Source organism: Cupriavidus sp. DL-D2 (genome assembly GCF_039710735.1).
Lineage (GTDB): Bacteria > Pseudomonadota > Gammaproteobacteria > Burkholderiales > Burkholderiaceae > Cupriavidus.
Window position 1 is genome coordinate 1 of the sequence record NZ_JBDKXK010000039.1, and the last position, 55,935, is coordinate 55,935.

Below are 55,935 nucleotides of genomic sequence, written 5' to 3' on the forward strand. Positions count from 1 at the left end.
GTCCGGAGACAATGATGCGACATACAAGGGGTTGGGGGAGAGGGCTAGAAGTTCTGCTTGCCGAAGTTATCGCAAATTGAACGGCTGGCCCTCTCCCCCGCCCCTCTCCCGCCTTGCGGGAGAGGGGAGAAAACCGAGAGGGCGTTGAAAGCTCGCTCGCCTTACCAACGCCCGTAATACCCCCGGTGTCCGTAATACCCCCGTCCGTAATATCCACGTCCGTAGTACCCCCCACCGTAGTACCCCACCGATGGGCTGACCACGACGGCCGGCGCTGCATAGACCGGCGCGGGTGCCACGGCTGGGCCATACGGCGTGGGGTACACCGCGCAGCCGCCCAACATGGCCGCACCGGCCACTGCCAAACCCATCACCACGATTCTCGTTTTCATTTCGACGTCCTTATGTCGCAGCCATTGCGCGGCGGCAATGCGCTGCTCTCTAGAACGTTATACGGGCGGGTCTGGTAATACAGCGTCAAGCTGCTGTAACCCTTGTTACGATTCGCAACGCCTGCGCGAATGTAAGAGAAGACCGTAGGTCGGCTCAGACGTCGAAGCGGATGCCCTGTGCCAGCGGCAGCGCATCGCCGTAGTTGACCGTATTGGTCGCGCGCCGCATATAGCTCTTCCACGCGTCCGAACCGGATTCCCGTCCACCGCCGGTCGCCTTCTCCCCGCCAAACGCCCCGCCGATTTCCGCGCCGCTCGTGCCGATATTCACATTGGCGATGCCGCAGTCGCTGCCCGCCGCCGACATGAATCGCTCGGCCTCGCGCAGGGATTCCGTGAAGATGCACGACGACAGGCCATGCGACGCCGCATTGTTTAGCGCGATGGCTTCATCGAGCGAGGTATAGGGCATCAGGTAGAGAATCGGCGCGAAGGTCTCGGTGAGCATGGTGTCGTGCTGCGTCTCGGTCAACACCAGCGCGGGACGCACGTAGCTCGCGCGCGGAAAGCGATCGGCCAATAGTCGTTCGCCGCCGTGGACGATATTGCCCTGCGCACGGCAACTGGCCAGCGCATTCGCCATGGTGTCGCCCGCAGCCGCATCGATCAGCGGACCGATGAGCGTGCCGGCCTGCAGCGGATCGCCCACCGGCAGCCGCGCGTAGACCTGGCGCAGCCGCTGTGTCACGGTCTCGATCAGGTCGGCATGCACGAACGCGCGGCGCAACGTGGTACAGCGCTGCCCGGCCGTGCCCGCCGCGGAAAAAGTCATCGCGCGGATCGTCAGTTCCAGATCGGCCGAAGGCGCCACGATGGCCGCGTTGTTGCCGCCGAGTTCGAGAATCGCGCGCTTGAAGTGCGAGGCGCAGGCCATGCCCACCTCGCGTCCCATCCGCGTCGAGCCGGTGGCGCTGACCAGCCGCACCGACGGATGCTGCACGAGCAACTGACCGAGCTGGCGCCCGCCGTTCAGCACGCAGCTCAGTCCCGCGAATTGCGGTGCGTGTTCGTCGATCACGCGATCCAGCAGCCCCTGCGCAGCCAGCGCGCAAAGCGGCGTTTTCTCCGACGGCTTCCACACCACGCCATTGCCGCACACCAGCGCCAGCGCCGCGTTCCACGCCCACACCGCCACCGGGAAATTGAACGCCGAGATCACGCCGCACAGCCCATACGGATGCCATGTCTCGCGCATCGCATGCGCGGGGCGCTCCGATGCAATCGTCAATCCATGCAACTGTCGCGACAGGCCCACCGCGAAGTCGCAGATGTCGATCATCTCCTGCACTTCGCCGAGACCTTCCTGCAGGATCTTGCCCGCCTCCAACGAGACGAGCCGCCCGAGTGCATCCTTGTGGATGCGTAGCATTTCGCCGAACCTGCGCACCACTTCGCCGCGTGCCGGTGCGGGCGTCAGTGCCCAAAGGCTTTGCGCCGCATGGGCGCGAGCGATGCGGGTATCGGCCTCGGCAGGCAGGCAAACCGGCACCTGGCCGAAGACCTCGCCATCGATGGGCGAGCGTACGCCGAGGGTGCCCGGCAATGCCTCGCCGCCAGTGAAGGGCTGCGCCAGTCCCATCGACTGGAAGCAACCGGCAATGTCGTGTGCTTTCATGCAAGCGTCTCCTGTAGTGGGTGCCGCGCGTAATGCTGGCCGAAGCGATTGGTCAGGAAGCGATCCAGCGGCATGGCCTCCTGCCGCACGAACCCCGCCTGCGGCAGCACGCCCGATGCCACCAGATCCAGCGCCGTGCAGATGCCTGCGGCAGTGGTCAACTGAATCGCGTTCACATGGCCGATACCGGCAAAATTCTCCATCCCGCCGATGCGCGCCGAGAACGACGCCTGCGTCAGCGGTCCGCGCTTGCCCTCGCCCTTCACACCGGGCGGATGGCCGGTGGCGCTGGCAAACACGACGACGACATCCTGCTCGGTCATCGGGATGGCGTTCTCAAGGATATCGCGCAGCCAGCCGCGCCGCTCGCGCATTCGCAGGTCGTTGAGCAGCAGCTTCATCTGCGCGCAATGGCCTGGGTAGCGCACCGACTTGTAGTCGACTTGCCGCGCGCGGCCCGCCAGTGTCTCAGGCAGTGTGCCCAGTCCACCGGAGGTATTGAACGCCTCGTATTCCACGCCGTCCAGCGCGAAGGTCTCCAGCCCTTCCAGCGAGGGCACTTCCACGCGCCGCCCATCGACGATGGCTTCGCACGGATTGCAGTATTCGTTGATCAGCCCCTCGGTACTCCACGTGAGGTTGTACTTGAGCGCGTTGCTGGGATATCGCGGCAGCGCACCCACGCGCATGCGCAGGTCGAGCAGTTCGCCGCCACCGCGCAAGAAGCGCTGCGCAAGATCGTGCCCCACCACGCCGATAAAGCCAGGCGCCAGACCGCACTGCGGCATCAGCACCGACCGCGCGCTCGCCGCCAGCTTCTGGATGGCCTGCGTGGCCGCGACATCCTCGGTCAGGTCGAAGTAGTGCACACCCAGCCGCGCCGCCACCGTCGCCACCTGAATGGCTGCATGGAACGGCAGCGCATTGAGCACGGCATCGGCGCCCGCTAGCAGCGCCGCGCAGGTGCCCGGCTCGGTGGGGTCGCCAGCACGCACCGCAATGCTGCGCGGCAGGCCGTCGAGACGGTGCGCATCATGATCGACAAGACATACGCGGTAGTCGCCCGAATCGGCCAGCATGGCGGCAATGACGCGCCCGATCTTGCCGGCACCGAGCACGACCACCGATAGCGGCCGGGGAGCTTGAGGCAGGTCGCGCACGGCGGCGGGACCCAGCGTGGAAGGTTGCATGGCGGACTCCGTCGAAAAACTGCGTTGGTCGATGCCTCAAGTATGGTCAGGCGCACGCACGTTTTACAGGCCCGAGATTGACGAAATCTCGTCATAATCCGACGTATCGACCATCCCTTCTGACGATTCGTCAGCTCACGTCATGGCAGACCTCGACCAGACCGACCGGCACCTGCTGGCGCTGCTGCAAGCCAACGCACGGGAAAGCGCGGCCAACCTGTCGCGCGCACTGGGCATCGCGCGGACCACGGTGGTGGCTCGCATCGCGCGACTCGAACGTATCGGGGTGGTGGCGGGCTACGGGGTAAGGCTCGGCAGCCAGATGGAGGACAACGCGATCCTGGCGTTCTGCGGACTGTCAGTGCAGCCCAAGGCGGCGCCCGGCGTGGTGCGGGCGCTGCAGCGGCTACCCGAGGTGGAGGAACTGAATTCGGTCAGCGGCCCGGTGGATTACATGGCCGTGATCCGCTGCGACACCCATGCGCGGCTCGACAAACTGCTCGACGAGATCGGCATGCTCGATGGGGTGAATCACACGACGACATCGATCGTGCTGGCGAGAAAGATTGATCGGCGGCGGGCGGCAGGGTAACGCTTGGTTTGCTCCCCTCTCCCGCATTGCGGGAGAGGGGCGGGGGAGAGGGCCAGCCGTTCAAATTGCGACCAATCGGCAAGCAGATCCTCCAGCCCTCTCCCCCAACCCCTCTCCCATTTCATGGGAGAGGGGAGCAACCCGGTAGCAGAGAAATCCTCACCAACTCCCCGGATTCACCGGTTTCGCAGGCGCTGCCTTCTCTTTCTTCTCTTCCTTCTTCTTCGCGGCAGGCGCCGAAGCCGGTGGCGGTGCCAGGGACTTGGCCACCTCCGCATCGCGATTCGCCATCAGTGCGCGGGCCTGCGGCAACAGCAATTCGATGGTGCCTTCGTTCGTCGCGTCGGGGATGGTGTAAAGCTCGACGGTCAGCGGCTTGCGCATCCAGCCCGCGTGGATCGTCTTCACGGACTTGCCGGCCTTGTCCTTCATCTCCTCGGCTTCCTGGCGGAACGGCTTGCCATAACGCGCATTGAGCGCCTGGGCGGCCGCATCCTGCGAACGGATGCCGTCGGTCGGCACGATCATGCCGACCAGCGCGTTGCCGTCGACAATCGCCACCAGCCGCGGACCATCCATGAACACGGGCCGCTTGTCGCGCGGCACGCCCACCTGGCGCATCACGCCGTCGCCACGCAACTCCACACAATAGGCGGTGACGTCCTTGCCATCAGGCGTGCGGTGATCGGCGCAATCGGGCAACTGCGGCAAGGGACTGCCGATCTCGAGCGTGTCGAGCATCGTCGAGAACTGGTCCTTGCCATCGGGAATCGCTACGGGGGCAGCCTTGGGCGCCGGCTGGGCGGCGGGGGCGGCATGGGCGACGGCGGTCGCCAGCAGGGCGGCGGTGGCCAGCCCGGCAAAAGGAAATCTCAAAACACACTCCTGAAAACGGCTCCGCATTGGAGCCGGCTCCGTGCCGAGGGTTCCTGCCGGACCGCGCTCACACCGGTGGTGTGATGCTGGGTCGACTATCGGCTAGCGGAGCAGATGCTTCACGGCCTGGAAGCATACCAGCGCCACGGCGATGACCGCTGCCCACAGCACCAGCCGCGGCAACGGACTGGGCGGCAACTGGCGCGGCGGGGTGCGGCGGGCGGCGGGCGCGCGCATGCGCGAATTGGCCTGGAGCCCGCGTGTGTGCCACATCAGGCTGTCTGCGAAGACCTCGGCGACGGGCATCTTCTGCGGCTGGGGCGCACGTGGTGCGGGATTCGAAGGCGTACTGCCTGTACCGCCGGAACGCTGCGTGCCCATTTCCTGCTCCCCGAAAATGCATCGCGATGGTTGCCCGGCGGAAGGATGTGCCGACGGTACACAGCAAGGCCGGCCGATCTGCTGCCACCGGTCCGTGCGCGGCACATGTTAAGACAACGCCTCTACCGCCGCCATCGGCAAACGCGCCCCACCCCACACAGCAGCGGCGCGCACGCAACGGTCTGTAACCACGTGTTACGGCCGTGACTAGGAAGACGAGGTCTTGCGCCCGATGGCCATCGCTTCGCGGCGGAACGCGTGGCCCATGTGGTGATAGAACGGATGCGGATTGAACTGGCGCGACAGGAACGACGCCAGTAGCGAGGCCGCCAGCAGGTAGATCGTCAGGTCCTGCGTGCGCGTCATCTCCATGACGATCACGCTGGCGGTAATCGGCGCCTGGGTAGCGGCGGCCAGGAATGCAGCCATCGACACCAGTGCCAGCACGCGCGGTTCCGCCATGCCGCTCATGAAGTGCGTCACGAAATCGGCAACGTTCGCCCCGATGCCCGCACCAATCGCCAGCGCCGGTGTGAAGATGCCACCCGGGATGCCCGCGAAGTACGACACCACCGTGGCGCCGAACTTTGCCAGCCCGAACCACAACGTGCTGTGCGGCTCCCCGTTGATCAGCCCCGATGCCTGCTCGTAGCCCGTGCCGAACGTCGCACCCTTCGTGGCCCAGCCCAGCGCCGCCACGATGATTCCGCAGACGAACGCTACCTGCACGGGCCGATTCGTCGCCCAGCCACGCCATGCCGATGGCACCAGTCCCGGCACGCCGGCGATCAGCAGCTTGGCGAACAGTCCGCCCATCACGCCATTGACCACGGCGCAGAGCAGCACTGGTCCCCACGCATCATGCAGCACCAGCAGCGGCACCTTGACGCTGAAATACGGGTTGTTGCCGAGCACCGCCAGCGACAGGAAGCCCGCGGTCAGCACACCGGACAGCACCAGCCTGTCCCAACGCACCGCCGTGCCGCGTCCCAGTTCCTCGATGGCAAACACCACGCCGGCCAGCGGCGTATTGAACGCGGCGGCCAGTCCGCCCGCCGCACCGGCGGCGATCAACGCGTTCGGATGAAAGCCGATCCGGAACTTCAGTTTCTCCTGAAACCATTGCCCCCAGGCGAGCATGGCCGCCGCGCCCACCTGCACCGAAGGCCCCTCGCGGCCCACCGAGGCACCGGCCAGCAGCGCGCCCGTGGTCAGCAACACCTTCCACATGGCCTGCCGGAACGAGACCAGCACGGTCTGCGCCGGTCCCGCCGGTGGCAGCGTGACGGCCGCAATCACCTGCGGAATGCCGCTGCCGCGCGCCTGCGGCGCCAGCCGGATCGTCAGCCAGCGCAGCGCCGCCAGACCGAAAGGCAACAGCACGAAAGCCAACCAAGGCGTAGCCGTAGTCACCCGCGCATTCCAGGCCAGCGACACCTCGGCGATATAGGCGAACACCATCGAGAACAGCGCCACCGCGCCCGCGCCGCACATGAACACGCCATACCGCATCGACATCCGCGAAATCCGCCCCACCTGCCGCGACTTGCGCCGCGCGGCACGGTGCGCGCGTTGACGCAGTTCACGGAGACGGCTGGGAGAAGGCTCGGACTCGGACGACTCCGGAGGCGGCGAAGGCGGCGGCCCCGACGATTCGGACGGAGTTGGTGAATCGGCGCGGTCGGTGGGCTCGGTCATGAGGAAAGTTCGGGGGCGGGACAGAGCACTCGATGATACGCCTCGTCCCCAACCCATCGGGTCACAGCCTCGATTTCGCACGCCCGATCAGACGTCATGAATCGTAAATCTCTGAAATACGTGGCGTGTGCAGGAATCACGTCGCAAATGCCTTGGCTCTCGCTATAAGATCGTTGCCCAGCAAGCCAGTCATCACCGCGCCAGCCATTTCAACACCCGATTTTTTCGAGCGCGACTAGCGAATCGACGCAGTCGCAAATGGCCACCCCCTCCGGACGCATGATGCATTGCCTTGCAAAAAACCCCTGCCTGCTTGTATTCGTATTGCTGTGCGCGCCTTGTGCTTCCGTAGCGCTGGCCGACGAGAAGCGCGACTCGGACTCACCCTTCAAGATTGACGATTTCGCGCCTAAGAAAGGGCGCGCGACGTTCAGCGCAGGTGTTGGCTACACGGCATCTGATTCGAACAGGTTGAATGTCAGCGCCATCGCCGTGCCCATCTCGCACGCGTACTCCATCTTCATTCCTGACGTTTCGCTCGCCAACACCCGCAGCGACTCCTTGTTCACGCGACTTGGCCTGCGGTTGTCGGCCACCGACAGGCTGAACATCAGCGCCGGCCTGAAATTGGATGCGGAAAGGCGACAGTCATTGGATCGTCAGACATCAGGCTCTGAATACAGTGCGGGATGGCGGAACCTCACGATAGGTGCGGACTACCGAATCACCTCGGTGTTCTCGCAGCCCTTCGTGCTCGGCTTTGCGGAAATTGCCGTTGCCGACAACTCGTCGAACGACATCACTTACGGGTCCGCTGCAACTATCGGTATAGGCAGTCATTGGGCGTTCGATCCAGTCATTGCATCGATCACCGCCACGTACAGCTACCTGGGCACGCGAAGCGATAGCGGCACCCGCTACAACCCCGGCGACGTACTGGCTGCCGCAGCTTCATTTGGCGTCGCCATGAATCCTGAAATCACGCTGCGTGCCGGGATGATCCAGAGCTTTCGCGTTGGCGAGACGAACCGGATCGGAAGACAGTCTGGCACCACTTCAACCGCATTCACGCTCGGATACACCCAACGGCTGTCGGCCTCATTGGTGATGAATATCGACGCACAGGCGGGCGTTGCCGATAGCGACAGGGCACAACTCTGGACCAACTTCACCTGGCGCCTATAACGCAAAATCCAAAGGAGTCTAGTCAAATGCAAAACGGTTCAATCAGGATCAAACACTGCGCTGCGGTCGGGCTTTGCACTATAGCGATGACCCTCCAAACGACTGCACAGGCAAGCACCACAACAAGACCTACTCCAATAACAACTGAAGACATTGAGTACCTGACCACGATGCTGCCGGACCGGCCTCCTCATTTAGAGTCCATCGACACCAGTGAAATGGACGAAGTCCGGGGCCGCTTTGGGCCGGTGGGCGCAGCCATCGGCGCGATTACAGGCGCGGCGGGATACTTCGGGGAAGCCATCGTATCCGGCCAAGGCTCCACGCAAGGCTTGCTCATCGCAACTGGCGTTGGCGCGGCAACCGGATTCATCATGGGGCCAGCCGGCAATCTGGGCGCAAATGCAATCCTCGGCGGAACCATGGGCTTTTATGGGGGAATGGCAACAGGTCTGCTAGGCCGCGGGTGCTCGGGCTGCCACGCCGATTATTCGAAAAAATCGAAGAACACTTTCCCCTCATTGATTAAGGCGTCGACTCCCAATGCGGTAACCAATGTCGCGATTCCATGATCCTGTCGTGCAGCCTGTACGTTCAGGTCTTCGGTGCGGTCGGCCTGCTTCTTTGTATTGCGTACTTCCGGAAGGTTGCATTTGGCCGTCCGGATATACGCATGACGGTGGTGAGCTTTTCGATAGCACTCGTCGTCGCGCTGTGGGCATGCCGCATTGCGGCGGAACGCCTATGCCCCGTTTGAACCGCATTAGCCGCTTACTGCTTCTGTTGCCATTGGGATGGTGCTATCAGGTTGGCGCCGCGTCGATCAATTATCCGCAGTGGGATATCTGGGAGCCAGTCCCCGTACGTTCGTGGACCGAAATACGCGACACAGGCATCGTCAAGCAACGCTTCGACTATTCTTGCGGCGCGGCGTCGCTGGTCACAGTCCTCAACAAGTATTTTGGTATCGAAGCAAATGAGGCGGACGTTATCGGCCGCATTGGCATAAAGGCCGCTTTTTCCATGACGGATCTGGCCGGTGCCGCGACCTCAATGGGGTTTAGGGCGCACGGCATCGGGCTGGATTACGACGCACTCACGCGCCTGCGCCGCCCTGTCATCGTCTATCTCGACTATTGGGACGACGGACACTTCTCCGTGCTTCGTAAGGCCGACCCGACTGGCGTATGGTTGGCCGATCCCGCATGGGGCAATATCCGCATGCCACGCGCACGGTTCGAGAAGTTCTGGCTCACCCGCTCCAAGGTCTCCGCACCGGGCAGAATCCTGGCCTTTGTACCCGCAACCGAAACTGCTGTCCGCATCGACGACAGCTTCCTCCTACCGCCCCCAGCATCGGCACCTTTGATCACATTTCCGCCTCCCCACCCTCTTACGGGCTACCGCTGACAGCCTGCCCCCCAAACTTCCCCGGCAAACTTTCAATTCGCAAGCTACACTCCCCTTCATGCAATGACTTGCATTTCAAAAGTAAAAGAGAGGGGAGACGATGGCACAAACCGACTTTGCCAACATGCCCTGCCCGGTTGCCCGTTCGATGGCGATGCTGGGAGAGCGGTGGGCGATCCTGCTGATGCGCGAGGTCTATTACGGCAGTTCGCGGTTCGACGAATTCGAGAAGCATCTGGGCATTGCGCCGAACATCCTGAGCGCGCGGCTCAAGACGCTGGTGGAGCATGGGTTGCTTGAAAAGGCCCCGGCGCCCGGTGGCGGCGCGCGGCAGGTGTATCGGCTCACGGAGATGGGCCGCGATTTCTTTCCGGTCTATGTGTCGCTGAAAGCCTGGGCGGATCGCTGGATGGCTGACGAGAAAGGTCCGTTGACCGTGCTTGAAGACAAGCGCGATGGCGGCGAGATCGTTGCCGGGCAGTTGACGCGACCCGATGGCAGCACGATCACGGTTGACGATCTGCGCGTGCGTCCTGGCCCCGGTGCCGGCCGGTATCTGCGTGCGCGATTTGGCGATACCGCCGCGCAAGACACCTCCGCGGAGGCCGTCGATGAGCAAGCCTGACGCCATGGCGCTTGGTGGCGTGGTGGCGCCAACCGAAGCGGCTTCCTCTTCCGCGATTGCGCGACGCATTGCCGCGCTGGCCGCGCCCACCAGTCTGGTTGCCTTCCTGCAGGCCGGCGCGCAGCTGATCGAAACCTGGCTGGCAGCGCGGCAAGGTACGTCCGCACTGGCCGGGTGGGCCGTGGTGCTGCCGTTTGCGCTGCTGCTGCAACAGATGTCGACGGGAGCGATGGGCGGCGGCGTGGTGTCCGCCATCGCGCGGGCACTCGGGGCGGGCAAGCGCGAGGATGCCTCGTCGCTGGTCATGCACGCCATGTTCATTGCCGTGACGGCCGGGCTCTTGTTTGCCATCGCGCTCGCTGGCTTTCCGCATCAGATCTTCGGTGCCGTGGCCGGCGCGACGGCTGCGGAGGCTGCTGCCGATTACGCGATCTGGCTGTTCGGGGCCGGTGCGGTGCCCGCGTGGCTCGCCAATACGCTCGCTTCGGTGCTGCGCGGCGGCGGTCGCCATGCATTGGCAGCACGCGTGCTGGCGGCCATGTGGATCGTGTTTCCGATCCTGTCGTGGTGGTTCACCGAGCACCTCGGCATGGGCCTGGCAGGGATCGGCGCGGGGCTGGCAACGGCATCATGGGCGGCAGCGCTGATGATGGCCTGGGTGGTGCTGCGCGGCGGGGCGGGCTTCATGCCGACGCTGCGCGTGAAGCTCTCGGGTGCGCTGTTCTATCGCATCCTGTCGGTCGGGCTGATCGCCTGCGCGCTGGCATCGGTGGCCAATCTGACCACGATCCTCGTCACGGCGCAGTTGCGCCACTACGGCACCGCGACAGTGGCCGCCTACGGCATCTCGGCGCGACTCGAATTCCTGATGATTCCGCTCGCCTTCGGTGTGGGCTCGGCGCTGACGGCGTTGGTCGGTCGCGCCGTCGGCGCTGGCGATTGGCTCACGGCGCGGCGCACTGCGTGGGTGGGCGCGTGGCTCGCCCTGCTGATCGCTGGCAGTGTCGGCGCCGCAGTAGGTCTCGCTCCGGCACAGTTCGCAGGACTGTTCACGCAGGATGCGGAAGTCGCGAGCATCGCCGCGCGTGCACTGTCATGGGTCGGGCCAGCGTTCGGCGGCTTTGGCCTCGGCATGGCGCTGTATTTTGCGTCGATGGGAGCGGGACGGATGCGTTGGCCGATCCTCGCCGGTCTCAGCCGCATCGGGCTGGCGGCAGGCGGCGGCTGGTTGCTCGCCAACGTAGGCGGCATGGGAATCGACGGACACTTCCTCGGCGTCGCGCTCGGCATCACGGCCTATGGGCTTGTGACCGCCATCGGCGTGCGCAAGAGCGAGTGGTCGGCGCGATAGCAAAGAACAAAGGGGAGCGGCGCGATGCCACTCCCCTTCCATCGATTCAACGCTTGATCGTTGAATCGTTCAATCGAACAGCGCGGTCAACCCTGCTACTGCTGCCGGAACATCGTTGGCTTCGGTCACAGCGCGCACCACCGCTGCGCTGCCCACGCCAACGGCGAGCACTTCGCGCATATTGGTCGCGTTCACGCCGCCGATCCCCACCAGCGACGGAATCACCGGTTTCATCAACGCCACGTACGACTGGAAGCGGCCCATGCCCTGCGGCTGGGTGGGCATGATCTTGGTCGTGGTCGGGAAGATGGCGCCCAGCGCCAGATAGCTCGGTGCGATGGCGGCCACGCGCAGCATCTCGGCATAACCGTGCGTGGACACGCCAAGCCGCAAACCCGAGGCGCGAATCGCATCGAGATCGGCCTCGTCCAGGTCTTCCTGGCCGAGGTGGATGCCGTAGATGCCGCTATCGCCGCCACAAGCCGCGTGATGATCGATCGCCACGCGCCAGTGGTCGTTGATGAACAGGCGCGACTTGCCACCCTTGGCCGCATTGGCCGCGCGCACGATCTCGGCCTTGACCGCTGCCGCATCGTCCGACTTGAAGCGCAACTGCACGGTCGGCACGTTCAGCGGCACCAGACGCTCGATCCATTCCGCATTTGGCAGCACCACGTACAGGCCCAGTTCAGGACACGGAGCGAAGGGCTGCGGCGGTGCCTCGGGCGATGCCAGCGCGGCGTGGCGCACGCGTGGAAAACGCGCAAACGTCTTCGGCCACTCCGTGGAACCCGTCTGCCAGGCACGCGCGATACACAGCGCGTCATGCGCCGGGAAGTGTAGCGACAGCGCCGCGCACAGCTTCGCCACGAAGGCCGGCGCGTGCGCGTTGTCATCGTCGGCCTGCGCGTCCAGCACCCATGTGCCCATCGGGGAACGTACCGTGTCGATCCAGCGGCCGCCTTCGCGCTCGCTTTCGATCAACACCGCACCAGCCGCCGTGACGCGATCGATGGCGTCGGCATCCGCCTCGCCATCGCTCAGCAACACGTCATGCCGGCGCAGCGTCGCCGGCGCATTCGCCAGCGGCCATACCTGCCACGGCGTTGCGTCATGGCCGAACATCGCGGCATAGCGCCGCATCAGATCGTCGAACAACGCAGCATCCATCGCTGCCGCCACACCCTGGCGTGTCATGTACGATCCTCCGCGCCTTCGGCGTGCCAGAACGGCATGCCCACCACCGGCGTGCTGGCCTGTGCCACCTCACGCTCGGGCATCGGGCCGGCCAGATAGGCGGTGCGGCCCGCATCCACGGCCAGCGCGAACGCGCGCGCCATGTTCACCGGATATGCGGCCTGTGCCACGGCGGTATTCAGCAACACGCCGTCGTAGCCCCACTCCAGCACCTGCGCTGCGTGCGACGGCAGGCCGAGGCCCGCATCGACGATCAGTGGCGTGTCTGGCAGGCGGTCGCGCAGCGTGCGCATTGCGTGCGGATTCACCGCGCCTCGCCCCGTGCCGATCGGCGCAGCCCACGGCATCAACGCCTGGCAACCCACGTCGAGCAGGCGGCGGCACAACACCAGATCCTCGGTGCAGTACGGCAGTACCTTGAAGCCTTCCTTGATCAGCGTCTCGGCCACGGCGGGCATGTTGAGCGTGTCCGGCTGCAGCGTGTAATCGTCGCCAATCAGTTCGAGCTTGATCCAGTCGGTCTCGAACACCTCGCGCGCCATCATCGCCGTGGTGATCACCTCTTGCGCGGTGAAGCAACCGGCGGTGTTCGGCAGCACCGGCACGCCCAGCGTGCGCAGCATCTGCCAGAACGTATCGCCACCCAGCGTCTGGCCGTCGCCGCTGCCCACGGCAGTCTGGCGGCGCAGCGCCACGGTGATCATCGCGGGGCGCGATACTTCCACAGCCGCCTGCAGCGTGGCCGGCGACGGGTAGCGCGCCGTGCCCAGCAGCAGGCGCGAGGCGAACGATTCCCCGTACAGCACGAACGGATCGCGCAGGGTTTCAGTGGGTTCGAATGTCATGGGAACTAGCCTCCCGTCACGGGTTGCACGAGGTCGATCTTGTCGCCCGCGCTCAGCGTCCGGGCCGCATGCGCGGCGCGCGGGACAAATTCGCCGTTCACCGCAGCGGCGAACGGCGGCGCGATGGCTGCCGCACTGACCGCGTCCGCCAGCGTGGCGATATCGGGCAGGTCCAGTGGCTGGCCATTGAGCAGGATATTCATGGTCGGTTTCAGATTAATGCAGCATGCCGGTGCCGATGTCTGCGAGCGCGCCCGATGCCAGCGACGCCACCTCTCGCACGGGCTGGATCATACCCGGCCAGCGCAGGGCGTCCGGCACCGCATGCGCGGCAGGATCATCTTCCAGCATCGCACGCACCACGTGGCAGGCGGCCTCGGTCACCGCCGGCGCAATCAGCCAGCCATGGCGATACAGCCCGTTCACACGCACCACGCGCGTGGCCTGGTCCACGCGGATGGCGGGCAGGTGATCGGGCCGTGTCGGGCGACGTTGCACATTGAGTTCGAGCACGCGCGCCTCGCCAAACGCAGGATGCAGCGAGTGCGCCGCAGAGAGCAGCTCCAGCGCGGAGCGCACGCTCATCGGCGATTCGTCCTCGCTTTCGATTTCGGTGGCGCCAATCACGTACAGGTCGTTCGGCTTCGGCGCGATATAGATGGGATAACGCGGATGCAGCAGGCGCACGGGGCGATGCAGCTTCACATCGGGAGCATGCACCCGCACCACTTCGCCACGCAGGCCGCGCAGGCCCGGCAGCGCGCGTCCGTTCTCGTCTTCGGGTTCGGCCCATGCCGTGCGCGCGCCGAGTCCCCGGCAATCGAGCACCACATTGGCCCGGATGCCGAGCGCCGGCAGCGAACTGGCTTCCACTTCGCCCGCCTCCCAGATGCAATGCAGACCTTCCGAGATGGCACACGCCAGCAGCGCGCGCATCGCGCCGCGGTTGTCGAGCTGGCCTTCGCCCTGCAGCAGCAGACCCTGCCCGAAGCGTCCGGCGAGTTCCGGTTCCACATCGGCCACGCCTTTGCCATCGAGTGCGCGCAGTCGCTGCTGCACCAGCTCGGGCGGCGCCACGGCGCGCATGCGATTGGTGAAGAGGGACACTTCGCTGCGGTCCCGCGCATGCCATACCACCAGCGTGCCGTCCTCCTGGAAGAACACGGGTTCGGGCAATTCCTTGAGCCAGGTGCGCCAGAGATCGACGCTGGCGATGCCGAGATCGACGATGCGCCGTTCCGCGATGGCGGATTCCGCCAGCGGTGCGAGCATGGCCGCGGCCACGTGTGCGGCAGAGCCGCTGCCGTCGGGGCCGCCACGCTCGATCAGCGCCACGCGGACGCCCGCGCGCACCAGATGCCAGGCGGACAACCGCCCGGCCAGGCCGGCGCCGAGTACGGCAACATCGAAGGACTGTACTGCTGTCATGGGCTTGTATGCCGGCGGCGTTGGCAAGAAGGTTGCGCCGGCCGGCCTCCGGTTGGGTGAATGCCGCCGCGCCGCGTGGGGGCGCCGCGCGCGGGACTCAGGTACTGCGGGCGCGCACCTTGCGATGCACGCCCTTGCTACGAAACAACCACGCTGGCTTACGAGTAGATCTTCGAACCCGTCTTCACGAACTCGATCGACTTCTCTTCCATGCCGCGCTGCGCTTCCGGCAACGACGCCGCGTAGTCGCGCACTTCCTGCGTGATCTTCATCGAGCAGAACTTCGGTCCGCACATCGAGCAGAAGTGAGCGATCTTGGCGCCTTCGGCCGGCAGCGTGGCGTCGTGGAACGAACGCGCGCGCTCGGGATCGAGGCCCAGGTTGAACTGGTCTTCCCAACGGAACTCGAAGCGAGCCTTCGACAGCGCATTATCCCGCAACTGCGCACCGGGCCAGCCCTTGGCCAGGTCGGCGGCGTGTGCCGCGATCTTGTACGTGATGATGCCTTCGCGCACGTCTTCCTTGTCCGGCAGGCCCAGGTGTTCCTTCGGCGTGACGTAGCACAGCATGGCCGTACCCATCCAGCCGATGTTGGCGGCGCCGATGCCGCTGGTGATGTGGTCGTAGCCCGGCGCGATGTCCGTGACCAGCGGTCCCAGCGTGTAGAACGGTGCCTCGTAGCAGTGCTTCAGTTCTTCATCCATGTTGGCCTGGATGCGCTGCAGCGGTACGTGGCCCGGACCTTCGATCATGACCTGCACGTCGTGCTCCCACGCCTTGGCGGTCAGTTCGCCCAGCGTGCGCAGTTCGCCGAACTGGGCGTCGTCGTTCGAATCCGCGATGCAACCCGGACGCAGGCCGTCACCGAGGCTGAACGACACGTCGTACGCCTTCATGATTTCGCAGATCTCGTCGAAGTGCGTGTACAGGAAGTTTTCCTTGTGATGCGCCAGGCACCACTTGGCCATGATCGAACCGCCGCGCGACACGATGCCCGTCACGCGATCCGCCGTCATCGGCACGTAGCGCAGCAGCACGCCTGCGTGGATCGTGAAGTAATCCACACCCTGCTCGGCCTGCTCGATCAGCGTGTCGCGGAACATTTCCCAGGTCAGGTCCTCGGCGATGCCGCCGGTCTTGTCCAGCGCCTGGTAGATCGGCACCGTGCCGATGGGCACCGGCGAGTTACGCAGGATCCATTCGCGCGTCTCATGAATGTGCTTGCCCGTGGACAGGTCCATGATGGTGTCGGCGCCCCAGCGGATCGACCACACCATCTTTTCCACTTCCTCGGCCAGCGACGACGTCACCGCCGAATTGCCCAGGTTGCCGTTGATCTTCACGCGGAAGTTGCGGCCGATGGCCATCGGCTCCAGTTCCGTGTGGTTGATGTTGGCGGGAATGATGGCGCGGCCAGCGGCCACTTCACGGCGCACGAATTCCGGCGTCATGTCTTCCGGACGCATCGGCAACGACGCGCCCAGCGGGTTGCCCGGATGCTGGCGCAGCAGCGCCTTGTACTCGGGCTTGTCGTACAGCGCCTGCATGTTCAGCGATTCGCGCAGCGCCACGTATTCCATCTCGGGCGTGATGATGCCGCGGCGTGCGTAATGCATCTGCGACACGTTCGCGCCGGCCTTGGCACGGCGCGGATTCGTCAGCTGCGCAAAACGCAGGTGGGCGGTGGCCGGGTCGTTGGCGCGCGCCAGGCCGTATTCCGACGACAGGCCCGACAGGACCTCGGTGTCGCCGCGCTCGGCAATCCACTGCTCGCGCACGGCGGGCAGGCCGGCCTTCAGGTCGATATGCACGTCCGGGTCGCTGTACGGGCCCGAGGTGTCGTAGACGGGAATCGGCGGATTCCCCATCTCGCCCTTGTCGGTGCGCGTGGCGGTCTGCAGGATCGTGCGCATCGGCACGCGGATATCGGGGCGGCTGCCGGGGATATAGGTCTTGCTGGAAGCCGGGTAGGCGAACTTCTGGTCGAGATCGCTTTCGAGCGATTCAAACGAAGCGGCAGGGGCGGTACGGGCCATGAGTGTCGTCCTCTCTTTGCGGGGATGGACGAAACCAGGAGCCCTGTGAGCCCGCAACGCGCGGCATGGCCGGCGGCGGCGTCCCGTTGCGGAATGTCCGCGGGACAGGAGACTTTCGGTTCTTCGTGAAACTTCCCACGCCGGTACTAGCCGGATCGGGTTCGAAGGGACTCTCTCAGCCGCCCGGCCCATCCGGACGGCACCCCTGTTTCATCCAACGGGGTGAATTTAAGCACAACGCCCTGCCCCGCGCCACCCAAAATTCGGTCGCAGCTGTCGTGCGTGCAAGTATCGAACGCCCATGCTGCGCTGCACGATGCATGGCGAGTGCCCGATGATGCGCGAACGGGGGCCGTGCATCGGGGCACCCTCGATATGGCGAACGCGCGAGTTGCCGTACCATGGCCCGCAGCAGGTTACCCATACACCCATCGCAGCAATCAGACTGTGCCAGGAGATGCCATGACCGCCACATCCGCCGCAGGGATCGCAGATTTCACCGACGCGCAGACCCACCGCGTGACCAACCAGGTTCCCGATCTCGCCCACTACAACCTGTTCGAGTCCGATCCCGGCCTGCGCGCCGCGCTCGACAGGCTGGGCGGCAACTGGCACGCCGATGCGCTGTCCACCTATGGAACACGGCTTGGCGATCCGGAGGTGCAAGCCTGGGCAGCCGATGCCAATCGTTTCACCCCTGAACTGCACACGCACAGCCGCACCGGCGAGCGCATCGATCAGGTCACGTTCCATCCCGCCTGGCACCAGTTGCTGACGCTGCTGCGCAGCCAGCAGTTGCAGGCGCTGCCGTTTGCACAACCGCGCGCCGGTGTATGGGCAGCGCGCACCGCTGGCTACTTCCTCCAGGCGCAGGTCGAATCCGGTTCGCTGTGCCCCACCACGATGACGCTGGCGAGCATTCCGGTACTCGCCAAGGAACCCGCGCTGTTTGCCGATCTCGAATCGCGTCTCTATACGAAGGAGCACGACGCGCGCGACCTGCCGTGGCGCGACAAGTCCGCCGTGATGATCGGCATGGGCATGACCGAGAAACAGGGCGGCTCCGATGTGCGCGCCAACGCTACCGTGGCCGTGCCGGTGCGTGGCGAGGGGCGCGCCGCCGAATATGCGCTGACCGGTCACAAGTGGTTTTTCTCGGCGCCGATGTGCGATGCGCACCTCGTGGTGGCGCGCATGGGCGCAGCAGACGGGCCGTTGTCGTGCTTCTTCGTGCCACGCTGGCGCGACGACGGCAGCAAGAATCCCATCCTGATCCAGCGCCTCAAGGACAAGCTTGGCAATCGTTCGAACTCCAGCAGCGAAGTGGAATTCCGGGGCGCCACCGGCATCCTGATTGGCGAGGAAGGACGCGGCATCCCCACCATCATCGAGATGGCCACCAACACGCGGCTCGACTGCGTGATCGGCAGCGCGGCGCTGTTGCGCGCGGGGCTGGTGCAGGCGCTTCATCATGCGCGTCATCGCATGGCCTTTGGCAGGTTGCTGGCGGATCAGCCGCTGATGCGCAACGTGCTGGCCGATCTCGCGCTCGAATCCGATGCCGCCACCCAAATGATGATGGCGCTGGCCAACGCCTTCGAACACGCCGACGACGACCCCCTGGCTGCTGCATGGAAGCGCGTGATGACACCCGCCGCCAAGTTCTGGATCTGCAAGCGCGCGCTCGAAGCCACTGGCGAAGCGATGGAGGTCTGGGGCGGCAACGGCTATGTGGAAGAAGGCCCGATGGCAAGGCTGTATCGCGAGGCGCCGGTCAACTCGATCTGGGAAGGCTCGGGCAACATCATGTGCCTCGACGTGCTGCGCGCCCTGCAACGTACACCCAACGATGGTGCGCTGATCCTGCAGGATCTTGCGCGGCTCTCGAACGGTCACGCTGCCGTGCGCGCCGAACTCGCTTCGCTGCAGGCCATGCTGCGCGCACCCGCCGATACGCTCGAAGCCAGCGCGCGACGTTTTGCGCAAGGACTCGTGCTCACCGCACAGGCGGCATTGATGATCGCGCATGGCGATGCCGAGAGTGCCGAGGTCTTTATCGCCAGCCGACTGGGACGTCAGCATGGTCGCGTGTTTGGCACGTTGGATGCCGATATCGGCACATTGCAACGTCTTGTCGATCGCACCTGGCCGGCATAGGCGGAGAAACTGAAGAGAGAGGATGGCGAACATCGCACAGGGCTTTGCTGCATTGCGGGATTGATACCTCAAATGAGTGAACCCTGTGCCGTAAACGTTGTGGCGACGGGCTGTCTGCCCGCTGCGAAAACCAAGTCGTCACAACGGGACGGTCCGCGCCAAGTAACGTGTGCCGCCAAAGCCTCTCATGAATATCAGCAAACGCCTGCTTCTCACGTTCTCCCTGTCATTATTTGCGCTTCTCTTTGTCGGCCTTGGCGGTATCTGGCAGATGAAGAAATCCGAAGAGCGCTTCGAATACTTCAACGACAACACGCTCACCAGCGTGCGCGACCTCAACAATGTCAGTGGTGCGCTCAATACCGTGCGTGTGGCGCTGTATCGCCACGCCATGAGCGACGACGCCGGCGCCAAGACCGAAGCCGAAGCCCTGTTCGAACGCGGCAACAAGCGCTTTGACGACCTGGTCGCCAAATACGAGCGCAACAATATCTCCGACCCCACGGACCGCAAGCTGCTCGAAGCAGACCGCGATGCGATGAAGCGCTATCGCGAATCCACCGTGGCGTACCTTGAACGCTCGCGCGCCAACGACTTTGCCGCCACGCAGAAGATGATCACGTCCGGCGACCTCAACGTGGCATCCAACGCCGTACGCAAGGCGCTCGACGAACATCTGGAATACAACACGAAGCTCGGTGAGCAAGCCGTGGCGCACAACAAGGCCCAGTACGATGCCTCCGTGCGCCTGTTCTGGATTGTGATCGTGCTGGCTACCGCCGTGACCGCGTTCCTCGCGTATTCGCTTTTCCAGCGCATCCGCACCAGCCTCGCGGAAATTCAGGGCACGCTGGAACACGTCAGCCAGTCGCTCGACCTCGATCACCGCGCGCCCGTGGATCGCCTCGATGAAATCGGCCTGACGGCACGCTCGTTCAACACGCTGATCGAGCGCGTGGGCGGCACGCTGCGCGAAGTGCGCCGCTCCACCGACTCGGTGAGTGTGGCCGCCGCGCAGATTGCAGCAGGCAACGTCGATCTCTCGTCGCGCACTGAAGAGCAGGCCGCATCGCTGGAGGAAACCGCATCGAGCATGGAGCAGCTCACGGCCACGGTGCGCCAGAACGCCGAGAACGCCCGTCAGGCTTCTTCGCTGGCCTCGAACGCCGCGCTGGTGGCCGACGAAGGCAACCAGGTGGTGCAGCAGATGGTGGATACGATGGGCGCGATCAGCGGCAGCTCGAACCGCATCGCCGACATCACCAACCTGATCGAAGGCATCGCATTCCAGACCAACATCCTGGCGCTGAACGCTGCCGTGGAAGCTGCGCGCGCAGGCGAGCAGGGTCGCGGATTTGCGGTGGTGGCAGGCGAAGTGCGCAGCCTCGCGCAACGCTCGTCTAGCGCGGCCAAGGAGATCAAGGAGTTGATCGAAGCATCGGTAGACACCGTGCGCACCGGCTCCGCGCAGGCGCATGGCGTAGGCAACACGATGAACGAGATCCGCCAGGCCGTGAAACGCGTCTCGGACATCATCGCCGAGATCTCCGCCGCATCGCAGGAACAAAGCGCCGGCATCGAACAAGTCGGTCACGCCGTGGGGCAGATGGATCAGGTCACGCAGCAGAACGCCGCACTCGTGGAAGAAGCCGCAGCGGCCGCGCAGTCGCTGGACGAACAGGCCGGGAAGTTGAGAGAGATGGTGGGGCAGTTTCAGATGCGGGGGTGATACGCGCATCGATTGCTAATGGTTTGCTCCCCTCTCCCGCTTCATTTCTTTCTCCCCTCTCCCGCGCGCGGGAGAGGGGAGAACACACCATCGGGAGACGAACCGTGCTACCCCGCCACTGCCGCCTCTCTAATCCGCAACGTCACATGTGGCGCGAACCGGATCAGATCATGCGCACGTTCCCCGATCATGATGGCAGGCGCATTTGTATTGCCGCCGATCAGCGTCGGCATGATCGACGCGTCCACCACGCGCAAACCCTCCACGCCGCGCACGCGCAACTGCGGGTCCACCACGGCCATCGCATCCATGCCCATGCGGCAAGTGCCCACCGGGTGGTAGATCGTATCCGCGTGCCGCCGGATCAGATCGCTCGCCGCCGCCCTTCCCTCTTCATGCAACGCCCGTCCGCCGAACACGGCCAGCGGCGGTTGCGCCAGAATCTCCTGCACGATGCGCAGCCCAGCCAGCAGATCCTCCATGTCTTGCGGATCGGACAGGTAGCGCGGATCGATCAACGGCGCGTCGCGCATGTCCGGCGACGCCAGCCGCACCTCGCCACGGCTGCGTGGCCGCAGCAGGCAGACGTGGCACGAATAGCCATGGCCCGCGCGCAGCCGCCGCATGTGGTCGTCGGCCATGCCCACCACGAAGTGCAACTGAAGGTCCGGCTCGGGCAAGCCCTGCCGGCTACGCACAAATGCGCCCGCTTCGGCAAAGTTCGAGGACATCATGCCACTGCGGTCGCGCCGATAGCGCAACGTCTCGCCAATCAGCCGCCGCACGCCACCGAACGACAAGCCGAATAGCTCCGCCACCGCCACGCGCCGATGCACGGCGATATCGACATGGTCCTGCAGGTTCGCGCCCACGCCGGCCAGGTCGTTCACGACGGCAATGCCGTGTTCGCGCAGATGCGCAGCGGGTCCCACGCCCGATGCCATCAGCAACTGGGGCGAGCCAAAGGCACCCGCCGAGACGATGACCTCGCGGCGCGCGTGCAGCACCACCTCCTGGCCATCGCGCCAGACCAGCACGCCCACTGCTCGTCGCCCTTCGAACAGGATGCGCAGCACCTGCGTATCGGTCATCACATGGAGATGCGGGCGCCCGCCGTTGCTGCGACGATCGCGTGCATTGCCACCATGCAGATAAGCGCGTGCGGCATTCCATCGCTCGCCGTTGTGCTGCGTAACCTGATACCAGCCCACGCCCTCCTGTTCCTCGCCATTGAAATCATCATTGCGCACGATGCCCGCATGCTGCGCGGCGTCGATGAAATGCTGGACGAATGGATTGGGCGAACGCAGGTCGCTCACATGGAGGGGACCTGTACCGCCGTGCAGCGGATCGTCGTCATGGCCGGCCACGCGCTCGTTGCACTCGGCGCGGCGGAAGTACGGCAGCACGTCGTCCCACGACCAGCCATCGCAGCCGTTGGCAGCCCAGCCATCGTAATCGGCGGGGCGTCCGCGCGTGTAGATCATCGCGTTGATCGACGAACTGCCGCCCAGCCCACGCCCCCGGGGCTGATAGCCGCGCCGGCCGTCGAGTCCGGTTTGCGGCACGGTCTGAAAGCCGTAGTTGCGCGCCCCGGCGCGCGGCAGCATGGCGGCGAGTCCGGCAGGTGTGCGGACCAGCACATGATGGTCGTGTCCGCCGGCCTCAAGCAGCGCGATGGTGTCGCTGCCGCTGTCGGCCAGCCGTCCCGCCAGCGCGCAGCCGGCCGATCCAGCCCCTACGACGAGATAGTCAAAGGTCGTTTCCATCCGTATCCCCGTCACGCCACGGCGCACGCCAGCCGCGAAAATCCAGTGTAGGCGCTGCCATCCGGCTGGTGAAGCAGTGCAACCCCGCATCGGCGTGCTGCCCCACCCAATGCCACCCAACGCCTGGCCCGGGGCGTTTGGGAGAAGTCCTCCATTGATATAACGGGCGGGCTGGCTTATGGTGCCCGATGGCCCATGGACAAGACGCCACGGACTCACGATTCCAGGAAGGAGACAGCGCCAATGAGAGAAGTCCCCGCCATGTCGACGGTGTTCGACGCCATGCGCGCTGCCTCGCGCCACGACCAGACGCCGTCATGGGACATCCGCGCAGACCGGCTGCGACGGCTCAAGCGGCTGGTGCGCGACAACCACGAAGCCATTGCCGCGGCGATCAGTGCCGATTTCACGAATCGTCCCCGTCAGGAAACCGCGCTGCTGGAGGTATTCCCGAGCCTGGCCGGCATCGACGATGCGCTGCGCCACGGCAAGCGCTGGATGCGCGTGCGTCGCGTGAAGACCGGGCTCTGGTTCCTGCCAGCCAAATCGCGGTTGATGCCGCAACCACTCGGCGTGGTCGGGATCGTCGTGCCGTGGAACTATCCGCTCTACCTGGCGATCGGTCCGCTGGCCGGCGCCCTCGTGGCTGGCAACCGGGCGATGATCAAGTTATCGGAGTTCACGCCGCGTTTTTCCGAGTTATTCGCGAAACTGGTGCAGACCACCTTTGCGCCGGACGAGGTGACTGTCGTCAACGGCGATGCACAGGTAGCCGCTGCGTTCAGCGCGCTGCCGTTCGATCATCTGCTGTTCACGGGTTCGACCAACGTCGGCCACCACGTGATGAAAGCCGCCGCCGCCAACCTGACACCGGTGACGCTGGAACTGGGCGGCAAATCGCCCGCCATCATCGGGCCGGGTGCCGATTTCGAGCGGGCGGTCGAGCGCATCCTGGTCGGCAAGCTGCTCAACGCCGGCCAGACCTGCATCGCGCCTGACTACGTGCTCGTGCCGGCTGACCAGCAGGAGCGCTTTGTCGAAGCCGCGCGCCGCTGCGTGGCCCGGCTCTATCCCGACATCGCACGCAACCCCGACTTCACCAGCATCATCAGCCCGCGCCACTTCGCGCGCCTGGCCGAGATGGTCGAGGCCGCCGCCCGCTCCGGCGCACACGTCGTTCCGCTGACCGACGCCACACCTGACGCCGCCGCGCGCCGCCTGCCGCCCGTGCTGCTGACCGATGTGCCCGTCGATACCCAGGCGATGCAGGAGGAGATTTTCGGGCCGATCCTGCCCGTGGTGACGTACCGCAACATCGACGACGCCATCGGCTTCGTGAACGCCCGCCCGCGCCCGCTGGCGCTGTATGTATTCGACAAGAACGGCGATGTGGTGGACCACGTGATGCGCCAGACTGTGGCCGGCGGCGTGACCGTCAACGACACGCTCTTCCATATCGCCCAGGACAACCTGCCGTTCGGCGGCGTCGGCCCCAGCGGCATGGGCGCGTATCACGGACAGGCCGGCTTCGAGACGTTCTCGAAGATCAAGCCGGTGTTTTATCAGGCGGGGTTGAATGGCGCGGGGCTGTTGAAGGCGCCGTATGGAAAGCGGTTCGAGCGGATGGTGAAGATGTTGATGGGGTAAGCGCTTCGCTCTTCCCCATTGTTTGCTCCCCTCTCCCGCCTTGCGGGAGAGGGGAGTAAAAACCAAGCGAGAGGGGAGTAAAAACCGGGCGGGATAGCAAAGACTCAAGCCTCCACCATCTGCCTCCCCAGCATCCGCGACAACACCGCCTCCGGCGAATGCGTGCGATCCCCGATTGCTGCCGGGTCCAGATAGATCGTCTGTTCCATCATCGCCTTGCCGCGCATCGCCGCGTGCAGCAACTGATCGCTGAACACAATCCACGTGGCGCCTGGCGGGAAATGGAATTCCTGCTGCGGCACGGACTTCTGGTAGTCGAGATCGGCCTTGGCCAGATCGTGCAGCTGCAGCATGCGATGGTCGTACTCGCTGCGCGTGCGCTTGGTAATGTGCAACGTCTTCATGAGCCATGCCTGGCCCGGCCACATGCCATGCGTCTTCGGCACGAAATGCTTCGCGAAATCGCCAAACGGCTCACCCACTCGCCACACGCGCGGGGCTTCGCGATCGATGTTATGGAACACGCGCAGCAGGCGCTTGCCGAGCATCGGATTGGACGGGAACGAATCCACGTGCAGCCGCGTATCGTCCTTGCGCCAGCTCACGGGCCGGCCGGCGATCTCGCTCGGGCGCAGCGACGTGCCCGCACGTGTCATGTGTCCCGCGTATTCGGGAAACAGCGCGTGGATCAGTGCTTCGCTGGATTCCGCATAGCGGCGGATCAGGTTGTACAGATCGGTCAGGTCCTGTTCGGTGCCTGCCGCGCCGCGCACCGCCGTCTCGTTGGCGCGCAGGTTGATGTTCTTCGACTTGCCATCCGAGTAGCGCGGATCGAGAAAGCGTTCCTCGCCCGGCGTGAACTTGAAATCGAGATTCGGGAAATACAGCACGGCGCCCTGCTCCAGCTCGCGGCGCAGCGTCGCACGCGTTTCCGGCGACACCTCGGGCGACCACTCGGTATAGGGCTGGGTACGGATCAGGTCCAGGGACATGGCAATTCCGCTTGATCGGTTTCTCTTGGGATGGCCGGATTCTAACTCGCCTGACGCCCCACCAACATGTGATGCGAGACCAACAAAAAACCCCGCGCGATCCGCAAGGACCGGCGGGGTTCTTTCATGGGGCCGGAGCCCGGAGACTTACAGGCCGGCGGCAGCGCGCAGGATGGCGGCCTTGTCGGTCGCTTCCCACGAGAATTCCGGCTCTTCGCGGCCAAAGTGGCCGTAGGCAGCGGTCTTCTCGTAGATCGGGCGCAGCAGGTCCAGCATCTGGACGATGCCCTTCGGACGCAGGTCGAAGTGTTCCTGCACCAGTTCGGCAATCTTCTCGTCGGAGATCTTGCCGGTGCCTTCCGTGTACACGGTCACGTTGATCGGACGCGCCACGCCGATGGCGTAGCTGACCTGCACCTGACACTGGCGCGCAATGCCCGCGGCCACGATGTTCTTGGCCACATAGCGTGCAGCGTAGGCCGCCGAGCGGTCCACCTTCGACGGGTCCTTGCCCGAGAACGCGCCGCCGCCGTGCGGCGAAGCACCACCGTACGTATCGACGATGATCTTGCGGCCGGTCAGACCGCAATCGCCTTGCGGGCCGCCAATCACGAAACGGCCGGTCGGGTTCACCAGGAACTTGGTTTCCTTGAGCATCTCGGCCGGCAGCACCGGCTTGATGATTTCCTCGATCACGGCTTCGCGGATCTGGGCTTGCGTGACGTCCGGGTGATGCTGGGTCGACAGCACCACGGTGTCCACGCTGTGCGGACGGCCGTCCACGTAGCGCACCGTCACTTGCGACTTGGCATCCGGACGCAGCCAGGGCAGGCGGCCGTCACGGCGCAGTTGCGACTGGCGCTCGACCAGGCGGTGCGAGTAATAGATCGGGAACGGCATCAGTTCCGGGGTCTCGTCGCAGGCGTAGCCGAACATCAGGCCCTGGTCGCCAGCACCCTGGTTCAGGTAGTCGTCCGAGGCGCGATCCACGCCCTGGGCGATGTCCGGGGATTGCTTGTCATAGGCCACCAGCACGGCGCAGCCCTTGTAGTCGATGCCGTAGTCGGTGTTGTCGTAGCCGATGCGCTTGATGGTGTCGCGTGCGACCTGGATGTAGTCGACGTTCGCAGTCGTGGTGATTTCACCCGCCAGCACGACCAGACCGGTGTTGCAAAGCGTCTCGGCAGCCACACGCGAATACTTGTCCTGAGCCAGGATGGCGTCCAGGATGGCGTCCGAAATCTGGTCGGCTACTTTATCGGGATGGCCTTCGGAGACAGATTCCGAAGTAAAGAGGAAATCGTTCGACACGATCTAGGTTCTCCAGGTTGGCTATGTGGCTATTGCGCGCCACCCTGAAAACCGTGCGGCGACGCTTTAGCGGTATTTAGGCCACTCTTATCGAGCGGTATCGCCCCGCAAGTTGTCAGTTAACTCGGCGATGGGCGGTATTATACGCCGCGACCGGGGATGCTGCATCGGGTCCAATCGAGCAAGCAGGCGCCCATACCGGACGTTATTCGGCTCGATTCAGGGCTGAAGTTTGGCAGCGCCCTGCCGATCACGCGACGTGATGTACGAGACGATTACACAAGATTCATCCCGGGATCGATTTCCCCTTTCTCCCTCATGACCTTTATCTTCTGGCTCATTTCCCGCTTGCCCCTGCGCGTCCTGCACGCCATTGGCGGCGCGCTGGGACTGCTGGCGGCCCGGCTCCCCGGCCGCTATGGGCGGCGGCTCGTGGAGAACTTCCGCCACGCCTACCCCGACGCCACCGATGCCATGATCGCGGAGGCCGCGCGCCATACTGGCCGCCTCATCGTCGAGATGCCGTATTTCTGGAGCCGCAAGTCGATCACCGTGCGGACCGATTGCTTCGACGATCACCTCTGGCCCGAGATGGACCGGCTCCAGAGTCAGGGCAACGGCCTGATTCTCACCACGCCGCACCTGGGCTGTTTCGAGATCCTGCCGCTCTCGCACGCCCGGCTCCGTCCCATCACCTGCCTGTTCAAGCCGCCGCACCAGCCCTGGCTGCGCGAGTTTGTCGAACGCATGCGCACCCGGCCCAACCTGGCCATGGCGCCCGCCACTCCGCGCGGCGTGCGCATGCTGGTCAAGGCGCTCAAGCGCGGCGAGGCCCTCGGCATTCTTCCCGATCAAGTACCGAGTGGTGGCGAGGGCACCTGGGCGCCGTTCTATGGCAAGCCGGCTTATTCGATGACGCTGGTCCATCGTTTGCAGCAACTGACCGGCGCACCGGTGGTCATGATCTATGCGCAACGGCTGCCGCACGGGCAGGGTTATCGCGGCCATGTGCGCGTGCTCGGCGACAACGGCAGGCTGCCCGACGACCCCGCCGCCGCATCGGCCACGATCAACGCCGCCATCGAAGACTTGATCGAGATCGATCCGACCCAGTACCTGTGGGGCTATAACCGCTACAAGCAACCAGGTGGCGCCGAACCGCCACCGGCAACGATGGCCTCCGCGCCAGTTTCGCCCGACACCACGACCCAAAATCATTGATGAGCCGCATATTTACCTCGCTCGGTATCGGTCTGCTGACCTTGCTGGGCAAGCTTCCGTATTCCTTTGTCGCCCGTTTCGGCGAGGCGCTGGGCAGCCTGCTGTACCGGATTCCCAGTTCGCGCCGCGAGGTCGTACGCGCCAACCTGCGCCTGTGCTTTCCGGAAAAATCTGCTGCGGAAATCGAAGCCATGTCGCACGAAACCTTCCGCAAGGTGTTTCGCAGCCTGGCCGAAGGCGGCATTTTCTGGACGTGCGGAGAGGACAAGATGCGCCGCCTCGTGCAGATCGACGATCAGGCCAACCTTCCCGCGCTCGACGGCACGCCGCACATTCTTGTCACGCCGCATCTATCCGGCCTCGAAGCCGGTGCCATCCGCCTGACGATGCATCTGCGCGACACTGTGGGCCGCTCGGGTGCCTCGCTGTACACGGTGCAGAAGAACGAACTGTTCGACAACTTCCTCAAGGTCGCCCGGGGGCGCTTTGGCGCCAACATGATTTCGCGCAATGACAGCGCGCGTAGCATCCTGCGCGTGCTCAAGCAAGGCGAGGCGCTTCAACTGATCTCCGACATGGATTTCGGCCCGCGCGACTCCGAATTCATCCCGTTTTTCGGCGCGCCGGCGCTGACGCTGACCGTGGTATCACGCCTGGCCCGCGCCTCCGGCGCACAGGTGGTGCCGATCTACACGGAGCAGTTGCCCGACTACAAGGGCTATGTGCTGCACATTCTGCCGGCCTGGGACAACTATCCCGGCGAGAGCGTCACGGAAGATACGCGCCGCATGAACCAATTCTTCGAGGATGCGATCCGCCCGCGTGTGGCGGATTACTACTGGGTGCACAAACGCTTCAAGCACCGGCCGCCCGGCGAACCTGACATCTACTGATTACAATGCCGAGCATGAAACTCCAGTTCACCAAAATGCATGGCGCCGGCAACGATTTCATCGTGCTGGACGGCATCCACCAGAAGCTCGACCTGACCGACGCCCAGTGGCGTGCGCTGGCCAGCCGGCATTTCGGCATCGGCGCGGACCAGATCCTGATCGTCGAGAAATCCGAGCGCGACGATGTCGATTTCCGCTACCGCATCTTCAATAACGATGGCGGCGAGGTGGAGCACTGCGGCAACGGCGCGCGCTGCTTCGTGCGATTTGTCAGCGAGAAGGGCATGACCGACAAGCGCACGGTGCGCGTGGAAGTCATGAACGGCATCATCACGCTGACGCTGCAGGATGACGGCCAGGTGACCGTGGACATGGGCGCGCCCGAACTGACGCCTGCCCGCGTGCCGTTCGTGCCAGCCGGCCTGCCCACGCGCACCGAGGGCAGCGACACGCTCTACGGCCTGGAGGTCAACGGCCGTACGGCATGGATCTCCGCCGTATCGATGGGCAATCCGCATGCGGTGCAGGTCGTCGAGGATGTGGAACAGTTCCCGGTGCTGCAGGATGGCCCCGTGATCGAGCATCACAAGACCTTCCCGAACCGCGTCAATGCCGGCTTCATGCAGATCGTGAACCGCCAGACCATCCGGCTGCGCGTATTCGAACGCGGCGCCGGTGAAACGCTAGCCTGCGGCACCGGCGCCTGCGCGGCGGTGGTGGCGGGCATCCATCGTGGCCTGCTCGACTCTCCGGTCAAGGTCCATACGCATGGCGGCGACCTGACCATCGCCTGGGATGGCGTGGGCCAGCCGGTGCAGATGACCGGTCCGGCCACGACGGTATTCGAAGGGTCTATTGACCTGGCCATGCTGCCTGCCTGACCATGAGGGCTTGCCTCCCGCACGTTCCGGGAGGTCATGAGGAACGCGGGGCCGCCCGGCCCCGTTCTCGGAGAGCCCATGAATCTGGACGATTTCCGCATTACCTCCGGCAAGTCTTTCAAGCTGGAATCCTTCGATCCCAAGTCCAAGCCACTCTCTGGCAGCACCAAGGCCATCGACCAGGCGCGTGTAACCGAAATCTCGGACTGGCTCGACAAGCAGCAGGACATCTTCTACGCCGAGCACTCGCGCAAGCTGCTGGTCATCCTTCAAGGCATGGATACCAGTGGCAAGGATGGCACTGTGCGCGGTGTCTTCCGCAGCTTCGATCCGCTCGGGCTACGCGTGGTCAGCTTCAAGGCGCCGACTGCCGAGGAACTGGCGCGCGACTACCTGTGGCGCGTGCATGCGCAGGTGCCGCGCAAGGGCGAAATCGTCGTCTTCAACCGCAGCCATTACGAGGACGTGCTGATCACGCGCGTGCACGGCTGGATCGACGATGCCGAATGCGCGCGGCGCTATCAGCAGATCCGCGCGTTCGAGCAGATGCTCACGGAGACCGGCACGACCATCGTCAAGTGCTTTCTCCACATATCGAAGGACGAGCAGAAGGATCGGTTGGAGCAGCGTATCGGCGATCCGCAGAAGCACTGGAAATTCGACGCGCAGGACCTGGCCGAACGCAAGTTCTGGAATGAGTACCAGCGCGTCTATGAAGCGGCCATCGCCGCCACGGCCACGCCCGCCAATCCGTGGTACATCGTGCCGGCCAATTCCAAGACGCACCGTAACCTGATGGTGGCAGAGATCCTGCGCGCGGTCTTCGCCCAGCTCAAGCCGGAGTATCCGCCGCCAAAGCCGGAACTGGCCAAGCTCGTGGTGGAGTAAGCCCGACGCTCAGGTATCTCCGTTCCCGCGATGCACGTCATGGGTGACGAAGGGCCGTTCCGGCCCCGGCATCGCGAGCCAGTGCGGATGCTTGAGCGTGTCGCGGATATCGTCGAGGCCGCTCGACCAGTGCTCGTGCATCGTCAGCACACCGAACTGGTAATCCTTGGCGCTGCCCTCGAACGATTTGTCGCGATAGATCAGCTGGATCACGTTGCGGCGCGCGTCGCAGGCATGATCGGCCGCGCGTTTGAACCACGGATCGTCGCGCTTCGAAGGTGGCACCAGCGCCATCACCTCGCTCAACATGCGGCGATAGTTCTGCTGCTCGCGCATGACGTCGGTGATCGCCCGCGTGCGGCTGGAATACTGGATGTCCTTCTGGCGCTCGGCCACGTCCAGCAGGTTGTGCGGCAGCTTGCCGCGCGCGCTCCACAGATCGACCTGAAAGATCAGCGCATCCTTGCGCGGCTGGGCCACCAGCACTTCCTGCAAGGGCGTATTCGACACCAGGCCGCCATCCCAGTAGTACTCGCCATCGATCTCCACGGCCGGAAAGCCCGGCGGCAAGGCGCCCGATGCCATGAAATGCTCGGCCCGCAGCGTCATGCGCGTGTTGTCGAAGTAGGCGAAGTTGCCGGTCTTCACGTTGACCGCGCCCACGGAGACACGCATCTCTTTCGAGCGGTTCACGCGGTCGAAATCGACAAAGCGCTCCAGCGTGGCCTTGAGCGGCGCGGTGTCGTAGTAGCTGGCACTGCCCGGATCGTCGCGGCGCGCCCAGAGGTCCGTCACGGCGCGTGGTGTGAAGAAGCCGCGTTGCCCCTCCACCAATGCCCGCGCTGCGTTGACGCTATCGAACCAGATACGCATCGGCTCGGGCCACATCGGCGCGGCCTCGGTCAGCAGATCGAGCGGCAAACCGGGCAACCACGGCTGGGCGCAGATGTACTCCCAGAACGCGCGCAGTTGCGCCACACGTGTTTCAGGCGGATTGCCGGCGATCACGGCCGCATTCAGTGCGCCGATGGAAATTCCCGCCACCCAGTTCGGATGGATGCCGCCTTCCGACAGTCCCTGGTAGACGCCCGCCTGATACGAGCCGAGCGCCCCGCCACCCTGCAGCACCAGCGCGCGGATGGCATAGGCTTCGTGGGCCGGGCCGGTGTGCGGCGGCGCATCGGGGGCGCAATGCGTGAACGGCAGCGATTCGCTTTTGGCTGCACTGCGTTTCGCCTTGGCCGGCGTGGCGGCATCGGGGGAAGAATCCTGCGGGGGTGCGCCCTGCGCGCCGACCTGCTTCTTGACCGCTGCCACGTCCTGCCGCCGATTCTTCGCCACGCCGATGCTCCCTGGAATCCCTGGAAATGAAAACGGCCCCAAGCGGGGCCGTCGTATTGTGTGCTGTCAGACGCCGTACTTCTCACGGTAGGCAGCCACAGCGGCCCGGGAGTTCCCGAGCGCGGGGTCTTGCGACGCATCCAGATAGGCCAGCAGGTCCTTGAGCGAGGCGATGTTGATCACCGGCACACCGAATTCGCGCTGTACGTCCTGCACGGCGGAATGCGTGCCGATGTTGTCGGCGGTGCCGCTCTTTTCCATGCGGTCCAGTGCGATCAGCACGGCAGCGGGCTCGGCGCCGGCCGCACGGATCATCTGCATCGACTCGCGCACCGAGGTGCCCGCCGAGATCACATCGTCCACGATCACCACCTTGCCGCGCAGCTTGGCGCCCACCAGCGTGCCGCCCTCGCCATGGTCCTTGGCTTCCTTGCGGTTGTAGGCAAACCCGACGTCACGTCCCATACCGGCCAGCGCCACCGCCGTGGCCGAGGCCAGCGTGATGCCCTTGTAGGCCGGTCCGAACAGCACGTCGAACTCCACGCCCGAGTCCAACAGGGTCTTCGCGTAGAATTGCGCCACCTTACCCAGCATGGCGCCCTGGTTGAACAGGCCGGCGTTGAAGAAATACGGCGACTTGCGTCCGGCCTTGGTCACGAACTCGCCGAAGGACAGCACGCCCGCATCCAGTGCAAAGCGGATAAAGGACTGGCTGAGGTCGTCCGGCGTGGTCTGCTGCGTCATTCTTTTCTCTCTGATTTTCAAAATTTCCCGAGATGTTACGGATTATCAGCGCCAACCTCAACGGCATCCGCTCGGCCTCCAAGAAAGGCTTCTTCGAGTGGATGGGCAAGCAGGACGCAGACATGGTCTGCGTCCAGGAACTCAAGGCTCAGGAAGCCGACATGACCGAGGCGTTCCTGGCGCCACATGGCTACCACGGCTTCTTCCACTATGCGGAGAAGAAGGGCTATAGCGGCGTGGGTCTCTACACGCGCCACAAGCCCGAGCGGGTCGTCACGGGATTCGGCTGCGCCGAATTCGATGCCGAAGGCCGCTACGTCGAGGTGCAGTATCCGCACCTGGCCGTGATTTCGGTCTATGTGCCATCCGGCTCCAGCGGCGAGGAGCGCCAGCTCGCGAAATTCCGCTTCATGGAAGCCTTCCTGCCCCACCTGCTGGCGCTGAAGGCCACCGGACGCGAGATCGTGCTGTGCGGCGACGTCAACATCGCGCACAAGGAAATCGACATCAAGAACTGGAAGGGCAACCTGAAGAACTCAGGCTTCCTGCCCGAAGAACGCGCGTGGATCGGTGCTCTGTTCGAGAGCCACGGCTATGTGGACGTCTTCCGCCAGCTCGACCCCCGGCCCGACCAGTACACATGGTGGAGCAACCGCGGACAGGCCTACGCCAAGAACGTCGGGTGGCGTATCGATTACCACCTGACCACCGCGAAGATTGCCGCCACCGCCAAGGGCTGCGCGATCTACAAGGACGAGAAGTTCAGCGACCACGCACCACTGTCGATCGACTACGACTTTCCGTTGTGAAGAAAGTGGCGCCGTGATGACTTTGAGGGGAAGTTCCGGGGTGCGTCCCAATTCGGCGTAAACCCTGCGACCCGCCTCCAACCTCGTTACAATGCGGGATATCTCGCCCCCCAGGGATGTGAGACTTTTCGCATTTGCATTTTTCAGAGTGAGTCCGCCATGGTTTTCAAAGTGTTCGTCGATGGTCAGGAAGGCACCACCGGTCTCCGGCTGCTTGACTATCTCTCGGGTCGCAGCGATGTCGAGCTGCTGCGCATTGCCGATGACAAGCGCAAGGATCCGCAGGAACGCGCACGCTTTCTGAATGCCTCGGACGTGTCGTTCCTCTGCCTGCCGGACGTGGCCTCGCGTGAGGCCGTGTCGCTGGTGACCAATCCCAATACCTGCGTGATCGACGCCAGCACGGCGTTCCGCACGGCCGACAATTGGGCCTATGGCCTGCCCGAACTGACCCGTGGTCAGCGCGAGAAGATCCGCGCCAGCAACCGCATTGCGGTGCCGGGCTGCCACGCCAGCGCGTTTGTGATGGCGGTGCGTCCGCTGGTCGAAGCGGGCCTGATGCCGGCCAACTACCCGGCCACGGCATTTTCGCTGACGGGCTACAGCGGCGGCGGCAAGTCGATGATTGCGGAGTTCGAGGCGGGCGGTAACCCGAAGCTGATGAGCCCGCGTCCGTACGCGCTCGGTCTCTCGCACAAGCATCTCCCCGAGATGCGCGTGCAGGCCGGACTGGCCCAGGCCCCGATCTTCAATCCGATCGTCGGCAACTTCCTCAAGGGCCTGTCGGTCACGGTGCCGGTGTTCCCGTCGCTGCTGTCGCGCAAGGTCGATGCCGAGGCGATTCTCGACATCTACCGCAAGCACTATGAAGGCGAGCAGTTCGTTCGCGTGCATCCGTTCAATGCCGACGAGAATCTCGACCACGGCTTCTTCGACGTGCAGGCCAGCAACGACACGAACCGCGTGGACCTGTTCGTGTTCGGCAACGAGAACAACCTGAACCTGGTGGCCCGCCTGGACAACCTGGGCAAGGGTGCCGCCGGCGCGGCGGTGCAGTGCATGAACGTGCGCCTCGGTGCCGACGAGGCCGCTGGCCTGAAAGCCTGACGAAGCCGTCGACGCTACGGCGTCAGCGCAAAGAAAAACCGGCTCCCAGGAGCCGGTTTTTTCATGGGTGGCCGCAGGCGATGGAGCGCGGCCGAGCCCTACTTTTTCAGCGGACTGCGCTGATCCTCGTCGCCAGCATCCACCGGGGCGCCGCCCAGGTTGGCCATGTTGGGCTGGTGCATCGGCAGCTTGTCCATCGGCATGCTCATGGCCTGCGCGTAGAGCGGAAGCACTTCGTTCATGTGGGCTTCGAGCACGGCGATACGGCTGCGGCCCGACGGGTGGGTCGACGTGAACTCGTCCCCGGCCTGCAGCACCGTTCCCATCTTGCGCCACAGCGTGATGGCCGCGCGCGGGTCGTAGCCGGCGCGGGCGGCGATATCCATCCCGATCAGGTCGGCCTCGGTCTCCTCCCGGCGGGAGAAACGTAGCGACAGCACCTTGGCACGCGTGGCAATGTCCATGTTGCCGAGATTGCCGAAGCCAGTCAGTTGCGACACCACGTTGGCGCCCAGGTTGGAGATCTCGGCCTGGGCTGCGCGCTGCCGGGCATGCTCCTCCAGCGCATGGGCGATCTCGTGGCCCATCACCATGGCCACTTCGTCATCGGTCAGCTTGAGGTCGTCGAGCAGGCCGGTATAGACGGCCATCTTGCCGCCCGGCATGCAGAAGGCGTTGACCTGCTTCGAGCGGATCACGTTGATTTCCCACGGCCAGCGTCCGGCACGCGGATTCCAGAGCACGGTCTGCGGCAGCAGGCGAACGCCGATCTCGCGCAGGCGCTGCACCTGGGGATGATCGTCGCCGAGCAGGGTTTTCTTGGCGATGGCTTCCTGCCGGACCTGCTCGTACTCTCGGGCGGCCTGCTGGTCGATCACCTCCATCGGCACGATCATCCGCACGCGGGAGTCGTTGCGCTCCACGCGCACGCCGTCGTCGGGCGCGGCTACCACTGCCACCCCCTGTGCCATGGCAGGCAGCGCCAACGCGAAAATCGTAGCGGCCAGGGCGGCGCGCAAGCAGGTCTGACGCATGGTGTCGGGGACGATAAAGGTGGCGGCGGCGCGAACGGGTGATGCAATAATACACGCCAGCCTTTGCGCCTCCCCAACATGAATCTCCTCACTTACCTCGAATTTTTCAGGAATCCCCGGTTCGCCGCCATGCTCACGCTCGGCTTCGCCTCGGGGCTGCCGCTGGCGCTGACCTCCGGCACGTTGCAGGCGTGGATGACCGTGGAAGGGCTCGACATCAAGACGATCGGCTTCTTCTCGCTGGTCGGGCAAGCCTATATCTTCAAGTTCCTGTGGGCGCCGCTGATGGATCGCTACACGCCGCCGTTGCTCGGACGGCGGCGCGGCTGGCTGCTGCTGACCCAGCTTGGCCTCATGGCAAGCATCGCTGCCATGGCGTTCTGTCCGCCACAGCAGGCGCTCTGGGCACTGGCCGCACTGGCTACGCTGGTGGCCTTCCTGTCGGCCTCGCAAGACATCGTGTTCGATGCCTACAGCACCGACGTGCTGCGACCGAGCGAACGCGGACTCGGTGCGGCCATCAAGGTGCTCGGCTATCGGCTGGCAATGCTGGTGTCCGGCGGGCTCGCACTGTATCTGGCGGATCGGGTGCTGGGCTGGTCGAACATGTACCTGTGCATGGCCGGGCTGATGGGCATCGGCCTGTTGACATTGGCCTGGGCGCCGGAACCCGATGTGCCAGCGCGCGCGCCGCGCACACTTGAAGAAGCGGTGTTCGGTCCGCTGCGCGATTTCTTCGGCCGTCAGGGCGCGTGGTGGCTGCTGCTGCTGATCGTGCTCTACAAGCTTGGCGACGCCTTTGCCGGCAGCCTGTCCACCACCTTCCTGATCCGCGGGCTGGGCTTCGATCCGGGCGAGGTCGGCATCGTCAACAAGACGCTCGGGCTGGCCGCGACGATCATCGGCGCACTGTTCGGCGGATCGCTGATGGTGCGGCTCGGCCTGTACCGCTCGCTGATGCTGTTCGGCATCCTGCAGGCGGTCTCCAACCTCGGCTACTGGGTGCTGTCGGTCACGCCGCCCCACCTGTGGTCGATGGGCGCGACCATCGCCATCGAGAACCTGTGTGGCGGCATGGGCACCGCCGCGTTCGTGGCGTTGCTGATGACGCTGTGCAACCGGTCATTCTCGGCCACGCAGTACGCGCTGCTGTCCGCGCTGGCATCGATCGGACGCGTCTACGTGGGTCCCACCTCGGGCTACATGGTGGAAGCCTGGGGCTGGGCGCCGTTCTACCTCGGCACCGTCGTGGCCGCCGTGCCCGGCGTGGTCCTGCTCTGGGCGATGCGCCGCACGGTCCACCGCTACGAGGCGCAGGCGCGCGAGCCTGAGCCGGTGGCTGGCGCGCGCACTGCCTGATTATTCTTTGTAGTAGACGATTTGATGGGAGGTGGCGAGCAACTCACCTTCCGGACTCCAGATCTCCGCCGTCTGGTCAAAGAACCCCTGCCGAAACACGCGCGCCTGGGCGCTGCCCAGTACATGGCGATCACCGAGCGCGGCCAGCGTGGCGGCATCGGCGTGGAAATAAGTGGTCAGTGACACCGTGCCGGCGGGCACAAACCCGGCGCGCTTGAGAAAAATGCGCGGGTAGAAGGCGTCACACAGGGCTGCGACGGCGGCATAGTCGGGCGTGCGCGCCGGCTCGTCGCGAATCCAGAATTGCGTCAGGCTGTCCGGATTTTCAGTACCCACCGCTGCGTTGGGCTTGGCGCCACGCACCGCGCGCATGTCATAGCTGCCGATCCACTTGACCGGCGCAAAGCCACCCATGCGCGGCAGTCCCTCAGCCGCCGGCACTTCGGGCATCTTCGCTTCGCCGCAATTCCAGGTCTCGCGTCGCACCGCAAACACCGCGCTGCCGGTGGTCGTGATCTCGCCGTTCTGCAGGAGTTCGAGGTGCCAGTGCTGGGTCGAGCGATTCGTGCGCGACGGACGCGCCACCACTTCGAACGGTCCTTCCGCAATCGGGCCGGCAAAGTTGACGGTCAGTGCGCTGGGGTCGCCCAGCCGCTCGGGATGAGCGAGCGCCGCCTGCAGCATCACGGCCGCCGTGGCACCGCCAAACGGGCCGATCATGTTCCAGTAAGCCTGGCTCGTATGGCCCAGGTAGCGGTGTTCGCCGGCGGGTTCGAGTTGCAGGGCGTGATCGAGCGGATGGAGGGGCGCTTGCGTCATGGCAGAAAATAGTACGGTCGTTCGATGAATCCGTACGGTATGCCCGCCAGAGGGTTGCGTCAAGCTAGTCGCTACGCCACGCCCCTTCCGTTACGCCATCGTCACACCGCCGTGACGCGATACACGGCCAGGCTGCCGCGCCAGTTCACGCCCCAGTTGACGGTCACGCCTTCGTGCATCACCACGCGATCCAGCACGCGCAGGCCGACCTTGGGCGCCAGTTCCTCGAAATCGCCAATGGTCAGCACGCGCACGTTCGGCGTGTTGTACCACTGGTACGGCAGCGACTCCGACACCGGCATGCGGCCCCGGAATACCGACAGCCGATGCGGCCAGTAACCGAAATTCGGGAACGAGACGATGCATTCGCGCCCCACGCGCAGCGTGTCGCGCAGCACCTGGGCCGTGTTGTGGATGGTCTGCAGCGTCTGCGACAGGATCACCGTGTCGAAGCTCTTGTCCTCGAACAGTGCCAGTCCACCCTCCAGGTTCTGCTGGATTACGTGAACACCCTTCTGCGCGCAGGCCAGCACGCCCTCGTCGCGGATCTCGATGCCATAGGCATGCACGTCCAGTTCGTCCTGCAGCACGCGCAGCAGGCTGCCGTCGCCGCAGCCGGCATCGAGCACGCTGGAGTTGGGTTCGATCCAGCGCGCGATGGCGCGGAAGTCAGGGCGCAGCGCGAGGATATTGGGATTGGTGGCGGCGTTCATGCACCGATCTCCTCGGCAATGCGTTCGTAGTAGGCGCGCATCAGGTTGTGATAGCGCGGATCGTCGAGCAGGAAGGCGTCGTGGCCGTGCGGGGCATCGATCTCCGCATACGACACGCGGCGCTTGTTGTCGAGCAGCGCCTTGACGATCTCGCGGCTGCGGTTCGGCGCAAAACGCCAGTCCGTGCTGAAGCTCACCACCAGGAAATTGGAACTGGTCTGCGCCATGGCCCGCGTCAGGTCGCCGTCGAATGTCAGCGCAGGATCGAAGTAATCCAGCGCCCGCGTGATCAGCAGGTAGGTATTCGCGTCGAAGTACTCGGCGAACTTGTCGCCCTGGTATCGCAGGTAACTCTCCACCTGGAACTCGACGTCGAACGAGAACTGGATGTCCTCGGCCTTGAGCGTCCGGCCGAATTTCTCGGCCATGTCCTCGTCGGACAGGTACGTGATGTGGCCGATCATCCGGGCCACGCGCAGGCCGCGCTTCGGCTTCACGTTGTGCGCGTAATAGTTGCCGCCGTGGAAGTCCGGGTCCGACAGGATCGAACTGCGCGCCACCTCGTTGAACGCAATGTTCTGCGCCGACAGCTTGGGCGTGGACGCCACCACGATGCAATGGCGCAGCCGCTCCGGATACATCAGGCTCCAGGCCAGCGCCTGCATGCCGCCCAGGCTGCCACCCATCACCGCCGCGAACTGCGTGATGCCGAAGTGATCGGCCACGCGGGCCTGCGCGTTGACCCAGTCCTCGACCGTCACCACGGGAAACAGCGCGCCGTACGGCTGGCCCGTGGCCGGGTTGATGCTCATCGGCCCGGTCGAGCCGAAACACGACCCGAGGTTGTTCACGCCGATCACGAAGAAGCGGTTGGTATCGAGCGGCTTGCCGGGGCCCACCATGTTGTCCCACCAGCCGATATCACGCGGATTGTCCGCGGCGATGCCGGCCACATGATGCGAGGCATTGAGTGCGTGGCACACCAGCACGGCATTGCTGCGAGCGGCGTTGAGCGTGCCGTAGGTTTCGACCATCAGGTCATAGCCGGCGAGCTGGGTGCCGTTGCGGAGCTTCAGCGGCTCGTCGAAATGCAGTCGCTGGGGCGTGACGACGCCAACCGAATCGGTCGGCACGTCGAGGACACCAGCGGGAGGGGCGACATCGGTCATTGAGCGGGCCCGCGCAAATGGCAGGCATAAAAAAACCCGACCGGCATATGCGTTGGATTCGCAGCCAAGTCGGGCTTTTCGCGGTGTCCCGCGTGCCGGTGCTGGAGCGTGGACGACATCGACATCATCTGTCACACGTCATTCGCGAGGCACCGACCCAACCTCTTTAGCCGCATTTATATTGGCGTCCCGGGGACACTCCCCAGGCTGCCGCGCGCCCGCAAGCCAGTCATCAAATCGGCGCGACCCGCACATTATAGTGCAAAGCGCGGGCCGTGCTCACGACCCTGCGCCCTGCACGGTTTTCACCCCAGCAGCACGCGCAGTTGCGCGTCGATGCTTTCAGCCGGCAGCTTGCGGAAGCCGCTCTTCGCGTAGCGGTGCCAGTGGCCTTGCACAGCGGCCATGATCAGCGCCACGCGCCCGGACACGTCCGCATCGGCCGGAAACGCAGCCTGCGAGACGGCCACCTTCAGGCACTGGCGCAGCGATGCCTCGATGCGGTCCACCATCTGGTTGATGCGCTCCTGCAGGCGCTCGTGCTCGCCCACCAGCGCCTCGCCGGTCAGCACGCGCGTCATGCCGGGATTCTTCTCGGCAAACGTCAGCAGCATGCGCACGATGGCCTGCAACTGGCGCAGGCCGTGCTCTTCCTGCGTGGTGATCTGGTTGATCAGCCCGAACACGGTCTGCTCGATGAAGCCGATCAGCCCTTCGAACATCTGCGCCTTGCTCGCGAAATGGCGATACAGCGCGGCCTCGGAAACCGACAGCTTGGCGGCCAGCGCCGCCGTGGTGATCTTTTCCCCGCGCGGATGCTCGAGCATGCCAGCCAGCGTCTGCAGGATCTGGATGCGGCGTTCGCCGGGACGCGGACGCTTGCGCGCCGGCGCGTCCGGATCGGCGACCGATGTGACAGGAGGCACTGGGGCCTCGGCCTGTCGAGCGATGGTTTGCGTCATGACCCGATTCTCCGCTTTTGTTTTAGGAGTTGATGCATCGATTGTACTTTTATGTCCACATAGCGCGGGCGATTGACCAGTCGCGCACGCGTTGCCGGCACCGCGCCGGCCTCGGTCTGTGGCGCCGTTGCCGCAGCCCGGGCTATCGCCGGGGTGCCCGGGTCCTGGCTTTCCGCCGCCACAAGCGTCACGGCGTGCTCCTGCGCCGCGTGTCCCGCGTGCTGGCGATCTTCGGCGGCCAGGGTCTGGCGCGTGGCGGCGTCGCGCGCCGTGCCATCCGCCGCTGGCCCCATGGGATGCGGACGCGACGGCGAGACCGTCCGCAGGAACCCGGTGACCCATGCCGTGCGAATGCCCATGCCGGCATAGTGCTTGAGGTGCGACAGCGTGTCCTCCACCAGCACCGCGCGATGCGCGGCCACGCCCGCCTGCGCCAGCAGGCGCAGCAGCATGCGCCGGTCCGGCTTCGGACCCAGATGGCCGTGGACCCACATGTCCTCGATGGCCACCACGCGCTCGAAACAGCGGTCGATGCCCGCCAGAGCCATCACCGCATGCGCATAGTCGCGCGGCGCGTTGGTGACCAGGATCTTGCGGCCGGGCAACCGGCGCAACGCCGTCGCCAGGCCACGCCGCACGCGCACCATGTCTGCCAGGTCCGGAAACTCGTGGGCGGCACGCAGGAAATCAGCCGGGTCCACCTGATGGTGGCGGATCATGCCGAGCAGCGTGGCGCCATAGCGTCGCCAGTAGTCCACGCGCAGTCGGCTGGCCTCGGCCAGGTCGCAGCCCAGCACACGCGCCACGTATGCCGTCATCAGCCCGTTGATGGCCGGAAAGATGGCGTGCGAGGCGTCATGCAGCGTATTGTCGAGGTCGAACAGCCAGACCGTGCTACCCGACGTGTCACCGGCGACATCGCGCCGCAGATGCCGGCGCGGACGGTGCGCGGACGTGTCGAGCCACGCGCGCGTGCGCGCCTTGCCCCGTCGCCGGGAGGGCTGGTGGATGAACACGCCTGGATTGTGAGAATGCAAGGGGAGACAGGAAGCGGAGCGGGAAGCCCGCGCGGGCCTCCCGGTGGCGCACTCAGTGCGAGCGGATCATCGTGCCGAACGCCTGTTCGGTCAGGATTTCCAGCAGCAGCGAGTGTTCGATGCGGCCGTCGACGATGTGAACCGAGTGAACGCCGCTCTTGGCGGCATCCAGTGCGGACGAGATCTTGGGCAGCATGCCGCCCGAGATCGTGCCATCGGCAAACAGTTCCTCGATCTCGCGCGCGGACAGGTCGGTCAGCAGATTGCCCTTCTTGTCCATCACACCCGGGATGTTCGTCATCATGACGAGCTTCTCGGCCTTCAGGATCTCGGCCATCTTGCCCGCCACCACATCGGCGTTGATGTTGTAGGCCTGGCCGTCATCGGAGAAGCCGATCGGCGAGATGACAGGGATGAACGCGTCGTCCTGCAGCGCCTTGACCACGGCCGGGTTGATGGCCTCGATATCGCCCACGAAGCCGATATCGATGAACGTGCCCGGGTTCTCGCGGTCCGGCATCTGCAGGCGCTTGGCGCGGATCAGCCCGCCATCCTTGCCCGTCAGGCCCACGGCCTGGCCGCCGTACTGGTTGATCAGCATGACGATGTCCTGCTGGACTTCACCGCCGAGCACCCATTCCACGACTTCCATGGTCTCTTCGTCGGTAACGCGCATGCCCTGGATGAAGGTGCCGACCTTGCCGACCTTCTTCAGCGCCTCGTCGATCTGCGGACCGCCGCCATGGACCACCACCGGGTTCATACCCACGAGCTTGAGCAGGATCACGTCGCGCGCGAACCCGTGCTTGAGCTTTTCCTCGGTCATCGCATTGCCGCCGTACTTGACCACAATGGTCTTGCCGTGGAACTTGCGGATGTAAGGCAGTGCCTCGGCGAGGATCTCGGCCTTGAGGGCGGGGGCGATGGCCGCAACCGTGGTGGCGGCAGGCCCAGGATTGTCAGCGTTCATGGCTTCGGACATTCCGTGTGATGTGGAGCAGGTATCATGATTAACCGTCCGCCTGGTAGGCGATACGGGCGAGGCCGGCGTTGCGGCTACCGGCCGGGCACAAGGGCCACAGCGGGACGATGTGCCCCGCAGGCGCCATCCGGCCACGGCAGGCGCCGATTTTACAAGAAACCGGCGGCAGCATTGCAATCGCTGCTTTGCAACAACGCTTTCAGACCATGACCGATCCGTCGACGATCCTGACTGGACAACTGCGCCCGGTGGAACGCTGCAGTGCATGCGGAGCCCCGTTCGTCTGCGGTTTCGTGGCCGGACTGCCCGAATGCTGGTGCGCCAGCCAGCCGCTGCTGCCCTCCCGCCAGATCGTGGCCAACCAGCATTGCCTGTGTCCGGACTGTCTCAAACGGCGTCGGGAATCCGCACCAGATTGAGACACTTCTGAATCCCGTCCAAAATTTTTGTTGTTTACCGGTGATTTGCACGTTGCGAATGACAAAAGCGACGATTTCCGGTTTAACATTCGCGGCATGAATAGCCTACGCGGAATCGATCTGAACCTGCTGGTAGTGCTGGAAGCGCTGCTGGCGGAACGCCATATCTCGCGCGCCGCGCTGCGGCTGCAGCTGAGCCAGCCTGCCGTCAGCCACTCGCTGGCGCGGCTGCGGCAGCTATTGGACGATCCGTTGCTGGTGCGTGGCCAGGGTGGGCTGGTGCTCACGCCGCGCGCCCACGAGCTTGCCGGTCCGCTGGCCGAGGCATTGGCGCAGGTGCGCATTCTGCTGGGCCCCGGCGGCTTCCAGCCGGCCACGGCACGGCGCACGTTCCGGCTGGCGATGTCCGACTACGGCGCGCTGGTTGTGCTGCCGCGCCTGCTGCGCACGGTGCGCAAGGCCGCGCCGAACATCGACCTCGTGGTCACGCAGTCGAGCCGCGAATCGATGACGGGGCAGATTGCCGACGGCGAACTCGATATCGCGCTGGGTGCGTTCTCCTTCGAACCCGAGGGCGTGCGCACCGCCGCGCTGTTCAACGACGACTTCGCCTGCGCCGTCGATGCCGCCACCGTACGCGACACCGGACGCCTGGACCACGTGGCCTACCTCGCGCGCTCCCATGTGCTGGTCACCGGTCCCACGGAACGCGGCGAGGCCATCGACGCCGCTGTCACGCGACTGGGCGGGCGACGCAAGATTGCCTGCGTGGTGCAGCAGTGGAGCGTGGCACCAGGGTTGATCGTCGGCACCAACATGGTCCTGACGGCCGCGCGGCGCACGCTGGAGGCGCTGGCCGACGAGCGGCTGGCGATCTTCGAGGCGCCCTTCACGATTCCCGGCTTCACCTACAGCATGATCTGGCCGGAAAAGGCCGATGCCGATCCGGGGCACACGTGGCTGCGCGAACGCGTGCAGCAGGCGGCCACCGCCGCCACGGAAACAGAGGAAGACACCGCAGCAATCAGCCTGCGGGGATGAAAAAGGGGAGCGTCTGCTCCCCTTTTCGTTTGGTGCCGTTGCCGCTCAGTGCTTGTGGTCCATCTGGCCGCCGGACTGCGCCGGGGCCGCTACGTCGCGCACCTGCGCCTTGACCGTCTGCTCCGTCACCTTGCCGTTCTGCTCGATCTTCAGCGTGATGGGCACCGAATCGCCGGCCTTGAGTTGCTGCTTCAGGCCCATGAGCATGACGTGATAGCCGCCCGGCTTGAGCTGTACGTTCTGCATCTTCGGCAGGTCCAGCGACTCGATCGGACGCATGCGCATCACGTTGTTGTCCATCTTCATCTCGTGCAACTCGGCGCTGCCCAGCGGCGAAGACACGCCGACCAGCTTCGCGCCCTGATGCGCATGAATCGTCATGAAGGCGCCCGACGCCGTCTGCGCCGGTACGGTGCCGCGCACCCAGGCGTCGCTGACATCGACCTGGGCCATGGCCTGGGCGCTGGTCAGCAGGCCGGCCACCCCAAGGGTGACGATCGAGGCGGCGCGCAGGGCGCGGGTTCTGACTTGCATACGGAACATCTCCACGAATTTGACAGGTTGGCTGTGTTGGCCCGATAGATCGAGCAGGTCGAACAGGCCGGAAGCCGGGACATTAGCATGATGTCGCGCGCTGCGTGCGCGACCTGCGCCACGCCCGAATGCGGCACGGTGTCGCACGGCAGGCAACCCCGCCCAGCATTGCTACACTCGCGCCATGCAAGCCTCGATCGACCTGCCCCCGCCGCCTCCGCCAGCCTTCGCCACTCCCCCTGGCATGCCGGGCATGCCAGCGCCCCGTCACAGCCTGGTGAGCATGCGCCGGCTGTGCTGGCTGCGCTGGGCATTGCTGGCCGGGCAGGCGCTGCTGCTGGCCCTGTGCGAATCCGTGGCCGGCATCCACCTGCCCTTCCAGCCGCTGCTGTTCCTGTTCGCGGTCCAGGCCGCGTTCAACCTCTATACGGTGGCGCGCCTGCGCTGGCACACCCGGCGCAACACCATGCCGGGCGATCCGGAACTCATGGTGCAGATGCTGGTGGACCTGACCGCGTTGTCGGCCATCCTGTTCTATACGGGCGGCGCCACCAATCCCTTCGTGTCGTTCTACTTGCCGGGGCTGGCCATCGCTGCGGCCATCCTGCCGTGGCGGCTGGTGGCGCTGCTGGCCGGCTATGCGCTGACCTGCTACTCCCTGCTGCTGCTCGATTACGTGCCGCTGCATCTGCACAATCCCGACAACGCCGTGAACTATCACCTGGCGGGGATGTGGCTCAACTTCGTGGCCAGCGCGGTGATGATCGCGATCTTCGTGGCACGCCTGTCCAACGTGCTGCGGCAGCGTGACGCGCAACTCAACGACGCCCGCGAACTGCTGTTGCGCGAGGCGCGCGTGGAAGCGCTCAACGACCAGGCCGCTGCCGTGGCGCACGAGATCGGTACGCCGCTGGCCACGCTCGCCGTGATCGCCGGCGAACTGCGTGGCGACGCCGCCGACACCGCGCGCGGCAGGACCGCGATTGCCGATTACCTGCCCGACCTGCAAACGATGGAGCAGCAACTCGAACTGTGCCGCTCCATCCTGGCCCGGCTGCGTGCCGATCACCAGACGCTGGCGCCGCAACGCATCGATGCCTGGCTGACGTCGTTCGTGGAGCGCTGGCAGTTGCGCCATCCGCAAGCCAGCCTGCAAGCCGAACTCTCGCCCGACGCCGGCATGCAGGCCGTGGATACCGCGCGCGTGGCGCAGATCCTGACCATCGTGCTGGACAACGCCGCGCGCAGCCAGCAGGGCGAACATGGCGACGACGCACGAGGCGGGCCGCCGCTGGCGCTGGCAATCGCGCAGGAAGGCGATGCCCTGCTGCTGCGCGTGACCGATCACGGCAGCGGCATCGCGCCCGCGCTGCGCAGCCAGCTGGGCGAGCGTCCCGTTGCCAGCACGCTCGGCGGACAGGGTATCGGCCTGTATCTGGCGCAAAGCGCCGCGCGCCAACTGGGTGGACAACTCGCATGGCTCGACAATCCTGCCGGCGGCACCGTGACCGAACTGCGGCTGCCTATCGGCGATGCCACGCGCCGCCAGACCTTCAACCCCAACGCCTTCCAACCTTGATGATCGACGCCCCGGCGCCTGCCGATGCCACCCCCTTTCTTGTCGTCGATGACGACGAGGTCTTCTCCGGCACGCTGGCACGCGCGCTGACGCGCCGCGGCTATGCTGTGCAGGTGGCGCACAACAGCGCCAGTGCGCTGGCGCTAGCCACGAAAACGCCATTCGCCTACGTCACGCTCGACCTGCATCTCGGCCCGCCGCCTGATACGGGTGGCACTGCACCGGCAGAGTCGGGACTGCATCTGGTGGGACCGCTACGGCATGCACTGCCCGACGCGCGCATCCTGGTGCTGACCGGCTATGCGAGCATCGCCACGGCCGTGGCCGCAGTGAAGCAAGGTGCCGATGAATACCTGGCCAAGCCGGCCAATGTGGATTCGATCCTGACCGCGCTGATGGCAGGCGTGTCCGAGGATGCGGCGGAAGCCGCGTTGGAAGAGCCGGTGCCGCTATCGGTGGCACGGCTGGAGTGGGAGCATATTCAACGCGTGCTCACGGAGCACGGCGGCAATATCTCCGCCACGGCGCGCGCGCTGAACATGCATCGGCGCACGCTGCAACGCAAGCTCGGCAAGCGGCCAGTCTCGCGCTGATCGTCTGATGACGATGGGTTACAGGCGAAGCTGGACGTAGTCCCAGCCGAGGTCGTCGTCCGATGCCTCGGCGATACGCACGGCATCGCGGGCATGGCGATCCGCCAGTGTGACCAGCGCGCCGGAGGCCATGGCTTCAGCGGCGATCGCGGCCTGGGTGGCTACCTGCTTTGCCGGCTTCGTGCTGGCATGAGCGGGGGTATCGGGACGGATGCAGAGAAACACCGTCGCCGCCGTGATGGCAGCCACCACGCCGCCCACGGCCATCGCCACGCGACGCTTGCGCACGCGGTTGCTGCTCTTGAAGAAAGGTGTACGCGATTCCATGCGTGACATTGGCTCACTCCCGTTAATCTGTTTTGTGGAAGGTGCGGAAGGGTCTCATTCGCGGTCACGCCCGCGCCAGAGGCTTTACCAATGCTTACGGGTGTAAGGGCTGATGAAACACGGGGGACAACACCCTCTCCCGCCTCCGTCTGTCTCCCTCTCCCGCTTGCGGGAGAGGGATTGGGGGAGAGGGCTGGAGGTTCTGCTTGCCTACGTCGTCGCAATTTGTACTGCTGGCCCTCTCCCCCGCCCCTCTCCCGCACGCGGGAGAGGAGAGACAACCAACAGGATCGAAAGCGACATCGCAAAAACAAAAAAGCCGGACAACGTCCGGCTTTTTTGCATCAAGCGATCAACGCTCCATCACAGCACGTAGCGCGACAGATCTTCATTCCCCGCCAGATCGCCGAGACGTTCCTCGACATAAGCCGCATCAACAGTAATGGTCTCGCCCGACGATTTCGTCGCGTGGAACGACAGGTCTTCGAGCAGGCGCTCCATCACCGTGTACAGCCGGCGTGCGCCGATGTTCTCGACCTTTTCGTTCACCGAGAACGCGATCTCGGCCAGGCGGCGGATGCCGTCTTCGGCGAACTGCAGTTCCACCTCTTCGGTCTTCAGCAACGCCTGGTACTGCTTGGTCAGGCTGGCGTCCGTCTGCGTGAGGATGGCCTCGAAGTCCTGCACCGACAGCGAGTCCAGTTCCACGCGAATCGGGAAACGGCCCTGCAGTTCGGGAATCAGGTCGCTCGGCTTCGACAAATGGAACGCGCCCGATGCGATGAACAGGATGTGGTCCGTCTTGATCATCCCGTACTTCGTGTTGACCGTGGTGCCTTCCACCAGCGGCAGCAGATCGCGCTGCACGCCCTGGCGCGACACCTCGCCGCCACCCACATCGCTGCGGCTGGCAATCTTGTCGATCTCGTCCAGGAACACGATGCCGTTCTGCTCGACGTTGGCAATCGCCTTGTGCTTGAGCTCTTCCTCGTTCAGCAGCTTGGCGGCCTCCTCGTCGATCAGCAGCTTGAACGCTTCCTTGACCTTCATCTTGCGGCGCGCCTTCTTGCCCTGGCCCATGCCCGCGAACATCGTGCGGATCTGCTCGGTCATGTCTTCCATGCCCGGCGGCCCCATGATGTCCATGCCCGGCATGGCAGCGGCCACTTCCAGCTCGATGTCCTTGTCGTCGAGTTCGCCCTGGCGCAGCTTCTTGCGGAATACCTGGCGCGTGTTCGAATCCTTGTCCTCATGCTGCTGGAAGCCGATATCGCGCGGCGGCGGCAGCAGCACGTCGAGCAGGCGATCCTCGGCAGCGTCCTCGGCCTTGGCGCGCACCTTCTTCATTTCCGATTCGCGCGTCTGCTTGACGGCCATCTCGGCCAGGTCGCGCACGATGGTGTCCACGTCGCGGCCCACGTAGCCCACTTCCGTGAACTTGGTGGCCTCGATCTTGATGAACGGCGCATCGGCCAGCTTGGCCAGGCGGCGCGCGATCTCGGTCTTGCCCACACCCGTGGGGCCGATCATGAGGATGTTCTTCGGCGTGATTTCCTGGCGCAGCGGGTCTGCCACCTGCTGGCGGCGCCAGCGGTTGCGCAGCGCCACGGCCACGGCCTTCTTGGCCTTGTTCTGGCCGATGATGTGCTTGTCGAGTTCGGAAACGATTTCCGACGGGGTCATGGTTTGCGACATGGGGTTCCGTTCAGCGTCGGTCAGTCGATGGTTTCGATGACGAAGTTGGTATTCGTGTAGATGCAGAGTTCGCCGGCGATGGTCAGCGCCTTCTCGACCACGTCCTTCGGCGAGAGCTCGGTGTTTTCCACCAGCGCCTTGGCAGCCGATTGCGCATACGCGCCACCCGACCCGATGGCCGCGATGCCGCCTTCCGGGTCCAGCACATCGCCATTGCCGGTGATGACCAGCGTGGTGTCCTTGTCGGCGGTGATCAGCATCGCCTCCAGGCGGCGCAGCGCGCGATCCGAGCGCCAGTCCTTGGCGAGATCCACCGCGGCGCGGGTCAGATTGCCCTGGTACTTTTCGAGCTTCGCCTCGAAGCGGTCCAGCAGCGAGAATGCGTCGGCCGTGCTGCCGGCAAACCCCACCAGCACCTTGCCGTTGTAGATGCGACGGACCTTGCGGGCCGTACCCTTCATCACGATATTGCCGAGCGTGACCTGGCCGTCACCGCCAAGCGCGACCTGGTTGCCGCGCCGGACGCTGACGATGGTGGTGCCGTGATACTGTTCCATGGTGCCTTTGCGTGAGAGGTGTCAGCGGCGTAGGTGGCGCCGCATGGCCCGCTTTCAAGGGAAGATTTTTCCGGCGTCCCCTCGGACGGCAGCTTTCCCACTATAGGCAACGGCTCACGGACAAAAATAAAAAAAGCCACGCATCGCGCGTGGCCTTTTCTTCATATTGCGACAGTCCGATCAGTCGGCGTACACGCCAGCCTTCTTGATCACCGGCGTCCACTTGTTGATTTCCGATGCCAGGAACGTGCGCAGCGAATCCGGCGTGGCGCGTTGCGCCGGCACGGCTTCCGCACCCAGTTCCGCCATCTTGGCGCGGAACGTCGGGTCCGTCACCGACTTCTGCAGCGCGGCCGAGAGCTTGTCGATGACCGGCTTCGGCGTGCCCTTAGGGGCGTACATGGCGTGCCAGATCTTGACTTCCACGCCCGGCATGCCCTGTTCGGCTGCGGTCGGGATGTCCTTGAACGCTTCCACGCGACGCGACTGCATGGCCGCGTAAGGCTTCAGCGCGCCTGCCTTCAGCTGGCCGGCGATGTTCGTGGTCTGGTCGCACATCAGGTTGACCTGACCGCCCAGGATGTCGGTCAGTGCCGGCGCCGTGCCCTTGTACGGCACGGTGGTCAGCTCGGTCTGGATCGCGCTCTGGAACAGCAGGCCGCACAGGTGCGAGGCCGAGCCGATACCGGCGTTGGCCAGCGACAGCTTGGCGGCGTTGGCCTTGATGTACGGGATCAGGTCCTTGAAGTTGGCGGGCGGCATTTGCTTGTTGCCCACCATGATCATCGGCACGTCGGCCACTTCACCGACCATCTCGAAATCCTTCAGCGGATCGAAGCCCAGGTTGCGATAGAGGGCCGGCGCAGTGGACATGCCGATATGGTGGATCAGGATCGTGTAACCGTCGTTCTTCGCCTGCGCCACTTTCTTGGCGCCGATGGTGCCGCCAGCACCGCCGAGGTTTTCGATCACGATCGTGGTGCCCAGGTGCTTGGACATGATCGCCGTGAGTTCACGCGACACCTTGTCTGTGGGGCCACCGGCCGCGAACGGCACCACGGCCTGAACCGGCTTGCTGCCCGGAAATTCCTGAGCCTGGGCTCCCGTGAAGGCACCCACGCCGGCCACAACCAGCGCGGCTGCAAATTTGATTGCAACTCGTTTCATTTGCGTCTCTCCTGTTCCCTCTGTAACCCGTTCCAGCGCCGCCCGCGCCGCCGGAAATCCCGCGTTTCGCGAGCACCGGCCCCGTCGATCCATATCGGAAAACACGGGGTGACCATCGGCACGATGTATGGGTGGTAAGCGGCTGCAAACCCCGCCGACAGGCGGAGCCGGAGGTGGATGTTAGCAACCGCGAACAAGCGCGAGGTATAGGGGCTAACCCGCGAGAAACGGACATATCCGAGGGAACCGAAGACTTCCTCGGACACTCACCCGAACGGGTGCGCAACGCCCTCCGGAAAGACCTTGCTTGTGCAACTGAATTGCAACTCGATGGGCGCTATGGTTAAATCTCCGGCATGACCCGCACCACCTCCGAACCCGCTTCCACGCGCGCCAAGACGCTGCCTGCCGAGGCGGAACCCGATACCGATGTCGATGCCGCGCAAGCTGCCCAGGCGCGGCTGCGGCATCTGGGCGCCCGTGTGACCCAGCCCCGCGTGGCGATCCTGGCTTGCCTGATCGATGCCGACGAGCCGCTGACGCACCAGGCCGTGATCGACCGCCTGCCGCCCGATGGCGACGTGGATCGCGTGACCGTGTATCGCGTACTCGACTGGCTCGTCGATCAGGGCATGGCACAGAAGCGCGCTGGCCGCGACCGCGTCTTCCGTTTCACGCTGGTGGAGCACGAGGCAGCCCGCGCACAGGTGCATCGGCAGCACAGCCACTTTCATTGCACGCGCTGTGACCGCACCTTCTGTCTCGAATCGGCGGGCAAGTCCGTAGCGCCCAGGGTGCCCAGCGGCTTTGCCGTGGAGCACGTGGAACTGACCGTCAACGGCGTATGTGCCGAATGCGGAAGGGTGCGCGATGCCGGCGGGCAGTAACACCGAACACTGAATAACATGCCGGCCAGACGCCGGCCCAACGATCTCCCTCGGAGTCCAACGACATGTCCAAGCTCATTCCGGTCACGATCCTGACCGGCTTCCTCGGTAGCGGCAAGACCACGCTGCTAAAGCGCATCCTGAACGAACAGCACGGCATGAAGATCGCCGTGATCGAGAACGAGTTCGGCGAAGAAAATATCGACAACGAGATCCTCGTGCAGGATGGCCGCGAACAGATCGTGCAGATGAGCAATGGCTGCATCTGCTGCACGATCCGTGGCGACCTCGTGCAGGCCCTGTCGGATCTGGTCACCCAGCGCGACGAAGGCAAGCTCGATTTCGACCGCGTGGTAATCGAGACCACCGGTGTGGCCAATCCGGGTCCTGTGGCGCAGACCTTCTTCATGGACGAGGAAATTGCATCGCGCTACCTGCTGGACGCCGTGATCACGCTGGTGGATGCCAAGCACGGCAACATCCAACTCGACAAGCAGGAAGAAGCGCAACGCCAGGTGGGCTTTGCGGATTCGATCTTCATCACGAAGTCCGATCTGGTCAGCGCCGCAGAGGTGGACGACCTGCGCCACCGTCTGAAGCACATGAATGCCCGTGCGCCGATCCGCACCGCCAACTTCGGCGAGGCACCGATCGACACGATCTTCGACCTGCGCGGCTTCAACCTCAACGAAAAGCTCGAGATCGATCCCGAGTTCCTACGTACCGACGAGCACGACCATGACCATGGGCACGATCATGCGCACGGCGAGGAGTGCGCCGCCGATTGCGGGCACGATCACGCCAATGAGCACGGCCACGGCCATGATCACGGGCATGGCCATGCGCACGACCACCATCATCACCACCACCACACGGACCGCATCGCCTCGTTCGTCTTCCGTAGCGACAAGCCGTTCCACTACGGCAAGCTGGAGGAATTCCTGTCGGGCATCCTGTCGGTGTACGGCGAGAAGCTGCTGCGCTACAAGGGCGTGCTCTATATGGAAGGGGTGGACCGCAAGGTGGTGTTCCAGGGCGTCCACCAACTGATGGGCAGCGACATCGGCGCCAAATGGGAGAACGAGACGCCCGGTACGCGCATGGTATTCATCGGCGTGGACTTGCCGCGCGACGCCATCCTCAAGGGCCTGACCGCCTGCCTCGCCTGATTCCCGTCCAGTCCATCGCTGGTTGACCGGGCAACGGCCGGTCTGCCCGATGCGTCATATGCCCCCGCCGCCACCCTGGCCGGCGGGCGGCCTCCCCCGCTTTCTGCGCCCGACACCCTCCAGATGGGTGGAATATGGGGAAAACTCCTGTCTCTTGTCAGTCTTTCTCCCATATCTCGAAGAAATTTGTTCAAGTACAATAGGCCGGATTTGATACGGGCGGCGCACCTCTGGGCGTTGCCGGTATTCGCAGGGCGGCAGGCGTCGTCAGCACGAGGCAAGGGCCGCCAGCAGGCGCGGTCGCAGGGCTTTAGTGCGGAGACCGCCCTCCGCCTGGGGTTCCTCGCATACGCGCCGTCACTCTTCGACGCGTAGAGAGAGGTGCCCCATGACAGCCGCAACAAAAAGCAAGGAAAGCCGCAGCAAGACAGTTACCGCTGCGACGGAGACGCTCAAGGCGCAGCCTGTAAAGGCGACGCCAGCTCCCCGCGGCAGTACGGCGCACGCCGAAGCGGGCGAGGCCAAGGGAGGCACGCGAAGCAGCAAGACTGCAGCCAGCCAGAGTGAAACAGCCGCACCGCGCAAGCGGACGGCCACTGCACCCGAGCGGACGAAGACACCGCCGGTCGCATCAACAAGAGAATCAGCAGGTACCATGAGCAGCAACAAAATTCTGACTGAAGCTGAAATCCTGAAGATGAGCGACAAGGACTACATGAACGAGGCGCAACTCGCCTTTTTCAAGAATCGCCTTCAGCAGCTTCGCGACGATATCCTCAAGAATGCGGACCAGACGACGGAGCACCTGCGCGAAACGGTCATCGTGCCGGACCCGGCCGACCGTGCCACGATCGAGGAAGAACACGCCCTCGAACTGCGCACGCGCGACCGTGAGCGCAAGCTGCTGAAGAAGGTGGAACAGTCGCTGCAGCGTATCGACTCCGGCGACTACGGCTGGTGCGAGGAAACCGGCGAGCCGATCGGCGTGCCGCGTCTGCTGGCCCGTCCCACCGCCACGCTGTCGCTGGAAGCCCAGCAGCGCCGCGAACTGCGCCAGAAGCTGTTCGGCGACTGATCCGCCGCTCGGCGCATCGAATGCTGGCCATGCGGCCCGGCCTTGCCGGGCCGTTTTTGTTTTTTGCGGCAAACCCCGCTTCCAGCCGCCTTGCCGTCACGCGGGCGCACTACCATTAGCTGTGAGCCCGACCTGTTACAGGGGCCGGCTTTCTGCTACAGTCGCAACCTTGTTGCAATAACAGTTACAGATCCCATCACATGGCCGCTCGCCTGCCCGTCACCGTGTTGTCCGGATTCACCGGCGCCGGCAAGACCACCGTGCTGCATCACCTCGCGTCGCAGCATGGCGCGCGCATGGCCGTGGTGGACAGCCAGGGCGACCTGCTGGCCGAGGTGGAGAAGCTGGCGCAGGCCGGCCAGCACGATCATGTGGTGATCGAGGCCACCGCCACCGACGAGCCGCTCGGCATTGCCGATGCCTTCGCGTTCGAAGACCAGCACGGTGGGCAGGCACCCGGCGTGGTGCATCTCGACACACTGGTAACAGTCGTCGATGCCAGCCGCTTCCTGCAGGACTTCCACGACGCAGACTTTCTCTCCGCACGCGGGCTGGCCGATGCCGATGACGACCGCACCGTTGTGGATGTATTGATCGACCAGATCGAAGTCTGCGACGTCATCGTCGTCAACAAGATCGACCTTGTCGATGCGGGCCAGTTGGGCCGCCTGCATGTGGTGCTGCACGCGCTCAATCCGCGCGCCGATATCGTCGATGCCAGCCATGGCAATGTGGCCGCCGAGCGAGTGCTGGGCACGGGCCGGTTCGATATCGATGCCACGCCGAATGCCGCAGGCTGGCAAGCCGCGTTGCAAGGTGATGCCGTGCCTGCCGCTGCGGGGGTCTCCACCCTGCTCTACCGTCGTCGCCGTCCTTTCCACCCACAGCGCTTCGCCGACCTGATCCATACCGAGTGGATGCGCGAGCATGGCGACGTGCTGCGTTCGCACGGATTGTTCTGGCTGGCCAGCCGCATGGATATTGCCGGCGACTGGAGCCAGGCTGGCGGTGTCTGCCGTCCCGGTGCTGCCGGTGCGTGGTGGGCCGCCATCGACGCGGAGGAATGGCCGTCCGAAGGACTGGCACGCGCGGCCATCGAGGCCGACCTGCTCGAAGACGGCCTGCCCGCCGAGTACGGTGACCGCCGCCAGGAGCTGGTGCTGACCGGCATCGACCTCGATTCCGACGCGCTGCTCGCGCGGCTCGATGCGTGCCTGCTGACGGACGAAGAGATGGCAGCCGGCCCGGAGACCTGGGCCACCTATCCCGATCCGTTCCCGGACTGGGGTGACGCGTTCGACGACGTGCATGACCATGACCACGAAGGTCACGATCATGATCACGACCATGCGCACGATCACGATCATGGCGACGGCCCTTGTGGCTGCGGGCATGCGCACTGACGTTCCGCTTCTCTCGCGCTGGCGGGCACGCGGCGTTGGCTTCTGGCCAGCGCTGTGGCTCGTGGCCTGCCTGTTGCTCGCGCAGCATGCGGGTCTGGTGCACCGCGTGGTGCACGGCGGTTTTCCGGCCTTGCCGCAAGTCAGTCTCGTGACGGCTGCGGATGCAAGCCATGGCGCCCATCACGGCGCCTCGTTCCTGAAACTCGGTCTCCACTCGTGCGTGCTGTTCGACGGTGCGACAATGGCTGACACCCTCTTCGGCAGTTTCACGCTGCCCGATCTCGCCTTCGGCAAGCCGGTCAAGCCGGCAAACCTGGCGTGGCGCTGGCCCGATCTGCCGGCCGCGCGTCCATTCCACTCCCGCGCGCCTCCATCCGCATTCGCATTCGTCTGATCGCCTGGGTCGTGGCGCACTGCCACGCGCCCTCGCGTCTGCCTGACCGGGCATGCCGCGCCTTGAGCCGCGCCGCATGCCCGCCCACTCGAATTCGAATCGCGAGCCATGTACTCGAACTCCAACCGTATTCCGGCGGTGCGCCGCACCCCGCTGGCGGCACTTGCCGCCCTGATCGCCACTGGTCTTTCCTCCGCCGCCATCGCGCAGGACGCCACTCCGCAAACGCTGAAGGAAGTGGTGGTCACCGCCAATCCGCTCGGCAGCGACCTGAACGACATGGTCGCGCCCGTCTCCACGCTCGGCGGCGATGCACTGACCGTGCGCCAGGGCAGCACGCTGGGCGAAACGCTGAACAGCCTGCCCGGTGTGACCTCGTCGTACTTTGGCCCCAACGCCAGCCGCCCGATCATTCGCGGTCTCGACGGCGACCGCATCAAGGTGCTGCAGAACGGCGGCTCCACGCTCGATGCCTCCACGCTGTCCTACGATCACGCGGTGCCCATCGACCCGCTGATCGCCGAGAAGATCGAAGTGGTGCGCGGGCCCGCCGCGCTGATGTACGGCGGCAATGCCGTGGGCGGTGTGGTCAACGTGATCGACAACCGCATCCCGCGCGATCCTATCACTGGGGTGTCTGGCGCAACCGA

The 55,935-nt window shown here is 64.8% G+C and carries 54 protein-coding genes and 1 riboswitch (1 of these 55 only partly in view); of the genes, 26 read left to right on the forward strand and 28 right to left on the reverse strand.

Features of this window, described 5'->3' with window-relative positions; genetic code table 11:
* Positions 1-161: 161 nt before the first annotated feature.
* The 3 genes from ABDB81_RS20000 to ABDB81_RS20010 all read right to left on the reverse strand — a co-directional run bounded on the left by ABDB81_RS20000 (position 162) and on the right by ABDB81_RS20010 (position 3,257).
* Positions 162-371, reverse strand: coding sequence for a hypothetical protein (locus tag ABDB81_RS20000; protein WP_137923664.1), 210 nt, complete (start codon positions 369-371; stop codon positions 162-164).
* A gap of 175 nt (positions 372-546) precedes the next feature.
* Positions 547-2,067, reverse strand: a complete 1,521-nt coding sequence (locus tag ABDB81_RS20005) for an aldehyde dehydrogenase family protein (protein ID WP_346813103.1) — start codon at positions 2,065-2,067, stop codon at positions 547-549.
* Complete coding sequence (locus ABDB81_RS20010) at positions 2,064-3,257, reverse strand: saccharopine dehydrogenase C-terminal domain-containing protein (RefSeq protein WP_346813106.1); 1,194 nt, start codon at positions 3,255-3,257, stop codon at positions 2,064-2,066. Before ABDB81_RS20010 ends, ABDB81_RS20005 begins: the two co-directional genes overlap by 4 nt.
* 142 nt (positions 3,258-3,399) lie before the next feature.
* Here ABDB81_RS20010 and ABDB81_RS20015 point away from each other — a divergent pair, with 142 nt between their 5' ends.
* A complete protein-coding gene (locus ABDB81_RS20015; RefSeq protein ID WP_137923536.1) occupies positions 3,400-3,849 on the forward strand; it encodes an Lrp/AsnC family transcriptional regulator in 450 nt (149 codons plus the stop codon).
* Between the two features lie 159 nt (positions 3,850-4,008).
* Here ABDB81_RS20015 and ABDB81_RS20020 read toward each other — a convergent pair whose 3' ends face one another.
* The 3 genes from ABDB81_RS20020 to ABDB81_RS20030 form a co-directional block, all read right to left on the reverse strand.
* Positions 4,009-4,725 (reverse strand): hypothetical protein, encoded by a 717-nt coding sequence (locus ABDB81_RS20020; RefSeq protein ID WP_346813109.1) that lies wholly within the window; start codon positions 4,723-4,725, stop codon positions 4,009-4,011.
* 102 nt (positions 4,726-4,827) lie between these two features.
* Complete coding sequence (locus ABDB81_RS20025; RefSeq protein WP_346813112.1) at positions 4,828-5,106, reverse strand: hypothetical protein; 279 nt, start codon at positions 5,104-5,106, stop codon at positions 4,828-4,830.
* A 207-nt stretch (positions 5,107-5,313) separates the two neighbouring features.
* Positions 5,314-6,804 (reverse strand): chloride channel protein, encoded by a 1,491-nt coding sequence (locus ABDB81_RS20030; protein WP_160471234.1) that lies wholly within the window; start codon positions 6,802-6,804, stop codon positions 5,314-5,316.
* Positions 6,805-7,062: 258 nt separating this feature from the next.
* Here ABDB81_RS20030 and ABDB81_RS20035 point away from each other — a divergent pair, with 258 nt between their 5' ends.
* From ABDB81_RS20035 to ABDB81_RS20055, 5 genes are all read left to right on the forward strand, one after another.
* Positions 7,063-7,989, forward strand: coding sequence for a hypothetical protein (locus tag ABDB81_RS20035; RefSeq protein WP_346813117.1), 927 nt, complete (start codon positions 7,063-7,065; stop codon positions 7,987-7,989).
* A gap of 26 nt (positions 7,990-8,015) precedes the next feature.
* Complete coding sequence (locus tag ABDB81_RS20040) at positions 8,016-8,561, forward strand: hypothetical protein (RefSeq protein WP_137923541.1); 546 nt, start codon at positions 8,016-8,018, stop codon at positions 8,559-8,561.
* 172 nt (positions 8,562-8,733) lie between these two features.
* Entirely contained in the window at positions 8,734-9,399 is a 666-nt protein-coding gene (locus ABDB81_RS20045; protein WP_160471231.1) for a C39 family peptidase, read from the forward strand.
* Positions 9,400-9,499: 100 nt separating this feature from the next.
* Positions 9,500-10,024 (forward strand): helix-turn-helix domain-containing protein, encoded by a 525-nt coding sequence (locus ABDB81_RS20050; protein WP_137923543.1) that lies wholly within the window; start codon positions 9,500-9,502, stop codon positions 10,022-10,024.
* Positions 10,011-11,375: an MATE family efflux transporter gene (locus ABDB81_RS20055; RefSeq protein WP_346813124.1), complete on the forward strand. Its 1,365-nt coding sequence runs from the start codon at positions 10,011-10,013 to the stop codon at positions 11,373-11,375. Before ABDB81_RS20050 ends, ABDB81_RS20055 begins: the two co-directional genes overlap by 14 nt.
* A 69-nt stretch (positions 11,376-11,444) precedes the next feature.
* Here ABDB81_RS20055 and ABDB81_RS20060 read toward each other — a convergent pair whose 3' ends face one another.
* From ABDB81_RS20060 to thiC, 5 genes are all read right to left on the reverse strand, one after another.
* Positions 11,445-12,572 (reverse strand): thiamine phosphate synthase, encoded by a 1,128-nt coding sequence (locus tag ABDB81_RS20060; RefSeq protein ID WP_346813127.1) that lies wholly within the window; start codon positions 12,570-12,572, stop codon positions 11,445-11,447.
* The gene (locus ABDB81_RS20065) at positions 12,569-13,417 is read right to left on the reverse strand and encodes a thiazole synthase (RefSeq protein WP_137923546.1); all 849 of its coding nucleotides are present in this window, start codon (positions 13,415-13,417) and stop codon (positions 12,569-12,571) included. Before ABDB81_RS20065 ends, ABDB81_RS20060 begins: the two co-directional genes overlap by 4 nt.
* 5 nt (positions 13,418-13,422) lie before the next feature.
* A complete protein-coding gene (thiS, locus tag ABDB81_RS20070; protein ID WP_346813132.1) occupies positions 13,423-13,620 on the reverse strand; it encodes a sulfur carrier protein ThiS in 198 nt (65 codons plus the stop codon).
* A 13-nt stretch (positions 13,621-13,633) separates the two neighbouring features.
* Positions 13,634-14,845: an FAD-dependent oxidoreductase gene (locus ABDB81_RS20075; protein WP_137923548.1), complete on the reverse strand. Its 1,212-nt coding sequence runs from the start codon at positions 14,843-14,845 to the stop codon at positions 13,634-13,636.
* A gap of 158 nt (positions 14,846-15,003) precedes the next feature.
* Entirely contained in the window at positions 15,004-16,881 is a 1,878-nt protein-coding gene (gene thiC / locus ABDB81_RS20080; RefSeq protein ID WP_137923549.1) for a phosphomethylpyrimidine synthase ThiC, read from the reverse strand.
* Positions 16,882-16,996: 115 nt separating this feature from the next.
* A riboswitch (TPP riboswitch) is annotated at positions 16,997-17,098 on the reverse strand.
* A gap of 245 nt (positions 17,099-17,343) precedes the next feature.
* Between thiC and ABDB81_RS20085 the strand changes: the two genes are divergently transcribed.
* The gene (locus ABDB81_RS20085) at positions 17,344-19,038 is read left to right on the forward strand and encodes an acyl-CoA dehydrogenase family protein (RefSeq protein ID WP_346813139.1); all 1,695 of its coding nucleotides are present in this window, start codon (positions 17,344-17,346) and stop codon (positions 19,036-19,038) included.
* A gap of 187 nt (positions 19,039-19,225) precedes the next feature.
* Positions 19,226-20,767 carry a methyl-accepting chemotaxis protein gene (locus tag ABDB81_RS20090; protein ID WP_160471221.1) on the forward strand — a complete coding sequence of 514 codons (1,542 nt, stop codon included), beginning with the start codon at positions 19,226-19,228 and terminating at the stop codon, positions 20,765-20,767.
* A 107-nt stretch (positions 20,768-20,874) separates the two neighbouring features.
* On the opposite strand, the gene ABDB81_RS20095 is transcribed toward ABDB81_RS20090, so the two are convergent.
* Positions 20,875-22,536 carry a GMC family oxidoreductase N-terminal domain-containing protein gene (locus tag ABDB81_RS20095; RefSeq protein ID WP_346813144.1) on the reverse strand — a complete coding sequence of 554 codons (1,662 nt, stop codon included), beginning with the start codon at positions 22,534-22,536 and terminating at the stop codon, positions 20,875-20,877.
* A gap of 243 nt (positions 22,537-22,779) precedes the next feature.
* Between ABDB81_RS20095 and ABDB81_RS20100 the strand changes: the two genes are divergently transcribed.
* On the forward strand, positions 22,780-24,183 hold the full coding sequence (locus ABDB81_RS20100; RefSeq protein ID WP_346813147.1) for a coniferyl aldehyde dehydrogenase: 1,404 nt from the start codon (positions 22,780-22,782) through the stop codon (positions 24,181-24,183).
* 104 nt (positions 24,184-24,287) lie between these two features.
* On the opposite strand, the gene ABDB81_RS20105 is transcribed toward ABDB81_RS20100, so the two are convergent.
* Together ABDB81_RS20105 and metK are read right to left on the reverse strand one after the other, a co-directional pair.
* Positions 24,288-25,175 (reverse strand): Kdo hydroxylase family protein, encoded by an 888-nt coding sequence (locus tag ABDB81_RS20105; RefSeq protein ID WP_171020315.1) that lies wholly within the window; start codon positions 25,173-25,175, stop codon positions 24,288-24,290.
* Between the two features lie 147 nt (positions 25,176-25,322).
* Complete coding sequence (gene metK, locus ABDB81_RS20110) at positions 25,323-26,486, reverse strand: methionine adenosyltransferase (protein ID WP_137923555.1); 1,164 nt, start codon at positions 26,484-26,486, stop codon at positions 25,323-25,325.
* A gap of 318 nt (positions 26,487-26,804) precedes the next feature.
* On the opposite strand from metK, the gene ABDB81_RS20115 reads away from it, so the two are divergent.
* The 4 genes from ABDB81_RS20115 (at position 26,805) to ABDB81_RS20130 (ending at position 30,369) form a co-directional block, all read left to right on the forward strand.
* On the forward strand, positions 26,805-27,707 hold the full coding sequence (locus tag ABDB81_RS20115; protein WP_346813152.1) for a lysophospholipid acyltransferase family protein: 903 nt from the start codon (positions 26,805-26,807) through the stop codon (positions 27,705-27,707).
* Positions 27,707-28,600, forward strand: a complete 894-nt coding sequence (locus ABDB81_RS20120) for a lipid A biosynthesis lauroyl acyltransferase (protein WP_237380003.1) — start codon at positions 27,707-27,709, stop codon at positions 28,598-28,600. The genes ABDB81_RS20115 and ABDB81_RS20120 overlap by 1 nt, the downstream gene beginning before the upstream one ends.
* A 14-nt stretch (positions 28,601-28,614) precedes the next feature.
* Positions 28,615-29,481 carry a diaminopimelate epimerase gene (gene dapF / locus ABDB81_RS20125; RefSeq protein WP_137923558.1) on the forward strand — a complete coding sequence of 289 codons (867 nt, stop codon included), beginning with the start codon at positions 28,615-28,617 and terminating at the stop codon, positions 29,479-29,481.
* A 78-nt stretch (positions 29,482-29,559) separates the two neighbouring features.
* Positions 29,560-30,369, forward strand: coding sequence for a PPK2 family polyphosphate kinase (locus ABDB81_RS20130; protein WP_160471217.1), 810 nt, complete (start codon positions 29,560-29,562; stop codon positions 30,367-30,369).
* Between the two features lie 9 nt (positions 30,370-30,378).
* Here ABDB81_RS20130 and ABDB81_RS20135 read toward each other — a convergent pair whose 3' ends face one another.
* Complete coding sequence (locus tag ABDB81_RS20135) at positions 30,379-31,710, reverse strand: patatin-like phospholipase family protein (protein ID WP_249359097.1); 1,332 nt, start codon at positions 31,708-31,710, stop codon at positions 30,379-30,381.
* 66 nt (positions 31,711-31,776) lie between these two features.
* Entirely contained in the window at positions 31,777-32,454 is a 678-nt protein-coding gene (gene pyrE / locus ABDB81_RS20140; RefSeq protein ID WP_346813161.1) for an orotate phosphoribosyltransferase, read from the reverse strand.
* Positions 32,455-32,486: 32 nt separating this feature from the next.
* On the opposite strand from pyrE, the gene ABDB81_RS20145 reads away from it, so the two are divergent.
* A complete protein-coding gene (locus ABDB81_RS20145; protein ID WP_346813163.1) occupies positions 32,487-33,263 on the forward strand; it encodes an exodeoxyribonuclease III in 777 nt (258 codons plus the stop codon).
* 159 nt (positions 33,264-33,422) lie between these two features.
* On the forward strand, positions 33,423-34,370 hold the full coding sequence (gene argC / locus ABDB81_RS20150; protein ID WP_346813165.1) for an N-acetyl-gamma-glutamyl-phosphate reductase: 948 nt from the start codon (positions 33,423-33,425) through the stop codon (positions 34,368-34,370).
* 98 nt (positions 34,371-34,468) lie between these two features.
* On the opposite strand, the gene ABDB81_RS20155 is transcribed toward argC, so the two are convergent.
* Positions 34,469-35,404, reverse strand: a complete 936-nt coding sequence (locus tag ABDB81_RS20155) for a M48 family metallopeptidase (RefSeq protein WP_137923563.1) — start codon at positions 35,402-35,404, stop codon at positions 34,469-34,471.
* Positions 35,405-35,482: 78 nt separating this feature from the next.
* Between ABDB81_RS20155 and ABDB81_RS20160 the strand changes: the two genes are divergently transcribed.
* The gene (locus ABDB81_RS20160; protein WP_137923564.1) at positions 35,483-36,763 is read left to right on the forward strand and encodes a muropeptide transporter; all 1,281 of its coding nucleotides are present in this window, start codon (positions 35,483-35,485) and stop codon (positions 36,761-36,763) included.
* Here ABDB81_RS20160 and ABDB81_RS20165 read toward each other — a convergent pair whose 3' ends face one another.
* The 6 genes from ABDB81_RS20165 to argB form a co-directional block, all read right to left on the reverse strand.
* Positions 36,764-37,582: a thioesterase family protein gene (locus tag ABDB81_RS20165; protein ID WP_160471213.1), complete on the reverse strand. Its 819-nt coding sequence runs from the start codon at positions 37,580-37,582 to the stop codon at positions 36,764-36,766.
* Positions 37,583-37,683: 101 nt separating this feature from the next.
* A complete protein-coding gene (gene metW, locus ABDB81_RS20170) occupies positions 37,684-38,295 on the reverse strand; it encodes a methionine biosynthesis protein MetW (protein WP_130392048.1) in 612 nt (203 codons plus the stop codon).
* Positions 38,292-39,464, reverse strand: a complete 1,173-nt coding sequence (locus tag ABDB81_RS20175; RefSeq protein WP_137923566.1) for a homoserine O-acetyltransferase — start codon at positions 39,462-39,464, stop codon at positions 38,292-38,294. Before ABDB81_RS20175 ends, metW begins: the two co-directional genes overlap by 4 nt.
* Positions 39,465-39,769: 305 nt before the next feature.
* Positions 39,770-40,426, reverse strand: coding sequence for a nucleoid occlusion factor SlmA (slmA, locus tag ABDB81_RS20180; RefSeq protein ID WP_137923567.1), 657 nt, complete (start codon positions 40,424-40,426; stop codon positions 39,770-39,772).
* The gene (locus ABDB81_RS20185; RefSeq protein WP_137923568.1) at positions 40,423-41,442 is read right to left on the reverse strand and encodes a pyrimidine 5'-nucleotidase; all 1,020 of its coding nucleotides are present in this window, start codon (positions 41,440-41,442) and stop codon (positions 40,423-40,425) included. Before ABDB81_RS20185 ends, slmA begins: the two co-directional genes overlap by 4 nt.
* Before the next feature lie 73 nt (positions 41,443-41,515).
* Entirely contained in the window at positions 41,516-42,433 is a 918-nt protein-coding gene (gene argB, locus ABDB81_RS20190) for an acetylglutamate kinase (RefSeq protein WP_130392044.1), read from the reverse strand.
* 218 nt (positions 42,434-42,651) lie between these two features.
* Between argB and ABDB81_RS20195 the strand changes: the two genes are divergently transcribed.
* Entirely contained in the window at positions 42,652-42,864 is a 213-nt protein-coding gene (locus ABDB81_RS20195) for a cysteine-rich CWC family protein (protein ID WP_346813174.1), read from the forward strand.
* A gap of 96 nt (positions 42,865-42,960) precedes the next feature.
* Positions 42,961-43,905 carry a LysR family transcriptional regulator gene (locus tag ABDB81_RS20200; RefSeq protein ID WP_137923570.1) on the forward strand — a complete coding sequence of 315 codons (945 nt, stop codon included), beginning with the start codon at positions 42,961-42,963 and terminating at the stop codon, positions 43,903-43,905.
* A gap of 45 nt (positions 43,906-43,950) precedes the next feature.
* Here the strand turns inward: ABDB81_RS20200 and ABDB81_RS20205 are convergent, their stop codons facing one another.
* On the reverse strand, positions 43,951-44,439 hold the full coding sequence (locus ABDB81_RS20205) for a copper chaperone PCu(A)C (RefSeq protein ID WP_137923571.1): 489 nt from the start codon (positions 44,437-44,439) through the stop codon (positions 43,951-43,953).
* Between the two features lie 253 nt (positions 44,440-44,692).
* On the opposite strand from ABDB81_RS20205, the gene ABDB81_RS20210 reads away from it, so the two are divergent.
* Positions 44,693-46,018 (forward strand): ATP-binding protein, encoded by a 1,326-nt coding sequence (locus ABDB81_RS20210; RefSeq protein WP_237380001.1) that lies wholly within the window; start codon positions 44,693-44,695, stop codon positions 46,016-46,018.
* Positions 46,018-46,611 carry a response regulator transcription factor gene (locus ABDB81_RS20215; RefSeq protein ID WP_137923572.1) on the forward strand — a complete coding sequence of 198 codons (594 nt, stop codon included), beginning with the start codon at positions 46,018-46,020 and terminating at the stop codon, positions 46,609-46,611. The genes ABDB81_RS20210 and ABDB81_RS20215 overlap by 1 nt, the downstream gene beginning before the upstream one ends.
* An 18-nt stretch (positions 46,612-46,629) precedes the next feature.
* Here the strand turns inward: ABDB81_RS20215 and ABDB81_RS20220 are convergent, their stop codons facing one another.
* The 4 genes from ABDB81_RS20220 to ABDB81_RS20235 form a co-directional block, all read right to left on the reverse strand.
* A complete protein-coding gene (locus tag ABDB81_RS20220; protein WP_137923573.1) occupies positions 46,630-46,947 on the reverse strand; it encodes a hypothetical protein in 318 nt (105 codons plus the stop codon).
* Positions 46,948-47,301: 354 nt separating this feature from the next.
* Positions 47,302-48,633: an ATP-dependent protease ATPase subunit HslU gene (gene hslU, locus ABDB81_RS20225; protein ID WP_137923574.1), complete on the reverse strand. Its 1,332-nt coding sequence runs from the start codon at positions 48,631-48,633 to the stop codon at positions 47,302-47,304.
* Between the two features lie 20 nt (positions 48,634-48,653).
* A complete protein-coding gene (gene hslV / locus ABDB81_RS20230) occupies positions 48,654-49,190 on the reverse strand; it encodes an ATP-dependent protease subunit HslV (RefSeq protein WP_066735031.1) in 537 nt (178 codons plus the stop codon).
* A 180-nt stretch (positions 49,191-49,370) separates the two neighbouring features.
* Positions 49,371-50,357 carry a tripartite tricarboxylate transporter substrate-binding protein gene (locus tag ABDB81_RS20235; RefSeq protein WP_137923575.1) on the reverse strand — a complete coding sequence of 329 codons (987 nt, stop codon included), beginning with the start codon at positions 50,355-50,357 and terminating at the stop codon, positions 49,371-49,373.
* A gap of 356 nt (positions 50,358-50,713) precedes the next feature.
* Between ABDB81_RS20235 and ABDB81_RS20240 the strand changes: the two genes are divergently transcribed.
* The 6 genes from ABDB81_RS20240 to ABDB81_RS20265 all read left to right on the forward strand — a co-directional run.
* Complete coding sequence (locus ABDB81_RS20240) at positions 50,714-51,244, forward strand: Fur family transcriptional regulator (RefSeq protein WP_137923576.1); 531 nt, start codon at positions 50,714-50,716, stop codon at positions 51,242-51,244.
* A gap of 65 nt (positions 51,245-51,309) precedes the next feature.
* Positions 51,310-52,413, forward strand: coding sequence for a GTP-binding protein (locus tag ABDB81_RS20245; protein WP_346813186.1), 1,104 nt, complete (start codon positions 51,310-51,312; stop codon positions 52,411-52,413).
* 388 nt (positions 52,414-52,801) lie between these two features.
* A complete protein-coding gene (dksA, locus tag ABDB81_RS20250) occupies positions 52,802-53,488 on the forward strand; it encodes an RNA polymerase-binding protein DksA (RefSeq protein WP_237379999.1) in 687 nt (228 codons plus the stop codon).
* A gap of 200 nt (positions 53,489-53,688) precedes the next feature.
* On the forward strand, positions 53,689-54,891 hold the full coding sequence (locus ABDB81_RS20255; RefSeq protein ID WP_346813187.1) for a GTP-binding protein: 1,203 nt from the start codon (positions 53,689-53,691) through the stop codon (positions 54,889-54,891).
* Positions 54,824-55,285, forward strand: coding sequence for a hypothetical protein (locus tag ABDB81_RS20260; RefSeq protein ID WP_346813190.1), 462 nt, complete (start codon positions 54,824-54,826; stop codon positions 55,283-55,285). The genes ABDB81_RS20255 and ABDB81_RS20260 overlap by 68 nt, the downstream gene beginning before the upstream one ends.
* Before the next feature lie 108 nt (positions 55,286-55,393).
* Positions 55,394-55,935, forward strand: partial view of a TonB-dependent receptor gene (locus ABDB81_RS20265; RefSeq protein ID WP_346813192.1) — the 5' end (the start) only. The gene runs 1,573 nt beyond the window's last position; only the first 542 of its 2,115 coding nucleotides appear in the window; the start codon lies at positions 55,394-55,396; its stop codon lies off the right edge, out of view.

Excerpts from the sequence above, each read along its gene's own strand:
- ABDB81_RS20000 (WP_137923664.1), bottom strand. The coding sequence starts at position 371 with ATGGGTTTGGCAGTGGCCGGTGCGGCCATGTTGGGCGGCTGCGCGGTG.
- ABDB81_RS20005 (WP_346813103.1), bottom strand. The coding sequence starts at position 2,067 with ATGAAAGCACACGACATTGCCGGTTGCTTCCAGTCGATGGGACTGGCG.
- ABDB81_RS20010 (WP_346813106.1), bottom strand. The coding sequence starts at position 3,257 with ATGCAACCTTCCACGCTGGGTCCCGCCGCCGTGCGCGACCTGCCTCAA.
- ABDB81_RS20015 (WP_137923536.1), top strand. The coding sequence starts at position 3,400 with ATGGCAGACCTCGACCAGACCGACCGGCACCTGCTGGCGCTGCTGCAA.
- ABDB81_RS20025 (WP_346813112.1), bottom strand. The coding sequence starts at position 5,106 with ATGGGCACGCAGCGTTCCGGCGGTACAGGCAGTACGCCTTCGAATCCC.
- ABDB81_RS20030 (WP_160471234.1), bottom strand. The coding sequence starts at position 6,804 with ATGACCGAGCCCACCGACCGCGCCGATTCACCAACTCCGTCCGAATCG.
- ABDB81_RS20035 (WP_346813117.1), top strand. The coding sequence starts at position 7,063 with ATGGCCACCCCCTCCGGACGCATGATGCATTGCCTTGCAAAAAACCCC.
- ABDB81_RS20040 (WP_137923541.1), top strand. The coding sequence starts at position 8,016 with ATGCAAAACGGTTCAATCAGGATCAAACACTGCGCTGCGGTCGGGCTT.
- ABDB81_RS20045 (WP_160471231.1), top strand. The coding sequence starts at position 8,734 with ATGCCCCGTTTGAACCGCATTAGCCGCTTACTGCTTCTGTTGCCATTG.
- ABDB81_RS20050 (WP_137923543.1), top strand. The coding sequence starts at position 9,500 with ATGGCACAAACCGACTTTGCCAACATGCCCTGCCCGGTTGCCCGTTCG.
- ABDB81_RS20055 (WP_346813124.1), top strand. The coding sequence starts at position 10,011 with ATGAGCAAGCCTGACGCCATGGCGCTTGGTGGCGTGGTGGCGCCAACC.
- ABDB81_RS20060 (WP_346813127.1), bottom strand. The coding sequence starts at position 12,572 with ATGACACGCCAGGGTGTGGCGGCAGCGATGGATGCTGCGTTGTTCGAC.
- ABDB81_RS20065 (WP_137923546.1), bottom strand. The coding sequence starts at position 13,417 with ATGACATTCGAACCCACTGAAACCCTGCGCGATCCGTTCGTGCTGTAC.
- thiS (WP_346813132.1), bottom strand. The coding sequence starts at position 13,620 with ATGAATATCCTGCTCAATGGCCAGCCACTGGACCTGCCCGATATCGCC.
- ABDB81_RS20075 (WP_137923548.1), bottom strand. The coding sequence starts at position 14,845 with ATGACAGCAGTACAGTCCTTCGATGTTGCCGTACTCGGCGCCGGCCTG.
- thiC (WP_137923549.1), bottom strand. The coding sequence starts at position 16,881 with ATGGCCCGTACCGCCCCTGCCGCTTCGTTTGAATCGCTCGAAAGCGAT.
- ABDB81_RS20085 (WP_346813139.1), top strand. The coding sequence starts at position 17,344 with ATGACCGCCACATCCGCCGCAGGGATCGCAGATTTCACCGACGCGCAG.
- ABDB81_RS20090 (WP_160471221.1), top strand. The coding sequence starts at position 19,226 with ATGAATATCAGCAAACGCCTGCTTCTCACGTTCTCCCTGTCATTATTT.
- ABDB81_RS20095 (WP_346813144.1), bottom strand. The coding sequence starts at position 22,536 with ATGGAAACGACCTTTGACTATCTCGTCGTAGGGGCTGGATCGGCCGGC.
- ABDB81_RS20100 (WP_346813147.1), top strand. The coding sequence starts at position 22,780 with ATGAGAGAAGTCCCCGCCATGTCGACGGTGTTCGACGCCATGCGCGCT.
- ABDB81_RS20105 (WP_171020315.1), bottom strand. The coding sequence starts at position 25,175 with ATGTCCCTGGACCTGATCCGTACCCAGCCCTATACCGAGTGGTCGCCC.
- ABDB81_RS20115 (WP_346813152.1), top strand. The coding sequence starts at position 26,805 with ATGACCTTTATCTTCTGGCTCATTTCCCGCTTGCCCCTGCGCGTCCTG.
- ABDB81_RS20120 (WP_237380003.1), top strand. The coding sequence starts at position 27,707 with ATGAGCCGCATATTTACCTCGCTCGGTATCGGTCTGCTGACCTTGCTG.
- dapF (WP_137923558.1), top strand. The coding sequence starts at position 28,615 with ATGAAACTCCAGTTCACCAAAATGCATGGCGCCGGCAACGATTTCATC.
- ABDB81_RS20130 (WP_160471217.1), top strand. The coding sequence starts at position 29,560 with ATGAATCTGGACGATTTCCGCATTACCTCCGGCAAGTCTTTCAAGCTG.
- pyrE (WP_346813161.1), bottom strand. The coding sequence starts at position 32,454 with ATGACGCAGCAGACCACGCCGGACGACCTCAGCCAGTCCTTTATCCGC.
- ABDB81_RS20145 (WP_346813163.1), top strand. The coding sequence starts at position 32,487 with ATGTTACGGATTATCAGCGCCAACCTCAACGGCATCCGCTCGGCCTCC.
- argC (WP_346813165.1), top strand. The coding sequence starts at position 33,423 with ATGGTTTTCAAAGTGTTCGTCGATGGTCAGGAAGGCACCACCGGTCTC.
- ABDB81_RS20155 (WP_137923563.1), bottom strand. The coding sequence starts at position 35,404 with ATGCGTCAGACCTGCTTGCGCGCCGCCCTGGCCGCTACGATTTTCGCG.
- ABDB81_RS20160 (WP_137923564.1), top strand. The coding sequence starts at position 35,483 with ATGAATCTCCTCACTTACCTCGAATTTTTCAGGAATCCCCGGTTCGCC.
- ABDB81_RS20165 (WP_160471213.1), bottom strand. The coding sequence starts at position 37,582 with ATGACGCAAGCGCCCCTCCATCCGCTCGATCACGCCCTGCAACTCGAA.
- metW (WP_130392048.1), bottom strand. The coding sequence starts at position 38,295 with ATGAACGCCGCCACCAATCCCAATATCCTCGCGCTGCGCCCTGACTTC.
- ABDB81_RS20175 (WP_137923566.1), bottom strand. The coding sequence starts at position 39,464 with ATGACCGATGTCGCCCCTCCCGCTGGTGTCCTCGACGTGCCGACCGAT.
- slmA (WP_137923567.1), bottom strand. The coding sequence starts at position 40,426 with ATGACGCAAACCATCGCTCGACAGGCCGAGGCCCCAGTGCCTCCTGTC.
- argB (WP_130392044.1), bottom strand. The coding sequence starts at position 42,433 with ATGAACGCTGACAATCCTGGGCCTGCCGCCACCACGGTTGCGGCCATC.
- ABDB81_RS20195 (WP_346813174.1), top strand. The coding sequence starts at position 42,652 with ATGACCGATCCGTCGACGATCCTGACTGGACAACTGCGCCCGGTGGAA.
- ABDB81_RS20200 (WP_137923570.1), top strand. The coding sequence starts at position 42,961 with ATGAATAGCCTACGCGGAATCGATCTGAACCTGCTGGTAGTGCTGGAA.
- ABDB81_RS20205 (WP_137923571.1), bottom strand. The coding sequence starts at position 44,439 with ATGCAAGTCAGAACCCGCGCCCTGCGCGCCGCCTCGATCGTCACCCTT.
- ABDB81_RS20210 (WP_237380001.1), top strand. The coding sequence starts at position 44,693 with ATGCCAGCGCCCCGTCACAGCCTGGTGAGCATGCGCCGGCTGTGCTGG.
- ABDB81_RS20215 (WP_137923572.1), top strand. The coding sequence starts at position 46,018 with ATGATCGACGCCCCGGCGCCTGCCGATGCCACCCCCTTTCTTGTCGTC.
- ABDB81_RS20220 (WP_137923573.1), bottom strand. The coding sequence starts at position 46,947 with ATGTCACGCATGGAATCGCGTACACCTTTCTTCAAGAGCAGCAACCGC.
- hslU (WP_137923574.1), bottom strand. The coding sequence starts at position 48,633 with ATGTCGCAAACCATGACCCCGTCGGAAATCGTTTCCGAACTCGACAAG.
- hslV (WP_066735031.1), bottom strand. The coding sequence starts at position 49,190 with ATGGAACAGTATCACGGCACCACCATCGTCAGCGTCCGGCGCGGCAAC.
- ABDB81_RS20235 (WP_137923575.1), bottom strand. The coding sequence starts at position 50,357 with ATGAAACGAGTTGCAATCAAATTTGCAGCCGCGCTGGTTGTGGCCGGC.
- ABDB81_RS20240 (WP_137923576.1), top strand. The coding sequence starts at position 50,714 with ATGACCCGCACCACCTCCGAACCCGCTTCCACGCGCGCCAAGACGCTG.
- ABDB81_RS20245 (WP_346813186.1), top strand. The coding sequence starts at position 51,310 with ATGTCCAAGCTCATTCCGGTCACGATCCTGACCGGCTTCCTCGGTAGC.
- dksA (WP_237379999.1), top strand. The coding sequence starts at position 52,802 with ATGACAGCCGCAACAAAAAGCAAGGAAAGCCGCAGCAAGACAGTTACC.
- ABDB81_RS20255 (WP_346813187.1), top strand. The coding sequence starts at position 53,689 with ATGGCCGCTCGCCTGCCCGTCACCGTGTTGTCCGGATTCACCGGCGCC.
- ABDB81_RS20260 (WP_346813190.1), top strand. The coding sequence starts at position 54,824 with ATGATCACGACCATGCGCACGATCACGATCATGGCGACGGCCCTTGTG.